This is a genomic window from Streptomyces sp. NPDC046335 (genome assembly GCF_055587985.1).
On sequence record NZ_JBVJFF010000015.1, the window covers coordinates 1 to 57,671 of the forward strand.

Annotated in this window: 27 protein-coding genes and 1 pseudogene (1 of these 28 running past the window's edge); 18 read left to right on the forward strand and 10 right to left on the reverse strand. The window is 72.9% G+C overall.

Going from position 1 to position 57,671, the window contains the following annotated elements; translation table 11 throughout:
• From ACZ6JY_RS32360 to ACZ6JY_RS32370, 3 genes are all read left to right on the forward strand, one after another.
• Window positions 1–15,237, forward strand: a 15,237-nt coding sequence (locus tag ACZ6JY_RS32360; RefSeq protein ID WP_469201626.1) for an SDR family NAD(P)-dependent oxidoreductase, incomplete at its 5' end; no start/stop codon positions are given.
• Window positions 15,238–15,293: 56 nt separating this feature from the next.
• Entirely contained in the window at window positions 15,294–26,603 is an 11,310-nt protein-coding gene (locus ACZ6JY_RS32365; protein ID WP_469201628.1) for an SDR family NAD(P)-dependent oxidoreductase, read from the forward strand.
• A 58-nt stretch (window positions 26,604–26,661) separates the two neighbouring features.
• Window positions 26,662–27,420, forward strand: a complete 759-nt coding sequence (locus ACZ6JY_RS32370; protein ID WP_469201630.1) for a thioesterase II family protein — start codon at window positions 26,662–26,664, stop codon at window positions 27,418–27,420.
• A gap of 105 nt (window positions 27,421–27,525) precedes the next feature.
• Here ACZ6JY_RS32370 and ACZ6JY_RS32375 read toward each other — a convergent pair whose 3' ends face one another.
• Window positions 27,526–28,179 carry a helix-turn-helix transcriptional regulator gene (locus ACZ6JY_RS32375; RefSeq protein WP_469201632.1) on the reverse strand — a complete coding sequence of 218 codons (654 nt, stop codon included), beginning with the start codon at window positions 28,177–28,179 and terminating at the stop codon, window positions 27,526–27,528.
• A 352-nt stretch (window positions 28,180–28,531) separates the two neighbouring features.
• Between ACZ6JY_RS32375 and ACZ6JY_RS32380 the strand changes: the two genes are divergently transcribed.
• A complete protein-coding gene (locus ACZ6JY_RS32380; RefSeq protein WP_469201634.1) occupies window positions 28,532–29,647 on the forward strand; it encodes an acetate/propionate family kinase in 1,116 nt (371 codons plus the stop codon).
• 39 nt (window positions 29,648–29,686) lie between these two features.
• Here the strand turns inward: ACZ6JY_RS32380 and ACZ6JY_RS32385 are convergent, their stop codons facing one another.
• Together ACZ6JY_RS32385 and ACZ6JY_RS32390 are read right to left on the reverse strand one after the other, a co-directional pair.
• Window positions 29,687–30,631, reverse strand: coding sequence for a threonine/serine dehydratase (locus ACZ6JY_RS32385; protein WP_469201636.1), 945 nt, complete (start codon window positions 30,629–30,631; stop codon window positions 29,687–29,689).
• 98 nt (window positions 30,632–30,729) lie between these two features.
• Window positions 30,730–32,088 (reverse strand): hypothetical protein, encoded by a 1,359-nt coding sequence (locus tag ACZ6JY_RS32390; protein ID WP_469201638.1) that lies wholly within the window; start codon window positions 32,086–32,088, stop codon window positions 30,730–30,732.
• 113 nt (window positions 32,089–32,201) lie between these two features.
• Here ACZ6JY_RS32390 and ACZ6JY_RS32395 point away from each other — a divergent pair, with 113 nt between their 5' ends.
• Window positions 32,202–33,479 (forward strand): molybdopterin-dependent oxidoreductase, encoded by a 1,278-nt coding sequence (locus tag ACZ6JY_RS32395; RefSeq protein WP_469201640.1) that lies wholly within the window; start codon window positions 32,202–32,204, stop codon window positions 33,477–33,479.
• A gap of 343 nt (window positions 33,480–33,822) precedes the next feature.
• Here the strand turns inward: ACZ6JY_RS32395 and ACZ6JY_RS32400 are convergent, their stop codons facing one another.
• From ACZ6JY_RS32400 to ACZ6JY_RS32410, 3 genes are read right to left on the reverse strand one after another with little or no spacing between them, the layout of a single operon-like run.
• Window positions 33,823–34,614, reverse strand: a complete 792-nt coding sequence (locus tag ACZ6JY_RS32400) for a class I SAM-dependent DNA methyltransferase (RefSeq protein WP_469201642.1) — start codon at window positions 34,612–34,614, stop codon at window positions 33,823–33,825.
• Window positions 34,611–35,270: a TIGR04282 family arsenosugar biosynthesis glycosyltransferase gene (locus ACZ6JY_RS32405; protein WP_469201644.1), complete on the reverse strand. Its 660-nt coding sequence runs from the start codon at window positions 35,268–35,270 to the stop codon at window positions 34,611–34,613. The genes ACZ6JY_RS32400 and ACZ6JY_RS32405 overlap by 4 nt, the downstream gene beginning before the upstream one ends.
• Window positions 35,270–36,007, reverse strand: a complete 738-nt coding sequence (locus tag ACZ6JY_RS32410) for a glycosyltransferase family 2 protein (RefSeq protein ID WP_469201646.1) — start codon at window positions 36,005–36,007, stop codon at window positions 35,270–35,272. Before ACZ6JY_RS32410 ends, ACZ6JY_RS32405 begins: the two co-directional genes overlap by 1 nt.
• 124 nt (window positions 36,008–36,131) lie before the next feature.
• Here ACZ6JY_RS32410 and ACZ6JY_RS32415 point away from each other — a divergent pair, with 124 nt between their 5' ends.
• Together ACZ6JY_RS32415 and ACZ6JY_RS32420 are read left to right on the forward strand one after the other, a co-directional pair.
• Complete coding sequence (locus ACZ6JY_RS32415; protein ID WP_469201648.1) at window positions 36,132–36,893, forward strand: response regulator transcription factor; 762 nt, start codon at window positions 36,132–36,134, stop codon at window positions 36,891–36,893.
• A 4-nt stretch (window positions 36,894–36,897) separates the two neighbouring features.
• The gene (locus tag ACZ6JY_RS32420; RefSeq protein WP_469201650.1) at window positions 36,898–38,010 is read left to right on the forward strand and encodes a sensor histidine kinase; all 1,113 of its coding nucleotides are present in this window, start codon (window positions 36,898–36,900) and stop codon (window positions 38,008–38,010) included.
• A 29-nt stretch (window positions 38,011–38,039) separates the two neighbouring features.
• Here the strand turns inward: ACZ6JY_RS32420 and ACZ6JY_RS32425 are convergent, their stop codons facing one another.
• A complete protein-coding gene (locus tag ACZ6JY_RS32425; RefSeq protein ID WP_469201652.1) occupies window positions 38,040–39,089 on the reverse strand; it encodes an NAD-dependent epimerase/dehydratase family protein in 1,050 nt (349 codons plus the stop codon).
• A gap of 222 nt (window positions 39,090–39,311) precedes the next feature.
• Here ACZ6JY_RS32425 and ACZ6JY_RS32430 point away from each other — a divergent pair.
• From ACZ6JY_RS32430 to ACZ6JY_RS32460, 7 genes and pseudogenes are all read left to right on the forward strand, one after another.
• Window positions 39,312–40,046: pseudogene (locus tag ACZ6JY_RS32430) on the forward strand (SDR family oxidoreductase).
• A gap of 146 nt (window positions 40,047–40,192) precedes the next feature.
• Entirely contained in the window at window positions 40,193–41,044 is an 852-nt protein-coding gene (locus ACZ6JY_RS32435; protein WP_469201654.1) for an STAS domain-containing protein, read from the forward strand.
• Window positions 41,041–41,412: an STAS domain-containing protein gene (locus ACZ6JY_RS32440; RefSeq protein ID WP_469201656.1), complete on the forward strand. Its 372-nt coding sequence runs from the start codon at window positions 41,041–41,043 to the stop codon at window positions 41,410–41,412. Before ACZ6JY_RS32435 ends, ACZ6JY_RS32440 begins: the two co-directional genes overlap by 4 nt.
• 41 nt (window positions 41,413–41,453) lie before the next feature.
• Window positions 41,454–41,831, forward strand: coding sequence for an ATP-binding protein (locus ACZ6JY_RS32445; RefSeq protein ID WP_469201658.1), 378 nt, complete (start codon window positions 41,454–41,456; stop codon window positions 41,829–41,831).
• Window positions 41,819–42,886, forward strand: coding sequence for an ATP-binding protein (locus ACZ6JY_RS32450; RefSeq protein ID WP_469201660.1), 1,068 nt, complete (start codon window positions 41,819–41,821; stop codon window positions 42,884–42,886). The genes ACZ6JY_RS32445 and ACZ6JY_RS32450 overlap by 13 nt, the downstream gene beginning before the upstream one ends.
• A 15-nt stretch (window positions 42,887–42,901) precedes the next feature.
• Window positions 42,902–44,365 carry a sensor histidine kinase gene (locus ACZ6JY_RS32455; RefSeq protein WP_469201662.1) on the forward strand — a complete coding sequence of 488 codons (1,464 nt, stop codon included), beginning with the start codon at window positions 42,902–42,904 and terminating at the stop codon, window positions 44,363–44,365.
• Window positions 44,355–45,959 (forward strand): SpoIIE family protein phosphatase, encoded by a 1,605-nt coding sequence (locus tag ACZ6JY_RS32460; protein ID WP_469201664.1) that lies wholly within the window; start codon window positions 44,355–44,357, stop codon window positions 45,957–45,959. The genes ACZ6JY_RS32455 and ACZ6JY_RS32460 overlap by 11 nt, the downstream gene beginning before the upstream one ends.
• A gap of 10 nt (window positions 45,960–45,969) precedes the next feature.
• On the opposite strand, the gene ACZ6JY_RS32465 is transcribed toward ACZ6JY_RS32460, so the two are convergent.
• Entirely contained in the window at window positions 45,970–46,446 is a 477-nt protein-coding gene (locus ACZ6JY_RS32465) for an ATP-binding protein (RefSeq protein WP_469201666.1), read from the reverse strand.
• A gap of 163 nt (window positions 46,447–46,609) precedes the next feature.
• On the opposite strand from ACZ6JY_RS32465, the gene ACZ6JY_RS32470 reads away from it, so the two are divergent.
• From ACZ6JY_RS32470 to ACZ6JY_RS32485, 4 genes are all read left to right on the forward strand, one after another.
• A complete protein-coding gene (locus ACZ6JY_RS32470; RefSeq protein ID WP_469201668.1) occupies window positions 46,610–46,975 on the forward strand; it encodes an STAS domain-containing protein in 366 nt (121 codons plus the stop codon).
• Window positions 46,976–47,026: 51 nt separating this feature from the next.
• Entirely contained in the window at window positions 47,027–48,670 is a 1,644-nt protein-coding gene (locus ACZ6JY_RS32475; RefSeq protein ID WP_469201670.1) for a PucR family transcriptional regulator, read from the forward strand.
• Window positions 48,671–48,799: 129 nt separating this feature from the next.
• Window positions 48,800–50,425, forward strand: coding sequence for a class I adenylate-forming enzyme family protein (locus ACZ6JY_RS32480; RefSeq protein WP_469201672.1), 1,626 nt, complete (start codon window positions 48,800–48,802; stop codon window positions 50,423–50,425).
• Between the two features lie 652 nt (window positions 50,426–51,077).
• On the forward strand, window positions 51,078–51,680 hold the full coding sequence (locus tag ACZ6JY_RS32485) for a DUF2867 domain-containing protein (protein WP_469201674.1): 603 nt from the start codon (window positions 51,078–51,080) through the stop codon (window positions 51,678–51,680).
• Between the two features lie 34 nt (window positions 51,681–51,714).
• Here the strand turns inward: ACZ6JY_RS32485 and ACZ6JY_RS32490 are convergent, their stop codons facing one another.
• Together ACZ6JY_RS32490 and ACZ6JY_RS32495 are read right to left on the reverse strand one after the other, a co-directional pair.
• Entirely contained in the window at window positions 51,715–52,587 is an 873-nt protein-coding gene (locus ACZ6JY_RS32490) for a TauD/TfdA dioxygenase family protein (RefSeq protein ID WP_469201676.1), read from the reverse strand.
• Between the two features lie 77 nt (window positions 52,588–52,664).
• A protein-coding gene (locus ACZ6JY_RS32495) for an amino acid adenylation domain-containing protein (RefSeq protein WP_469201678.1) crosses the window boundary here: on the reverse strand, window positions 52,665–57,671 show its 3' portion. 4,467 nt of this gene lie beyond the right edge of the window; only the last 5,007 of its 9,474 coding nucleotides appear in the window; its start codon lies beyond the right edge, outside the window — the gene reads right to left on this strand; the stop codon is at window positions 52,665–52,667.

The window sequence follows — 57,671 nt, forward strand, 5'->3', positions numbered from 1 at the left end:
CTGGCGATGGACCCGCAGCAGCGGCTGCTCCTGGAGACCTCGTGGGAGGCCTTCGAGCGGGCCGGTGTCGACCCGGCGTCGCTGCGCGGCGAGCGCGTCGGCGTGTTCGTCGGATCGAACATGCAGGACTACGGTTGGGTCCTGAGCGCCGCAGCCGACGACATGGGCGGATACGTGGCGACCGGCAACGCCGCCAGCGTGGCGTCCGGCCGGCTGTCCTACACGTTCGGCCTTGAGGGCCCGGCGGTGACGGTGGACACGGCGTGTTCGTCGTCGCTGGTGGCCCTGCACCTGGCGATCCAGGCGTTGCAGAGGGGCGAGTGCGAGCTGGCGTTGGCCGGTGGTGTGACGGTGATGTCGACGCCCACCTCGTTCGTCGAGTTCAGCCGGCAGCGTGGCCTTGCCATGGACGGGCGGTGCAAGGCGTTCGCCGGCGCCGCTGACGGCACCGGCTGGGGCGAGGGTGTCGGCATGCTGTTCGTCGAGCGCCTTTCGGACGCTCAGCGCAACGGTCACCAGGTCCTTGCGGTGGTACGCGGTTCAGCGGTGAACCAGGACGGCGCGTCCAACGGCCTCACCGCCCCGAACGGCCCCGCGCAGCAGCGCGTGATCCGCCAGGCCCTGGCGAGCGCGGGCCTGACCCCGTCCGACGTGGACGTGGTCGAGGCGCACGGCACCGGCACGAAGCTGGGCGACCCGATCGAGGCCCAGGCCCTCCTTGCCACCTACGGCCAGGACCGCCCGGCCGACCGGCCGCTGTTGCTCGGCTCCATCAAGTCGAACCTCGGCCACACGCAGGCCGCCGCAGGTGTGGCGGGCGTCATTAAGATGGTCATGGCGATGCGGCACGGGGTGCTTCCCAAGACCCTGCACGTGGATGAGCCGTCGCCCCACGTCGACTGGTCGGCAGGCGCGGTGGAACTGCTCACCGACGCGCGTGAGTGGCCTGCCGCGGACCGCCCGTGGCGGGCGGGTGTGTCGTCGTTCGGATTCAGCGGCACGAATGCGCACACCATCATCGAGCAGGCACCTGCGGTTGAGCGGGAGGAAGTCCCGGAGCCGAGGGCACATGACGGCGGTCTGGTGCCGTGGGTGTTGTCGGCCGGGAGCGCTGAGGCGCTGCGGGAGCAGGCGGCACGACTTGAGTCGTTTGTGGATGAGGCGCCGGATCTGACCGTGGCGGACGTGGGCCGTGCGCTGGTGTCCTCACGGACGCTGCTTGAGCACCGTGCTGTGGTGGTTGGTGCCGACCGTTCGGAACTCCTTGCGGCTTTGGAGGCCGTGGCCGAGGGCCGGGCGAACGGCGCCGTGGTCACAGGGGCCGCTGATGAGCCTGGCCGGGTGGGTTTCCTGTTCTCGGGTCAGGGTTCGCAGCGGCTCGGTATGGGCCGTGAACTGGCGGACCAGTACCGGGTGTTCGCGGAGGCCCTGGACGCCGTACTCAACGAATGCGACCCACGGGTGCGTGAGGTGCTGTTCGGCGAGGATGCCGAGGCGCTGAACGAGACGGGGGTGACGCAGCCCGCGCTGTTCGCGGTGGAGGTGGCGCTGTTCCGTCTCCTTGAGTCGTGGGGTGTCCGCCCCGACATGCTGGCGGGTCACTCGATCGGTGAGCTGGCCGCAGCCCACGTGGCCGGTGTCTGGTCGCTGGCAGACGCGGTCAAGGTGGTGTCGGCGCGGGGTGCGCTGATGCAGGCGCTGCCGTCCGGCGGCGCGATGGTCGCGATCCAGGCTTCCGAGACCGAGATCGCGGCGGATCTGTCGGAGACGGTGGGCCTTGCCGCCGTCAACGGCCCGAACTCGGTAGTGGTCTCCGGTGTCGCCGCCGACGTCGAGAAGGTCTCGGAGCGGTGGCGTGACGCGGGCCGCAAGGTGTCCCGCCTGAAGGTCAGCCACGCGTTCCACTCGCCGCTGATGGAGCCGATGCTCGACGACTTCCGCCAGGTGCTCGAAGAGGTGTCGTACGAGGGGCCGTCGATCCCGATCGTGTCGACGCTGACCGGCGCCCGCGCGGGCGCCGACGAGCTCGCCTCGCCCGAGTACTGGGTGCGGCACGTCCGTGAGTCCGTTCGTTTCGCCGACGCCGTCGGCACACTCACGGATGAGGGCGTGGGCACGTTCGTCGAGGTCGGCCCGGGCGGCACGCTGTCCGCGCTGGGCCAGGAGACCGCGCCGGACGCCGTCTTCGTACCGGTGCTGCGGAACGGCCGCCCCGAGGCCCTGGCCGCGACGACCGCAGTGGGCCAACTGCACGTACATGGCGTACGGGTGGACTGGGGAGTGTTCTTCGCCGGTCGCGGCACACAGCACGTGGACCTGCCCACGTACGCCTTCCAGCGCGAGCGCTACTGGCCCGACGTGCTGCCGATCATCGGTAACGTCGCGGCGGCCGGGCTCGGTGCCGCCGAGCACCCGCTGCTCGGCGCGACCGTCACTCTCGGCGGCACGGACGGTGTGCTGCTGACCGGTCGGCTGTCGCTTCAGACCCACCCGTGGCTGGCCGATCACGAGATCATGGGTTCGGTGCTGCTGCCCGGTACGGCGTTCGTCGAGCTGGCGGTCCGCGCCGGTGACCAGGTCGGTTGTGACCTCGTCGAGGAGTTGACTCTTGAGGCGCCGCTCGTCCTGCCCGAGAGCGGTTCTGTGCGGGTCCAGGTGTGGGTCGGTGCGGAGGACGAGTCGGGGCGGCGTGAGCTGACGTTCCACTCCAGCGCCGGTGACACCGACGACGGCCGTGCGTGGACCCGTCACGCCACCGGTGTACTGGGCGCGGGCGGGCGCTCCGATGGGACTTCGCTGGTCGAGTGGCCGCCCGCCGACGCTGAGGCCGTCGATCTGTCCGGCTACTACGACCACATGGTCGCCGGCGGCTTCGGCTACGGCCCGGTGTTCCAGGGCCTGCGGTCGGCCTGGCGCAGTGGGAACGAGATGTTCGCCGAGGTCGCGCTGCCGGAAGGTACGAAGGCCGAGGGATTCGGTCTGCACCCGGCACTGTTGGACGCGACGCTCCAGGCCATCGGGCTGATGGGCGAGGCCGACGCCCCCGGCAAGCTGCCGTTCTCGTGGTCGGGTGTGCGGCTGCATGCCTCGGGCGCCACGGCGCTGCGGGTGCGGCTGACGCCCACCGGCGCCGACGGAGTGGCGCTGACGGTCGCCGACGGCTCCGGTGCTCCGGTGGCCACGATCGACTCGCTGGTGCTGCGCCCGGCAGTGCCGGTCCAGGGCGCTGGCGCAGGTGACGAGCGCGGTGACGCGCTGTTCGGCGTCGACTGGGTGCCGGTTTCCCTGCCCGGGGACGATGTCCCGACGGTCGAGTGGACTGACCTGGAGGCGCTGGCGGACTCCGCGGAGCTGCCCGACTTCGTAGTCCTGCCGTGCCCGATCGCCACCACCTCCGACCCGGTCGCCACCACGTCCGACCAGGTGACCGCCACGTCCGACCCGGTAGCCGGCGCGCACGCGGCGGCCCATTGGGCGCTGCACACGGTCCAAGCCTGGCTCGATGACGAGCGGTACGACGCGTCACGCCTGGTCATCGTCACCAGTGGCGCGATCGCCGCCACGGCCGATGACGACGTACGAGATGTCGCGCAGGCGGCGGTGTGGGGGCTGGTGCGCTCCGCCCAGTCGGAGAACCCCGGCCGGATCGTGCTGGTCGACCTCGACGAGGACACGGCATCGCTGGACGCGCTGCCGTCCGCGCTGGCCACAGGTGAGCCGCAGATGGCCGTGCGTTCGGGCGCCGTCAGTGCGCCCCGCCTGGCCAGGGCCCGGCAGTCCGTGACGGACGACCCCGGCTTCGGCGAAGGCACCGTACTGCTGACCGGCGCGACAGGCACGCTCGGCGGCCTTCTCGCCCGGCACCTGGTCGCCGAGCGAGGCGTACGGAACCTGCTGCTGGTGAGCAGGCGCGGCGCCGCAGCCGACGGCGCCGAGCAACTGCGCGCCGAACTCGTCCAGGCGGGCGCCAAGGTGACGTACGCGGCCTGTGACGTAGCCGACCGCGAAGCCCTCAAGGCTCTCCTTGCCGGGCACGACATTTCCGCAGTCGTCCACACCGCAGGCGTACTGGACGACGGCACGATCGGCTCGCTCACCCCGGAGCGGATCGACACCGTCTTCCGGCCCAAGGTCGACGCGGCCTGGCACCTGCACGAACTGACCCGCGACCTGGACCTGTCCGCGTTCGTCCTGTTCTCGTCCGCCGCCGGTGTGTTCGGCGGCGCCGGGCAGGGCAACTACGCGGCGGCCAACGCGTTCCTGGACGCCCTCGCCCAGCACCGCCACGCCGCCGGGCTGGCCGCCACCTCGCTCGCCTGGGGCCTGTGGGCCTCCGGCGGTGGCATGGCAGGCACGCTCGACGAGGCCGACGTGCGGCGTATCACCAGCGGCGGCGCGATCCCGATCGGCGCGGCCGAGGGCCTGGCGCTGTTCGACGCGGCGGCCGCCACCGGCCGCGCGCTCCTCGCGCCGGTCCCCCTGGACCTGTCGGTGCTGCAACGGCAGGCGCGTTCCCACCCCGTACCGCACCTCCTGCGCGGCCTGGTGCGCGGCACCGCGCGCAGGAGCGTCGATCCCGCCGCCGCCCGGACCGCGCTGGCGCAGTCACTGGCCGGCATGACCGAGGCCGAGCGGGAGAAGGCACTGCTCGACCTCGTCCGTACCACCGCCGCCGCGGTGCTCGGCCACAGCTCGGCGCACGCCGTCGCAGCCGACCGCGCGTTCCGCGAGCTGGGCTTCGACTCGCTCAGCTCCGTCGAGCTGCGCAACCACCTCAACGCGGCCACCGAACTGCGGCTGCCCGCCACGCTGGTCTTCGACCACCCGAACCCCGCCGCGCTCGCCGCGTTCATCGGCACCGAGCTCGCGGGCGCGCCCGTCGTCGCGGCGCCCACCCGCAAGACCGCCAAGGTGACCGACGAGCCGATCGCGATCGTCGGCATGAGCTGCCGCTACCCGGGCGGGGTGAACTCGCCCGAGGACCTGTGGCGGCTCGTCCTGAACGGTGACGACGCCATCAGCGAGTTCCCCGTCAACCGCGGCTGGGACCTGGACACGCTGTACGACCCGGACCCCGAGCACATGGGCACCTCGTACACCCGCGAGGGCGGCTTCCTGCACGACGCCGACCTGTTCGACCCGGCGTTCTTCGGGATCTCGCCCCGCGAGGCGCTGGCCATGGACCCGCAGCAGCGGCTGCTCCTCGAAACCTCCTGGGAGGCCTTCGAGCGGGCCGGGATCGCCCCGGAGACGGCGCGGGGCAGCGCGACCGGCGTGTTCGCCGGCGTGATGTACCACGACTACGTGGCGCGGCTGCGTTCCGTCTCGGAGGATGTCGAGGGCTACCTCGGCACCGGCGGGGCCGGCAGCGTCGCCTCGGGGCGCGTCGCCTACGCCCTGGGCCTTGAGGGACCCGCCGTCACCGTCGACACCGCGTGCTCCTCCTCGCTGGTGGCCCTGCACTGGGCGATCCAGGCGCTGCGCCAGGGTGAGTGCTCGATGGCGCTGGCCGGCGGTGTCGCCGTGATGGCGACCGCCAGCACGTTCGTCGACTTCAGCCGCCAGCGCGGACTCTCCGCCGACGGCCGGTGCAAGTCCTTCTCCGACGACGCCGACGGCACCGGCTGGGGCGAAGGCGTCGGCATGCTCCTGGTGGAGCGGCTCTCGGACGCCCGCCGCAACGGACACCCCGTCCTCGCCGTCATCCGTGGTTCCGCCGTGAACCAGGACGGCGCGTCCAACGGTCTCACCGCGCCCAACGGCCCCTCGCAGCAGCGCGTCATGCGTCAGGCCCTGGCGAGCGCGGGTCTGGCCCCGTCCGACGTGGACGCGGTCGAGGCACACGGCACCGGCACCACCCTCGGCGACCCGATCGAGGCACAGGCGCTCCTCGCCACCTACGGCCAGGACCGCCCCGTCGACCGGCCCCTGTGGCTGGGCTCGATCAAGTCGAACATCGGCCACACCCAGGCCGCCGCCGGCGTCGCCGGTGTGATCAAGATGGTCATGGCGATGCGGCACGGCGTGCTGCCGCAGTCCCTGCACGTCGGCGAGCCCTCGTCGAAGGTGGACTGGTCCGCCGGCGACGTCGCGCTGCTGACCCGGGCACAGCCGTGGCCCGAGACCGGTCACCTGCGGCGGGCCGCTGTGTCGTCGTTCGGGGTGAGCGGGACGAACGCGCACACCATCATCGAGCACGTGCCGAACGAGGAGTACCTCCCGGCCCCGGTCGACGGCGCCCTGCCGTGGGTGCTGTCCGCCCGGAGCGCGGAAGGGCTCCGGGAGCAGGCGATCCGGCTGCGGGATCATGTGACGGGCGAGCCGGAGGCCGGCGCGCTGGACATCGCGTACTCGCTGGCGACGACGCGATCGGCGTTCGACCACCGTGCTGTGGTCATGGGCGACGACCGCACGACACTGATCGACTCACTCTCCGCCCTGGCCGACGGCCGTCCGTTCCCCGGCCTGGCCGTCGGGTCCGTCGCCGTGGGCGGTGTGGGCTTCCTGTTCTCGGGACAGGGTTCGCAGCGGCTCGGCATGGGCCGCGAACTCGCCGACCGTTACGAGGTGTTCGCGGAGGCCCTGGACGCCGTACTCAACGAATGTGACCCACGGGTGCGTGAGGTGTTGTTCGGCGAGGACGCCGACGCGTTGAACGAGACGGGGGTGACGCAGCCCGCGCTGTTCGCGGTTGAGGTGGCGCTGTTTCGCCTCCTTGAGTCCTGGGGCATACAGCCGGACGTCCTGGCCGGGCACTCGATCGGTGAACTGGCCGCGGCCCACGTGGGCGGTGTGTGGTCACTGGCTGACGCGGTGAAGGTGGTGTCGGCGCGGGGCGCGCTGATGCAGGCGCTGCCCGCGGGTGGTGCGATGGTCGCCGTCCAGGCGTCCGAGGCCGAGATGGCCCCGGACCTGTCGGAGACGGTGGGCCTTGCCGCGGTCAACGGCCCCACCTCGGTGGTCGTCTCCGGTGTCGCGGAGGACGTAGACGCGGTCGCGGAGAAGTGGCGTGCGGCGGGCCGCAAGGTGTCTCGCCTGAAGGTCAGCCACGCGTTCCACTCGCCGCTGATGGAGCCGATGCTCGACGACTTCCGCCGGGTGCTCGAAGGTGTCTCCTACGGGGCGCCGTCGATCCCCATCGTGTCCACGCTGACCGGCGTCCGCGCGACCACGGATGAACTCGCCTCGCCCGAGTACTGGGTGCGGCACGTGCGCGAGTCCGTACGGTTCGCCGACGCCGTCGGCACACTCACGGATGAGGGCGTGGCCACGTTCGTCGAGGTCGGCCCGGGCGGCACGCTGTCCGCGCTGGGCCAGGAGTCCGCGCCGGACGCGGCCTTCGTGCCGGTGCTGCGCGGCGATCGGCCGGAAGCGGCGGCCGTGACGACCGCCGTGGGCCAACTGCATGTGTGCGGTGTGCGGGTGGACTGGGAGGCCTTCTTCGCGGGTCGTGGCGCACACCGCGTCGACCTGCCCACGTACGCGTTCCAGCAGCAGCGCTACTGGCTGGACACCGGGGTGGCGGCGGGCGACCTGGACGCCGCGGGGCTCGGCTCGGCCGGCCACCCGCTGCTCGGCGCGATCGTCGACACGGCCGACTCGGACGGTCAGCTCTTCACCGGCAGGCTGTCGGTGGCGGCCCACCCGTGGCTGGCCGACCATGTGATCCAGGGCTCGATCCTGCTGCCCGGCACGGCGTTCCTGGAGCTGGCGGTGCGCGCGGGCGACCAGGTCGGCTGCGACCTGGTGGAGGAGCTGACGCTCGAGGCACCGCTGGTGGTGCCCGAGCGCGGCGGCGTACGGGTGCAGGTGCAGGTGGGCGTGGCCGACGAGTCCGGTCGGCGTTCGGTGACGGTGTACGCGCGGGACGACGACGGTGACCTGTGGGTGCGGCATGCGAGCGGTGTGCTCGTGGGCAGCGCCGAGGCGCCGTCGGCCGATGTCGGTGCCTGGCCGCCGGCCGGGGCGCGGGCCGTGGACCTGGACGGGCTGTACGACCGGATGGCCGACGGCGGATTCGGCTACGGGCCGGTGTTCCAGGGCCTGCGGGCCGCGTGGCGCAAGGGCGAGGAAGTCTTCGCCGAGGTCGCGCTGCCGGACGGTGCGGGCGTGGACGGCTTCGCCCTGCACCCGGCGCTGCTGGACGCCTCCCTGCACGCCATCGGGCTGATGGGCGAGGCCGGAGGGCCCGGCATGCTGCCGTTCTCGTGGTCGGGTGTGCGGCTGCACGCCTCGGGCGCGACGGTGCTGCGGGTGCGCCTGACGCCCGCCGGATCGGACGGCGTGTCGTTGGCGGTCGCTGACGGCTCCGGTGCTCCGGTGGCCACGATCGACTCGCTGGTGCTGCGCCCCGTGACGGCGACGACACTGTCGCGGCCGGGCCGGGAGTCCCTGTTCCGCCTGGACTGGGTGCCTGCCCCCGTATCGGCGGGGAGTGCCGGTTCGGTGGCGGAGTTCGCGGACCTGGCCGCGGTGCGATCCGCGCTCGACGCGGGGGAGGCGCTGCCGGAGAACGTCGTGGTGCGGTGCGCCCCGTCCGACGACGTGGACGCCGTACGCGGCCGGACGCTGAGCGCCCTGGAGCTGGTGCGGGGCTGGCTGAGCGATGACCGGTGCGGGGCGTCGCGGCTGGTGCTCGTGACGTCGGGAGCCGTCGCCGTGGACTCCGAGGACGACGTGGCGGACCTGGCGTCGGCCGCGGTGTGGGGTCTGGTGCGGTCCGCCCAGTTGGAGGACCCCGACCGCTTCGTCCTCGTGGACGCCGACGACGAGGACGGCTGGCGGCCGGCGCTCGCGACCGGGGAGACCCAGGCCGCCGTGCGCGACGGGCGGGTGTACGTGGCCCGCCTGGTGAGGGTGCGACCGGAGGCGACCGACACCGGCCCGGCGTTCGGACCGGACAGCTCGGTCCTGGTGACCGGCGCTTCGGGCGCGCTGGGCGGCCTCATCGCCCGGCACCTCGCCGGCACCCACGGCGTCCAGCGGCTGATCCTGGCCAGCAGGCGCGGGGCGACGGCGGAAGGCGCCGGGGAACTCCGTGCCGAACTGGCCGAGCGGGGCGCCGACGTGACGTTCGCGGCATGTGACGTCGCGGACCGGGACGCGCTGGCCGCGCTCCTCGCCGAGCACCCCGTGACCGCCGTCGTGCACACCGCCGGCGTGCTGGACGACGCAACGATCGGCTCACTCACCCCCGAACAGGTCGACACCGTGTTCCGGCCCAAGGTCGACGCGGCGCGGCACCTGCACGAGCTGACAGCCGGCCTGGATCTGTCGGCGTTCGTGCTGTTCTCCTCGGTGGCGGGCACCCTGGGCGCCACCGGGCAGGGCAACTACGCGGCGGCCAACGCCTTCCTCGACGGCCTCGCCCGGCGCAGGCGCGCCCAGGGCCTGCCCGCGACATCGCTGGCCTGGGGCCTGTGGGCCGACGGCATGGGCGCCAAGGTGGCGCAGTCCGCCTCGACCGGCCTGTCAGCGGAGGAGGGCGTCGCGCTGTTCGACGCCGCGGCCTCCGGGGCCGACCCGGTCGTCGTACCGATGCGGCTCGACCTGCGCGCCGTACGGGAACTCCCCGTCATCCCCCCGGTGCTCAGCGGCCTCGTACGGACCGCGACACGCAGGACGGCGGAGAGCGGCGGCGACCCCGCGGCGGCACTCCGCGAGCGGCTGGCACCGCTGGCCGGGGACGAACGCGAGCGGGTGCTCCTCGACCTCGTGCGCACCCAGGCCTCCACGGTGCTCGGCCATGCCGGGCCCGAGGCGGTCGCGCTCGGCCAGGCCTTCACCGAGCTGGGCTTCGACTCGCTGACCGCCGTCGACCTGCGCAACCGCCTCAACCAGGCCACGGGACTGCGCCTGCCCGCCACGCTGGTCTTCGACTACCCGACGCCCACGGCGCTCGCCGAGTTCATCGGCACGGAGTTCGCGGACGCGCCCGTCGTCGCGGCGCCCGCCGCCACGGTCGTGGCCGCGACCGACGAGCCGATCGCGATCGTCGGCATGAGCTGCCGCTACCCCGGTGGCGTCCGCTCGCCGGAGGACCTGTGGCGACTGGTCTTCGAGGGAGCCGACGGCATCACGCCGTTCCCGACCGAACGCGGCTGGGACGTGGAGGCGCTCTACGACCCCTCGGGCGAACGGGACGGCAGCTCCTACACCCGCGAGGGCGGCTTCCTCCACGACGCCGACCTGTTCGACCCGGCGTTCTTCGGCATCTCGCCCCGCGAGGCGCTCGCCATGGACCCGCAGCAGCGGCTGCTCCTCGAAACCTCATGGGAGGCCTTCGAGCGGGCAGGCATCGACCCCAAGTCGCTGCGGGGCAGCGCGACCGGCGTGTTCGCCGGCGTGATGTACCACGACTACGCCTCCCAGCTGTACGGCGTGTCCAAGAGCACCGAGGGCTTCCTCGGCACGGGCAACGCGGGCAGCGTGGCATCCGGCCGCGTGTCCTACACCTTCGGCCTCGAAGGCCCCGCGATGACCGTGGACACGGCCTGCTCGTCCTCGCTCGTCGCACTGCACCTCGCGGCGCAGGCACTGCGGTCGGGGGAGTGCTCGCTCGCGCTCGCGGGCGGCGCCACCGTCATGGCGACACCCGGCGCGTTCGTCGACTTCAGCCGCCAGCAGGGCCTGTCGCCCGACGGCCGGTGCAAGTCCTTCTCCGCCGACGCCGACGGCACCGGCTGGGGCGAGGGCGTCGGCATGCTCGTGCTGGAACGCCTCTCGGACGCCCGACGCAACGGCCACCCCGTCCTCGCGGTGGTCCGGGGCTCCGCGGTGAACCAGGACGGCGCGTCCAACGGCCTCACCGCCCCCAACGGGCCCTCGCAGCAGCGGGTCATCCGCCAGGCGCTGGCCAGTGCGGGCCTGAACCCGTCCGACGTGGACGCGGTCGAGGCGCACGGCACCGGCACCACCCTCGGCGACCCGATCGAAGCACAGGCGCTCCTCGCCACCTACGGGCGGGAACGCGCGGGAGAGCCGCTGTGGCTGGGCTCGCTGAAGTCCAACATCGGCCACACCCAGGCCGCCGCAGGCGTGGGCGGCGTCATCAAGACGGTGATGTCACTGCGGCACGGTGTACTGCCCAAGACGCTGCACGTCGGTGAGCGCTCGCCGCACATCGACTGGTCGGCGGGCGCCGTGGAACTCCTGACCGAGGCACAGCCGTGGCCCCGGGCGGAGAGGCCCCGAAGGGCCGGTGTCTCCTCCTTCGGCTTCAGCGGCACCAACGCGCACGTCATCATCGAGTCACCGGAGGTCGAGCCCGTCGCGTCCGCGGAGGACGCCGACGTGCCGCGTACTCCCGCGGCGCCGGCCGGTCCGTGGCTGCTGTCCGGCCGCACCGAGAGCGCCCTGCGCGACCAGGCGGCGAGGCTGCGCGACCACCTGGCCGAGCGGCCCGGCCTCGACCCCGCGGACGTCGCCGGCGCGCTGGCGACCTCACGGGCCGCGTTCGAGCACCGGCTCGCCGTCGTCGGAAAGGACCTCGACGACCTGCTGGCCGGGCTCACCGACGCCGCCGAGGGACGACCCGGCAACGGAGTCGTGCTGGGTGTCACCGACGAACACCGAGTCGGTTTCCTGTTCTCGGGCCAGGGTTCGCAGCGCCTCGGGATGGGCCGCGAACTGGTTGACCGTTACGAGGTGTTCGCGGACGCCATCAACGCCGTACTGGATGAGTGTGACCCGCGGGTGCGTGAGGTGCTGTTCGGTGAGGACGCCGACGCCCTGAACGAGACCGGGGTGACGCAGCCCGCGCTGTTCGCGGTCGAGGTGGCGCTCTTCCGCCTCTTCGAGTCGTGGGGTGTGCGCCCGGATGTTCTGGCCGGGCACTCGATCGGTGAACTGGCGGCGGCCCATGTGGCCGGTGTCTGGTCACTGGCTGACGCGGTGAAGGTGGTGTCGGCGCGGGGCGCGCTGATGCAGGCGCTGCCGGTGGGTGGTGCGATGGTGGCGATCCAGGCGTCCGAGGCCGAAGTGGCCTCCGACCTGTCGGAAACGGTGGGCCTCGCCGCGGTCAACGGCCCGGACTCGGTGGTCGTCTCCGGTGTCGCCGCCGACGTCGAGAAGGTCGCGGAGCGGTGGCGCGAGGCGGGCCGCAAGGTGTCGCGTCTGAAGGTCAGCCACGCGTTCCACTCGCCGCTGATGGAGCCGATGCTCGACGACTTCCGCCGGGTGCTTGAGGGCGTGTCCTACGAGGCGCCCACGGTCCCGATCGTGTCGACGCTGACGGGCAGGCCGGCCGACGCCCAGGAGCTGGGTTCGCCGGAGTACTGGGTGCGGCACGTACGCGAGTCCGTGCGCTTCGCCGACGCCGTGACCGACATGGGCGCGGACGTCGTCGTCGAGATCGGACCCGGCGGCGTGCTGTCGGCGCTCGGGCAGGAATCCCTGCCCGACGCGGCCTTCATACCGGTCCTGCGCGGTGACCGGGCGGAGGACGGCGCCGTCATGACGGCACTCGCCGAACTGCACGTGCGCGGCGTACGCGTCGACTGGGCCGCCTGCTTCCCGGGCACCGGACGCGGCGTCGAGCTGCCGACGTACGCGTTCCAGTACCAGCGGTTCTGGCCGGACACGAGCGTGCGGCCCGTCACCGACGCGACCGGGCTCGGGCTCGGATCCGCCGATCACCCGCTGCTCGGCACGGCGGTCGCGCTCGCGGACGAGGACACCGTCCTGTTCACGGGAAGGCTGTCGCTGCGGACGCACCCCTGGCTGGCCGAACACGAGATCATGGGTTCGGTGCTGCTGCCCGGCACGGCGTTCGTCGAGCTGGCGGTGCGCGCCGGTGACCAGGTCGGCTGCGCCTCGGTGGAGGAGCTGACCCTGGAGACACCGCTGGTGCTTCCCGAGCACGGCGGTGTGCAGGTCCAGGTACGCGTCGGAGCGCCGGACGAGTCCGGCCGCCGCCCGATCGCGGTCCACGCGCGGGACGAGAGCGGCGACCTGCCGTGGTCCCGGCACGCCGGCGGTGTCCTCGCCGAGACCGGCGGCGCTCCCGCCGACCTCGGCGCGTGGCCCCCGGCGGGCGCGGAACCCGTGGAACTGGACGGCTTCTACGAGGGCATGGCCGACGGCGGCTTCGCCTACGGTCCGCTGTTCCAGGGCCTGCGCTCGGTGTGGCGCGATGGCGACGAGGTGTTCGCCGAGGTCGCGCTGGAGGAGGACACCGCGGTCACCGGGTTCGGTGTGCACCCGGCCCTCCTTGACGCGGTGCTGCACGCGGTGGCGTTCGGTGTGCTGCCCCCGGCCGAGCACGGACGGCTGCCGTTCGCGTGGACGGGGGTCCGCCTGCACGCCGAGGGCGCGACGACGCTGCGGGTGCGGCTGAGCGCGGTCGGGCCGGACGCGGTGGCCCTGGCCGTCGCCGACGGCTCCGGCGCCCCGGTCGTGAGCGTCGACTCGCTGGTGCTGCGCGCGGTGTCGCCGGACTCGCTCCGGACGGCACGCGGGCACGAGTCGCTGTTCCGCCTGGACTGGGTGCCCGCCCCCGTACCGGCCGGAAGTGCCGGCTCGGTGGCGGAGTTCGCCGACTGGGCCGCGGTGAAGGCGGCCCTTGAGGCCGGGGAGCCGCTGCCGGAGAACGTCGTGGTGCGGTGCGCGCCGCCCGCCGACGTGGACGCCGGCGCGGTGCACCGGCAGGCGCACACCGCGCTGGAACTGGTGCGCGGCTGGCTGGCCGACGACCGCTGCGAGGCGTCGCGACTGGTCCTCGTGACCAGTGGCGCCGTGGCCGTGGGCGCCGATGACGACGTGGCGGACCTGGCGTCGGCCGCGGTGTGGGGTCTGCTGCGGACGGCGCGGGCGGAGAACCCCGACCGCTTCGTCCTGGTGGACGTCGACGACGAGGACGGCTGGAAGCCGGCCGTGGTGGGCGCGGAACCCGAGCTGGCCGTACGCGGCGGTGAAGCGTTCGTGCCGAGGCTCGTACGGGCCCGCACCATGGCGCCGGAGGGGCAAGGCTTCGGCGCCGGTCCGGTCCTGGTGACCGGTGCGAGCGGCATGCTCGGCGGCCTTGTGGCGCGGCACCTGGTCGCGGCACACGGCGTGCGGCGGCTGGTCCTCGCCAGCAGGCGCGGCCACGTCGGCGCACTGCACGAGGAGTTGACCGGTCTCGGCGCGGAGGTCGCGACCGTGGCCTGTGACGTGGCGGACCGGGACGCGGTGGCGGCGCTGCTCGCCGAACACCCCGTGACGGCCGTCGTGCACGTGGCGGGCGTCCTGGACGACGGTGTGATCGCGTCGCAGACGCCGGAGAGCATCGACACGGTGTTCCGGCCGAAGGTCGACGCGGCGTGGAACCTGCACGAACTGACCCGCGACCTCGACCTGTCGGCGTTCGTGCTGTTCTCCTCGGTGGCGGGCACCCTGGGCAACGCCGGCCAGGCCAACTACTCCGCAGCCAACGCCTTCCTGGACGCGCTCGCCCAGCACCGGCGAGCGCGGGGCCTGCCCGCGACGTCGCTCGCGTGGGGCTTGTGGGCCGGAGAGGACGGCATGGGCGCCAGGATGGCCGGGTCCGGAGCCGCGGGCCTGTCCGCCGAGGAGGGCATGGAGCTCTTCGACGCGGCGGCACTCGGGGACGACCCGGTCGTCGTACCGATGCGGCTCGACCTGCGGGCCGTACGGGAACTCCCGGCCGTGCCGCCGGTGTTCGGCGCCCTGGTGCGCACGACGGCCCGCCGGGCGGCCGACAGCGGGGCCGACCCCGCCACCGCGCTGCGGGACCGGCTCGCGGCGCTGCCGCCGACCGAGCGGACGTCCGCGCTGGTCGACGTGGTGTGCACGCACGTCGCGGCCGTACTGGCGCTGCCCGGCGCCGCGGCGGTCGACGAACGGCGCGCCTTCACCGAGCTCGGCTTCGACTCGCTGACCGCGGTCGAGCTGCGCAACCGCCTCGGCGCCGCCACCGGGCTCCGGCTGCCCGCCACCGCGATCTTCGACTACCCGACCCCGCTCGACCTGGTCGGCCACATCGCGGACACGCTCGTCGTCGACGAGCCCGGCGGGGTGGCGCCGCTGCTGGCGGAGCTGAGCCGCATCGAGGCCGAGCTCGCCTCGGTCAAGCCGGGCGACGACGAGGACGACCGGGTCGGCGCCCGCCTGTCGGCGCTCCTCGCCGTGTGGCGCGACAGCCGCGCCGACGCCGCCGCGCAGGCCTCCGACGATCTCGACGCCGCCACGGACGACGAGGTCTTCGACCTGCTCGGCAAGGAGTTCGGCATCTCCTGACCCGCCCGTCTCCCCGGCCACCGCACGTGCACGAACACTCCCTGGAGTTGGAAACGATGGACAACGAGGACAAGCTCCGCTACTTCCTGAAGCGGGTCACCGCCGACCTGCGTGACACCCGCAGACGCCTGCGCGAGGTCGAGGAGGGCGAGCAGGAGCCGGTCGCGATCATCGGCATGAGCTGCCGCTACCCCGGCGACGTACGTTCCCCCGAGGACCTGTGGGAGCTGGTCGCGGGCGGCCGCGACGGCGTGACGGCGTTCCCCGCCGACCGGGGCTGGGGCGAGGTCGGGCTGTCCGACCCCGAGGACCCCGACCGCGCCTTCCGCACCGAGGGCGGCTTCCTGCACGACGCGGCCGAGTTCGACCCCGGCGTGTTCGGGATCTCGCCGCGCGAGGCCCTCGCGATGGACCCGCAGCAGCGCCTCCTCCTCGAAACCTCCTGGGAGGCCTTCGAACGGGCGGGGATCGACGCCTCGTCGCTGCGCGGCAGCAGGACGGGTGTGTTCGCCGGGGTGATGTACCACGACTACACCTCGCGGCTGCGTTCGGTGCCGGAGGGAGTGGAGGGCTTCCTCGGCACCGGCAGCTTCGGCAGCGTCGCCTCCGGCCGCGTGTCGTACACCTTCGCCCTCGAGGGGCCCGCCGTCACGGTGGACACCGCCTGCTCCTCCTCCCTGGTCACGCTGCACCTGGCGGCCCAGGCCCTGCGCTCGGGCGAGTGCACGCTCGCCCTGGCCGGCGGTGTCACCGTGATGGCGACCCCGGACACGTTCATCGGCTTCAGCAAGCAGCGCGGCCTCGCCGCGGACGGCCGGTGCAAGTCCTTCTCCGAGGACGCCGACGGCACCGGCTGGGGCGAGGGCGCGGGCATGCTCCTCCTGGAGCGCCTTTCCGACGCCCGCCGCAACGGCCACACCGTCCTCGGGGTCGTGCGCGGTTCGGCGGTGAACCAGGACGGCGCTTCCAACGGCCTGACCGCGCCCAACGGCCCCTCGCAGCAGCGCGTCATCCGCCAGGCACTGGACAGCGCGGGGCTGACCGCCGCCCAGGTCGACGCGGTCGAGGCACACGGCACCGGCACCACCCTCGGCGACCCGATCGAGGCGCAGGCGCTCCTCGCCACCTACGGCCAGGACCGCCCCGCCGGCCGGCCGCTGTGGCTGGGCTCGGTGAAGTCCAACATCGGCCACACCCAGGCCGCCGCGGGCGTCGCGGGCGTCATCAAGTCGGTGATGGCGATGCGGCACGGCGTGCTGCCGCCGACCCTGCACATCGGCGAACGCTCCCGGCACGTCGACTGGTCAGCGGGCGCCGTGGAACTGCTCACCGAGGCGCGGGACTGGCCGCGGACGGAGCAGCCGCGCAGGACGGCGGTGTCGTCCTTCGGGATCAGCGGCACCAACGCCCACGTCATCCTCGAACAAGCCCCCGCCGATGACCCCGACGACGAGCCGGGCGAGCCCCTCGCCCCCGCCGACCCGGTGCTCACCGACGCCGTCCCGTGGGTCCTCTCCGGCAACGACCCCGACGCCCTGCGCGCACGCGCCGCCGACCTCCTGACCCACCTGGCGGGCCGGGACGAGACACCGGCCGACATCGGCTACTCGCTCGCCGTCACCAGGACCGCGCTGGAACACCGGGCCGCCGTCGTCGGCGCGGACCGCGCGGAACTGCTGCAAGGCCTGGAAGCCCTGGCCGCCGGTGACGAGGCACCCGGCCTGGTGCGCGGCACGGTCGGCACGCGCGGCAAGCTCGCGTTCCTGTTCAGCGGCCAGGGCAGCCAGCGCGTGGGCATGGGCCGCGAGCTGTACGGGGAGTTCCCCCTGTTCGCCCAGGCCCTCGACGAGGTCTGCGCGGGCCTGGACCCCCACCTGGACCGGCCGCTGAGGGACGTGCTGTTCGCCGAGCCCGGCAGCGAGGCCGCCGCCCTGCTCGACCTGACCACCTACACCCAGCCCGCGCTGTTCGCGATCGAGGTGGCCCTGTTCCGCCTCGTCACCGCCTGGGGCCCGGCCCCGCAGTTCCTCGCGGGCCACTCCATCGGCGAACTCGCGGCGGCGCACGTGTCCGGCGTGTTCTCCCTCGCCGACGCGTGCACGCTGGTCGCCGCCCGCGGCAGGCTCATGGGCGCGCTGCCCGATGGCGGGACGATGCTGTCGCTGCGCGCCGACGAGGACACCGTCCGCCGCCTGATCGCCGAGCACGGCGGCACGGTCGACGTCGCGGCCGTCAACGGCCCCGAGTCCACGGTCGTCGCGGGCGACGCCGACGCCGTGGCAGCCGTCGACGAGGCCTGGCGCGAGCGCGGCGGCAAGACCCGCTACCTGCGGGTCAGCCACGCCTTCCACTCCCCGCACGTGGACGCCGTCCTCGCGGACTTCCGCGCCGTCGCCCGGACCCTCACCTACGGCACCCCGGCGATCCCGGTCGTCTCCACCTTGACCGGCGCCGTACTCACCCCGGAGCAGGCACGCGACCCCGAGCACTGGGTGCGCCACGTCCGCGAGGCGGTGCGGTTCCTCGACGCCATGCGCTGCCTGGACGAACAGGGCGTCACCCACTTCCTGGAGCTGGGCCCCGACGCCGTGCTGACCGCGGCGGGCCGCGACTGCGTCCAGGAGGGCGCGCTGCTGGTCGCCGGGGTACGCGCCAACCGGCCCGAGGGCACCACGCTCACCTCCGCGATCGCGGCACTGCACGTGCGGGGCGTCGCCCTGGACTGGCAGGCGGTGTTCGCGGGCCGCGGCGCCCGCCGCACCGACCTGCCCACCTACCCCTTCCAGCGCACCCGGTACTGGCTCGACACGGGCTCCTACGCGGGCGACATGACCTCGGTGGGACTGCGCCCCGCCGACCACCCGCTGCTCGGCGCCGCCGTCACCCTGGCCGACGAGGAGGGCGCCCTGCTCACCGGCCGGCTCTCCCCGGCCACCCACCCGTGGCTGGCCGACCACACCGTCGGGGGCGTCATCCTCGTACCCGGCGCCGCACTGGTGGAACTGGCCATCAGGGCGGGCGACCAGGTCGGGCTCGACCACGTCGAGGAGCTGACGCTGGCGGCGCCGCTGGTCCTGCCGGCGGACGGCGCGGTACGCCTCCAGGTGTCCGCCGGGGCCCCCGACGAGTCGGGGCGCCGCGCGCTGAGCGTGTACTCACGGCCCGACGACGCGGCCGATGACCAGCCGTGGACACGCCACGCCGCCGGCACACTCGCTTCGGGAACGGCCCTGGCCGCCCCCGAAGCGGGCGCTGAGGCATGGCCCCCCGCCGGAGCCGAGCGCGTCGACATCGAGGGACGCTACGACGACCTCGCCGCATCAGGACTCGGCTACGGGCCCGCGTTCCGGGGCCTGCGCGCGGCCTGGCGGCTCGGCGAGGAGGTGTTCGTCGAGCTCGAGCTCCCCGACCAGGACAGCGCGGGCTCCTTCGGACTGCACCCCGCGCTGCTCGACTCGGCGCTGCACGCCATCGGCCTCGGCGGCTTCGTCACCGACACCGAGCGGCTTCACCTGCCGTACTCCTGGCGCGGCGTGCGGCTGCACAGCAGCGGCGCGTCGGCGCTGCGGGGGCGGCTGTCCCCGGCCGGCGCCTCGGGCGTCGCCATCGCCCTGACCGACGGCACGGGCGCCCCCGTCGCCACGGTCGAGGAACTGTCCCTGCGGCCCCTGTCGGCGGACGGCCTGACCGGCGACCGCCTCGACTCGCTGTTCCGGGTCGACTGGACGCGGGTACGGCCCGTCGACCCGGCCTCGGACCGCTGGACGGTGCTGGGGGACGCGGGCCTGGCCGCGCTGGGGCAGGACGAGGTGCCGGACCTCGTGTTCGCCCCCGTGACCCCGGCCGAGAGCCCCGCCGAGGCGACGCACCGGGCGCTGGCCCTGGTGCGGGCCTGGCTCGCCGACGACCGGTTCTCCGCGGCGCGCCTGGTGTTCGTCACCAGCGGCGCGGTCGCGGCAGGACCCGACGAGGACGTCCTCGACCTGGCCAACGCCCCGGTGTGGGGCCTCGTACGCGCGGCACAGTCCGAGCACCCCGGCCGGTTCGTGCTCATGGACACCGATCTCGCGTGGTCCGAGGCCACCGCCCGCACCCTGCCGGCGGCCGTCGCCACCGGTGAACCCCAGCTGGCCCTTCGCGCCGGAGAACTGCTCGTGCCGAGGCTCGTACGGTCCCGCCCCGAGGCCGGGCAGGAGCCGGACTTCGGCACAGGCCCTGTCCTGGTGACCGGCGCGAGCGGCATGCTCGGCGGCCTGGTGGCGCGACACCTGGTCGAGCGGCACGGCGTGCGGCGGCTGGTCCTCGCCAGTAGGCGCGGCCAAGTCGGCGCACTCCACCCCGAACTGACCTCCCTGGGCGCCGAGGTCACCGCGGTCGCCTGCGACGTGGCGGACCGGGACGCGGTGGCGGCGCTCCTCGCCGAACACCCCGTGACGGCCGTCGTGCACGCGGCGGGCGTCCTGGACGACGGTGTGATCGAGTCGCTGACCCCGGAGCGGATCGACACCGTGTTCCGGCCCAAGGCCGACGCCGCCCGGCACCTGCACGAGCTGACAGCCGACCTGAACCTGTCGGCGTTCGTGCTGTTCTCCTCTGCCGCGGGCACGTTCGGCAACGCGGGCCAGGCCAACTACTCAGCGGCCAACGCCTACCTGGACGCCCTCGCCCAGCACCGCCACGCGCACGGCTTGCCCGCGACATCGCTGGCCTGGGGCCTGTGGGCCGACGCGAGCGGCATGACCGACGACCTGGCGGAAACCGACCGGGGCCGCCTCACACGGGCCGGCGTCACCGCGCTGTCCGCCGAGGAGGGGCTGCGGCTGTTCGACGCCGCCCTCGCCCTGCCGTCGCCCGTGGCCGTGCCCATGCGCCTGGACCTGGCGCCACTGCGGGCCCGCCCCGAGGCCGTCCCCGCCCTGCTGCGCGCCCTGGTGCGCTCGGCGCGCCCCGAAGCCGCCAAGGCCGACGGAGGCCTGGCCGCACGCATCTCCGCCCTGCCGGGGGAGGAGCGCCTCCCGGCCCTCCTCGACCTCGTACGGAGCTGTGTCGCCGCCGTCCTCGGCCACGCGTCCGCCGCCGCGGTGGAAGCGGAGCGGGCCTTCGACGAGCTCGGCTTCGACTCGCTCACCGCCGTCGAGCTGCGCAACAAGCTCGACGCGGCCACCGGCCTGCGCCTGCCCGCCACGCTGGTCTTCGACTACCCGACACCCCTCGCCCTGGCCAAGCACCTGCGCGCCACCCTGCTCGGCGACGACGAGACGCGCACGGCGACCATCCGCACGGCCGCCGCCGACGACGAGCCGATCGCCATCGTCGGCATGAGCTGCCGCTACCCCGGCGGAGCACGCTCACCGGAGGACCTGTGGCGCCTGGTCGCCGAGGGCCGCGACGCGGTGTCCGACTTCCCGGACAACCGGGGCTGGGACGTCGAGTCGCTCTACGACCCCGACCCCGAGAACACCGGCACCAGCACCGTCAGGTCGGGCGGCTTCCTCCACGACGCCGCCCAGTTCGACCCGGCGTTCTTCGGGATGTCGCCGCGCGAGGCGCTCGCGGTCGACCCGCAGCAGCGGCTGCTCCTCGAAACCTCCTGGGAGGCGTTCGAGCGGGCCGGAATCGACCCGAAGTCACTGCGGGGCAGCGCCACCGGCGTCTTCGCCGGCGTGATGTACAACGACTACGCCGCCCGGCTCGGACGCTCCCCCGAAGGCTTCGAGGGCCAGCTCGGCGTAGGCAGCTCCGGCAGCGTCGCCTCCGGCCGCGTGTCCTACGTGTTCGGACTCGAAGGCCCCGCGGTGAGCGTGGACACGGCATGCTCGTCGTCGCTGGTGGCCATGCACCTGGCGGCCCAGGCGCTGCGCTCCGGAGAGTGCACGCTCGCCCTCGCGGGCGGTGTGACGGTGATGGCCAGCCCCGCGACGTTCGTGGAGTTCAGCAGGCAGCGGGGCCTGGCCCCGGACGGCCGCTGCAAGGCCTTCTCCGCCGACGCGGACGGCACCGGCTGGGGCGAGGGGGTCGGCATGCTGGTCCTGGAGCGCCTCTCGGACGCCCGCCGCCACGGCCACCGCGTCCTCGCCGTCGTGCGGGGCTCGGCGGTGAACCAGGACGGCGCCTCCAACGGTCTCACCGCGCCCAACGGCCCCTCGCAGCAGCGCGTCATCCGCCAGGCACTGGCGAGCGCCAACCTGACGCCGTCCGACGTGGACGCCGTCGAGGCGCACGGCACCGGCACCACCCTCGGCGACCCGATCGAGGCCCAGGCCCTCCTCGCCACGTACGGCCAGGACCGGGCCGGAGAGCCCCTGTGGCTCGGCTCGCTGAAGTCCAACATCGGCCACACCCAGGCCGCCGCAGGCGTCGGTGGCGTGATCAAGATGGTGATGGCGCTGCGCCACGCCGAACTGCCCAAGACCCTGCACGCCGACGAGCGTTCCCCGCACGTGGACTGGTCGGCGGGCGAGGTCGACCTCCTGACGGAGACCCGGCCCTGGCCGGCCCTCGGCCGACCGCGCAGGGCGGGCGTCTCGTCGTTCGGCGTGAGCGGCACCAACGCGCACATCGTCCTGGAACAGGCCCCGGCGGACGAGGAGTCCGCCCCCGCGACGACGCCCGACGAGACCCCGGCCGCGCTGGCACCGATCCCCGGACCGGTCCCGCTGGTGTTCTCCGCACGATCGGAAACCGCCCTGCGCGCCCACGCCGCCCAACTCGCGACCGCGATGGAGGGAGCGGCGCTGGTCGACATGGCGGATGCCTTGTTGTCGCGGTCGGTGTTCGATCACCGGGCCGTGGTGGTGGCGGGTGGCGCGGACGCGCTGTCGGCGGTGGCCGCGGGTGCGGAGTCGGCTCGTGTGGCGGTGGGTGTGGCGAGGGCCGCGGGCAAGGTGGCGTTCGTGTTCCCGGGTCAGGGTTCGCAGTGGCTGGGGATGGGGGCGGAGCTTGCGGAGTCCTCGCCGGTCTTCCGTGCTTCTCTCGATGCTTGCGCTGAGGCTTTGGCCCCGCATGTGGACTGGTCGCTGCACGAAGCGCTGGGGGATGCGGGCCAGTTGGAGCGGGTGGACGTCGTACAGCCCGTTCTGTTCGCGGTGATGGTGTCGCTGGCGGCGCTGTGGCGTTCGTACGGTGTGGAGCCGGACGCGGTGGTGGGTCATAGCCAGGGTGAGATAGCCGCCGCGCATGTGGCGGGAGCGCTGTCCCTGGAGGATGCCGCTCAGGTGGTGGCGCTGCGGAGCAAGGCGATTCTGGCGTTGTCGGGTCAGGGTGGCATGGTGTCGCTGGCGGTGACGGTCGGTCAGGCGCGTGAGCGGCTGGCGCGGTGGGACGGCCGTATCTCGGTCGCCGCCGTCAACGGACCCAGCTCGGTGGTCGTAGCAGGCGACGCCGACGCGCTTGACGAGCTGATGGAGTCCTGCACCGCGGACGACGTACGTGCCCGTCGGGTGCCGGTGGATTATGCGTCGCACTCGCCGCATGTGGAGCGTATTCAGGACGTGTTGGCCGGGGTGTTGGCCGGGATTGAGCCGAAGCCGGCGAGTGTGCCGATGTTGTCGACGGTCACGGGGGAGTGGCTGACCGGGACGGAGGTCGGTGCCGAGTACTGGTATCAGAACCTGCGCAACACCGTACGGTTCGAGGACGCGACGCGGGGTCTGCTCGATCACGGCGTCGGCGTGTTCGTGGAGTGCAGCCCCCACCCCGTACTCACCATCGGCGTGTCCGAGACGGTGGAGGCCACCGGTGGTGACGCCGTCATGGTGGGCACGCTGCGCCGGGACGAGGGTGGACTCGACCGGTTCCTGCTCTCCGCCGCCGAGGCATATGTGGGGGGACTGCCGTTCGACTGGCGGGGCGTGGTGCCCGCCGGGCGGCCCGTGGACCTGCCCACCTACCCCTTCCAGCGCAAGCAGTACTGGCTGGAAGCCCCCCTGGACCTGCGCTTCGAGCACGCTGCCAGTGGTCTTGGCCTGGCGGACGCCGGCCACCCGCTGCTCGGCGCCGCCGTGGACCTCGCCGACGAGCAGGGCCTGGTGTGCACCGGCAGGCTCGGCACGGACACCCACCCGTGGCTCGCCGACCACGCCGTGGCACGGACGACGCTCCTGCCGGGCACCGCCTTCGCGGAGATCGCGCTCGCGGCGGGCGGCAGACTCGGCCTCGACGAGGTGGAGGAACTGGCCCTTGCCGCACCGCTGGTGCTGCCCGAGCGCGGCGGAGTGCGGCTGCGGGTCACGGTCGGCGGCGACGACGGCACCGGCCGACGGGCCCTCAGCATCGACTCCTGCCCGGACGACCCGGCCGCCGGCGCCGACTGGACCCGGCACGCCACCGGCTTCCTCACCACTGCCGCCCCCGCCACCGCCTCCGCCGAACCGGCCGCGCCCACGCAGTGGCCGCCCGCCGGAGCCGAGCCCGTCGACATCGACGGCCTCTACGACGGTCTGGAGGAGGCCGGGTTCGGCTACGGGCCCGCCTTCCAGGGCCTGCGGGCGGCATGGCGCGGTGAGGGCGCCGTGTACGCCGAGATCGCGCTGAACGAGGACCAGCACCGGGACGCCGCGTCGTTCGGGCTCCACCCGGCGCTGCTCGACGCCGCGCTGCACGCCTGCATGCTCGGCGGCCTCGTCGAAGACGCGGGCCGCCCCCGGCTCCCGTTCTCCTTCAACGGGGTCCGGTGGCACGCGACAGGCGCGACAGCGGCGCGGGTACGGCTCACCCCGGGCGGACCCGACGCCGTCACCCTGGAACTGACCGATGTCCAGGGGCATCCCCTGGCGACGGTCGCGTCCCTGGTGCTGCGGCCGATCGCCGCGGACCAGTGGGGTGCGCGCCACCGCGATTCGCTGTTCCGGCTGGAGTGGGTGGCCGCACAGGCCCGTGCGGCCGGCTCCGCTCCCGCCCGCGGTTGCGCGGTCATCGGCCCGGACGATCTGAAGATCGGCGCCGGCCTCGCCGCGGCAGGGATCGCCGTCCAGGAGCACGACGACCTCCAGGCCCTCGCCGAGGCCGGGGTGCCGGAGCTGGTCGTCGTCCCGTGCGCCGAGGACGAGGGACAGCCGGTCGCCGCCGCCCGCACCGCCGCCCTGCGCGCGCTGCGCCTCGCCCAGGAGTGGCTGACCGACGACCGGTTCCTCGGCTCCCGCCTCGTCCTCGTCACCCGCGGGGCCGTCGCGACCGCTCCCGGGGAGGACGTGCCCGGCCTCGCCGACGCGACGGTGTGGGGCCTGATCCGCTCGGCGCAGTCCGAGAACCCCGACCGGTTCGCGCTGGTCGACGTGGACGGAAACGACACCTCCTGGCCCGCACTGACCGCCGCCCTCACCGCCGCCGAACCGCAGTCGGCCGTGCGCACCGGCGACGTCCTGGTGCCGCGCATCGCACGGACCCGGCCCTCCGAGGCGGAGTCCGGGCTCGCGTTCGCGCCCGGCGGCACCGTCCTGGTGACCGGCGCCACCGGCATGATCGGCGGCCTCGTCACCCGGCACCTCGTGACCGAGCACGGCGTACGGCACCTCGTCCTCGCCAGCCGCAGCGGCGCCGCCGCCCCCGGCGCGGAGGACCTGCGTACCGAACTGACCGGACTCGGCGCGCACGTCACGCTCGCCGCCTGCGACGTCACCGACGCCCGAGCGCTGGCACAACTCCTCGACGCCGTGCCCTCGGAGCACCCGCTGACCGGCGTGGTGCACTCGGCGGGCGTCCTGGACGACGCCACGATCAGCTCGCTCACCCCGGAGCAGGTCGACACGGTGTTCCGGCCCAAGGTCGACGCGGCCTGGCATCTGCACGAGCTGACACGCGGCCTCGACCTGTCGGCGTTCGTGCTGTTCTCCTCCGCGGCGGGCATCCTCGGCGGACCGGGGCAGGGCAACTACGCGGCGGCCAACGCCTTCGTCGACGCCCTCACCCACCACCGCAGGGCCTCCGGCCTTCCCGCGACATCGCTGGCGTGGGGGCTGTGGGAGACGGCCAGCGCGATGACCGGTGACATGGGCGAGTCCGACGTGGCGCGGCTGTCCCGCTCCGGGGTCGCGGGCCTGACCCAGGAACAGGGCCTGGCGCTGTTCGACCTCGGCTGCGCGGCCGACGACGCGGTCGTGGTGCCGATGCGGCTCGACCTCGCCGCCCTGCGCGGCGGGCCCGACGACGTGCCCCCGCTGCTGCGCGGCCTGGTGCGCCCGCGGGCCACCAAGGCGCCCGCCGCGAGCGAGGAGCCGTTGGCACAGCGGCTCGCCGGGCTGACCGAGGAGGAGCAGGAGCGTGAACTCCTGCTGCTCGTACGGGACCAGACGGCGGCCGTGCTCGGCTACGCGCCGCAGGAGCTCGACGTCTCCGGCGCCCTGACCCAGCTCGGCCTCGACTCCTTGACGGCGCTGCAACTGCGCAACCGCCTCGCCGGGGCGACGGGGCTTCGCCTGCCCACCACCGTCGTCTTCGACCAGCCCACAGGACCGGCGCTCGCCGGATACCTGAGGCGTGAACTCGCCGCGGGGGCCGGGAACGAAGAGGCCACTACCGCCGTCCTCGCGGTGGAGGACACGCTCACCGGCCTGTACCGGCAGGCCTGCGACCTCGGCCTGTACGAGCAGGGGTGGCAGATGGTGAACGCGGCAGCCCTGGTGCGGCCGGTGTTCGAGACGCCGGAGGAGGTGCCCGCCCTGCCGCCGGTGACGCTCGCGACCGGCCCCGGCACCCCGCTGCTGTGCATCCCGCCGACGATGGCGCCCTCAGGACCGCACTACTTCGGCCGCTTCGCCCCCCTGTTCGCGGGCGAGCGTGACGTGACCGTGCTGCCCAACCCCGGCTTCGCGCCGGGGGAGGCGCTGCCCGCGACCAGGGACGCGGTCGTGCGCTTCCAGGCCGAGGCCGTCAAGAGGCAGGCAGGGGACCGGCCGTTCGTGCTCGTCGGCTACTCGTCGGGCGGATGGCTGGCCAACGCGGTCGCCGCACTGCTCGAACAGCAGGGCAGAGCACCGCAGGCCGTGGTCCTCGTCGACACCTACACCGCGACGACCTCCTTCGAGGGACGCCTTGAGGAGGCGCTCAGGCAGCGCGCGGCCACCAGCGAGGCGTTCGAGCTGATGACCGGCGCCCAACTCACCGGCCAGGGAGGCTACCTGCGCGTCTTCGGCGACTGGGAGCCCGAAGCGATCGACGCGCCGACGCTGTACGTGCACGCCACCTTCCCGCCGGGGGAGTCGCGGGCCCTGCGGACCGAGGACGACTGGCGCCCCCAATGGCCCCTGCCGCACGATGACACCGACGTCCCCGGCGACCACTTCTCGATCATGGACGACCACTCGGAATCGACGGCGCTCGCGGTACGGGCATGGTTGGACGACGGCCGGATCACGGAAGACTCTCCCTGAGCGCGACAAGACAGCAGCCCGCTGAGTACCGACAACCACAGCAGAACGGACGATCAACATGACTGTTACCGACGGCAGCGACCTCTGGCTCCGCCGGTTCCACCCCGCACCGGACGTCCCGGTCCGGCTGGTGTGCTTCCCGCACGCGGGCGGCTCGGCGACCTTCTACTTCCCCGTCTCGGCCGCACTCCAGAGCGACAGTGACGTGACGGCCCTGCAGTACCCCGGCCGACAGGACCGCAGGTCCGAGCCGAACGTGGACGACATCGGCGTACTGGCCGACCGCATCGCGCCCGTCGTGGCGCCGCTGTTCGACCGGCCCGTGGTCTTCTTCGGGCACAGCATGGGCGCGATCATCGCCTTCGAGGTGGCACGCAGGCTGGAGGCGCAGGGGCACACGCCCGCGATGCTGTTCGCCTCCGGCCGGCGCGCACCGTCGACACGACGGGAGGAGAACGTCCACCAGCGCGACGACGACGGGATCGTGGCCGAGATGAAGGCCATGAGCGGCACCGACGCCCAGGTCCTCGGCGACGAGGAACTGCTGCGGATGGTGCTGCCCGCCATCCGCAGCGACTACCGGGCCATCGAGACGTACGGTCCGGTGGACGCCACCCTCGACTGCCCCATCACCGCACTGGTGGGCGACGACGACCCGAAGACGACGGTGCCGGAAGCGGACGCGTGGCGCGCCCACACGACAGCGGCATTCGACATCCGGACGTTCCAGGGGGGCCACTTCTACCTCAGCCCGCGCGCGGCGGAGGTGATCGCACTGATGCGTGAGACGCTGCGCGGCGCGGTGACGGTCGGCTAGAACGGGCACGCGGCCGGGGGTTGGACGAGAGGGCGGTCCAGCCCCCGCTGTGCCGAAGGCGTTCAGCGCGGTTCGCCCACGGCCTCACGCGGTTCGCCCACGACGTCAGATGTAGCCCGCGCGCACCGCATAGGCCACCGCATGGGTGCGGTTGCGCAGTTGGAGGCGGGAGGTCAGATTCTGCAGGACGTTCTTCACCGTCCGTTCGGAGTACGCGAGCTTGTCCGCTATCTGCGCGGTGTCCAGCCCCTCCGCCACCAACTGGAGGACTTCGACCTCACGGGGCGTCAGGCCCATCGTGGGGAGTCCCGCCGGTCCTGGGGCGCCGCTCTTGAGCTGCCCCATCCGGGTGAGAAACGTGCCCAGCAAGTCGGCCGGCAGATCACCGTCGCCCCGGTGGGCCGCGAGTATGGCCCGCAGTAATCGCGCGGGCGTGGCCTCCCGCCGCCACACGATCGAGGTGACGCCGCACCCGGCGACTTCCATCAGGTCGGCCTCCCGCATCCGGTCCACCACCAGGACCGCCCGGACGTCCTCGCCGTGGATGAGCCGGCGCAGGTGCAGCAGAGTCGTCTCGTCCACGGAGCCGGCGACGAGCAGGGCGACCTGGCAGCAGTCCTGGTGACCGGTGTCCACCAACTCGATCTCGGGATACTGGCGGAGCTGGCTGAGCACTCCGGCCCGGGAGATGGGGTCCGATGCGTGAACGGACAACGTCACCCGCTCACTCGTGGGGACACTCTCGACGATCTGCTGCACGAGCTGGAGCTCCTTCTGCTTCTACGAAGGTCAGGGGCTCTCGAGCGCGGCAGACACGAGCGTGCACCGCTACCCCCTTGTTGACCAGGTAATCAGCTACTGCGTTGGTGTCCTAAGAGGCGCGTTGTGTTCCTGATCACCCAGATTGGGGCCACCCGCTCACGTTCCGCTGATGTTCCGCTGATGTCGCCGGAACGCGGGCAGGCTCCCGCCTCGGTGGCGCGCGTTTCCCGCCGCGGTGGCGCGTTTCCCGCGAAGCCTGGTCGGGTACCTCGGTGCCGCGGCATACGCCCGCACCGGAGTGCTGACGCCTCGCACGGGGTGTGCCGCCGACCCGAAGGAGAGGATCAACGTGTTCGCACAGGGCAACAGCCCGGTCCTGGTGGCCGACGCGGGATCGTCGAGCCTGCGGCTGACCGTGTTCGGCGACGACGGCGAGGTCCTCGCCGAACACCGCGGCGACTCCGCGCCCGGCGACGACGCCTCGGGCCCGCTGCGGCGACTGCTGGACGAAGCGCCCGCTCCGACGGCGGTCGGCCATCGCATCGTCCACGGCGGGCCGGAACTGCGCGGCCACACCCTGGTCGACGACGCGGTCCGCGCCCGTCTGGACGAGGTGGCCGACCTCGCGCCCCTGCACGTCCCGCCGGCCCTCACCGTCCTGGACGCGGCCAAAAGCCTGCTGCCCGACGTCCCGCACGTCGCCTGCTTCGACACCGTCTTCCACACCGGGCTGCCCGCCGCGGCACGGGAGTACGCGGTGCCCGCCACCTGGCGAGAGGAGTACCGGCTGCGACGCTACGGCTTCCACGGACTGTCCTACGCATGGGCGCTCGACCGGGCCGCCGAACTCCTCGGCCGCCGCCGCGAACAGCTCCACCTGGTGATCGCGCACCTCGGCGGCGGCTGCTCCGCCTGCGCCGTGCGCGACGGGCGCAGCGTCGACACGACGATGGGGTTCACGCCATTGGAGGGGCTGGTGATGAGCCACCGCAGCGGCAGCGTCGACCCCGGCGCCCTGACCTGGCTCCAGACCCGCCACCATCTGACCGCGAAGGACATCGAGACGGCGCTGAACCGCGAGTCGGGTCTGCTCGCCCTCTCCGGCACCTCGGACGACACACGCGACCTCGTCCGCAGCCGAGCGGCGGGGGACGAGCGCGCCGCGCTCGCCCTGGACGTCTTCACCCACCACTGCCGGCGCGGCATCGCCGCGATGGCCGCCTCCCTGGACCGGCTCGACGCCCTGGTCTTCACGGGGGAGATCGGCGAGGACCAGCCCGAGGTGCGCGAGGAGGTGTGCGCCCGGCTGCCCGCGCTCGGCCTCACCGGCGGCCTGCGCCCACTGGTCGCCGAACGGCCAGAGATCGTCAGCGGGCCCGGCGCGCGGGTCCCGGTCCTCGTCGTGCCCACCGGCGAGGCCCAGCAGGTCGACCGCGAGACCCGGGCCCTCCTGGCCCGCCACTGAGGCCGGAGCCCCGGGCCGCCGCCGCACCTTCGGCGGGAGCTACCCCTCGTACGCGGTCACGTCAGCCACCGAGGCGTTGCCGCCGCAGACCACCAAGCCGAGCCGCGTCTTCTCACCGGTCTTGGCCAGGACGCGGCGGGCGGCCGGGAGGAGGCAGCCGGCCGCGGGCTCGGCCCACACCTTGGCGTGCTCGGCCAGCTCCCGCACACCGGCGTAGGCCTCCGCCTCGGGCACGACGAGCACCTCGTCGACCAAGTCGCGCACCATGGTGTAGGTCAGCGGGGACACGGTGGGCGCGCCGAGGGTGGAGATGCGTGAGTCCACGGTCACCTGTACCGGCCCACCGCTCGCCAGCGCCTGCGACATCGCGTCGGCGCCAGTGGTCTCCACACCCCACACCCGCACACCGGGCCGCAGCACCCGCAGCGCCGCCGCCACCCCGGCGATGAGACCACCGCCGCCGATGGAGACCAGGACGTCCGTCAACTCACCCGCGTCCGCCGCCAGTTCGAGCCCCACGGTGCCCTGCCCGGCGATCACCACCGGGTCGGCGAACGGGTGAAGCAGCGTGAGACCGTCGGCCTCCAGCCGCTCCATGAGCGCGAACGCCTCGGCCATGGTGGGGGTCAACCGGACGTCGGCGCCCGCGGCGCGGGCGGCCTCCACCGAGCGTGCCGGTGCGGTGCGCGGCATCACCACCGTGGCGCGCACCCCCAGGGCGGCCGACATCTCCGCCACGGCGACGCCGTGGTTGCCGCCGGACACCGCGACCACACCGGCCGCGCGCTGCTCGTCGGTCAGCGTGAGCAGCTTGTGGGCGGCGCCCCGCGCCTTGAACGACCCGGTGCGCTGGAGCAGTTCGAGCTTGACCGTGACCGGGACGCCGAGCAGTGCGCTCAGCCCCGGACTGGGCAGGGTGGGAGTGCGCACCACATGACCGGCGATGCGTGCCGCAGCGGTCTCCAACTCCTCGACACCGATCATGGTGCTCCCTCCAGGGTGTGTCGTACGCCGTATCCGTGTGCACGATACGTGGCGGCTCCCGGCGGCCGATGCGCGGAGCACCTCCGCGCGGGGGGAGTTCACCAGCCGGTCAGCAGCAGGTGGTTGACGGTGAGGGCGAGCACGGCCTGGGCGGTCAGCCAGTACCTGCGGGCGGTGGGAGGAAGAAGCGCCGTGGCCGCGAGGAGGAAGGTGGTGAAGGGCAGCCAGATGCGTTCCGTCTCGGCCTTGCTCATGCCGGAGAGGTCGGCGGCGGCAAGCGCCAGCAGGGCGGCAAGGACGAGCGCCACCAGCCGGTCGGCGGCCCCGGCCCGGCCGCTGACCAGACGCCGGACCGCGGCCGGCACGGCCCCCAGGGCCCTGCGGAGACCGGCGACGCAGGCGAGGCCGACGACGAGCACCGTGCAGGCGAGGTTGGCCCAGACGAAGTAGCCGTACGGTCTGATGCCGCCCGCGCCCTGGTAGTAGCGCTCGACCAGCAGGTGGTACGCCTCCCACCAGTCGAAGCCACCGAGAGTGAAGACGAGGGGGGCCACGGCCGCGCCGACCAGCATGAGGGGAAGAGGGCGCGGAGTGCGCGCGATGAGCAGGACAGCGGCGCAGACCACGGCGAAGAGCGTCAGCCCGTACGAGAGGTAGCAGGTCAGGCCGAAGAGGAGCCCGGAGCCGAGCGCCGCGGCGGCGGGGGAGCGGGTCGTGCGTGTCGACGCCAGCGCGAGCAGGGCGATGGTCCAGGCGGTGACCGCGGCGAAGTAGCCGTCCGCGGAGGCGCCGATCCAGATCGCGCCGGGTGCGAGGACGAGGAAGGGCGCGGCCCTGCGGGCGGTCGCCTCGTCGCACAGCGAGCGCAGGGTGATCAGGACGGCGACCACCGCGGTGCTGCCCGCGGTGATGCAGAAGGCACCGGCCCAGGCGCCACCCCCGAGGCCGATCCGGTCCAGGAGGACGAAGGTGAGCGTGGCGCCCGGCGGATGCCCCGCGGTGTGGGCGGGCCAGTGACCCGGCGAGTCGATCAGGATGTGCCGGCTGAAGTCCCGCAGCGTCGCGGGGATGTCCTCGAAGCGGTCGATGACCTGGAGGTATTCGTACTTGGTGGTGAGCCGCCGCGCCACGCCGCGATGCCAGCCGTCGATGAGCGCGAGTGACCAGATCCAGGCCAGGGAAGCGCCCCAGGCGGTCAGCAGCAGCGGCCGCCAGGGGAGCCGGACGGCGAGCGAAGGGGCGTACACGACGACGGCCGCGGCGAGGGTGAGTGCGGCCGGTGTGCCCGGCCCGATGTGCGGTTCCCACGTCGCGTACAGCGGTGGCAGGCCCAGATGGAGGGAGCCGTCGGCGTGCTCGATGCGGGCGCCGACGACGGCGGCGGCGGCGACGAGGAGGGCTCCGCAGCCGGCCGCGGCCAGGTCGCGGCGGCCGCCGGTGCGTTCTGTGGTGATCACGTCCGCACGCTAGGCCGAGACGGGACCGGGGCGGGCCGCTCGCGGCCGGACGTCAGCGTTTCGTCATCAGTTGACGGCCCGCCGGCGGCCGGGCGGCGGCATACGGTCGAGCCATGCCTCCCGCCCCGCGCGTCCCCTCACCGACCCATGCCGGTTTCTGGCGCAGTCCGCTGCGCGGCCCCTGGCTGACCTCGGTCCTCGGCGTCGTCCTGCTGGCCGGTCTGACGGTGCTGTTCGTGACGGGGCTCCTTTCGTACGCCGCGTACAACCCGGACCTGTCGCCGGTCAACGACAAGACGCCGGACAAGGGCCTTCTCGGCTTCTACCTCTTCGCCTGGCCCACCGGCCCGCACTGGCTCTACCGCTTCACCCAGGGCCTGCACGTCACGGTCGGCGTCACGCTGATCCCGGTGCTGCTCGCGAAGCTGTGGTCGGTGATCCCGAAGCTCTTCTCGCTGCCTCCGGCGCGGTCGGCCGGCCACGCACTGGAGCGTCTTTCGCTGCTCCTGCTGGTCGGCGGTGCCCTCTTCGAGTTCGGCACCGGTGTACTCAACGTGCAGCTGGAGTACCTCTTCCCGGGCTCCTTCTATCCGCTGCACTTCTACGGCGCCTGGGTGTTCTTCGCGGCCCTCGTGGCACATGTCGCGCTCCGGCTGCCCACGGCGGTGCGTGTCCTGCGCGAGCAGGGCTTCCGCGCCCGGCTGCGGGACCCGGGGCCCGAGCCGTACGAGGACGGCGGGCTCGCGCCCGCCCGCCCCGCCGAGCCGAGCGTGTCGCGACGCGGGGCGCTCGGCATGGTCGGCGCGGGCTCCGCCGCGCTGTTCGTGACGACGGTGGGCCAGAGCTTCGACGGCCCCTTGCGCCGTCTCGCCCTGCTGGCCCCGCACGGCGGCGCGGACCCGGGAAGCGGACCGAACGGGTTCCAGATCAACAAGACGGCCGCGAAGGCGGGGATCGCACCGGCCGACACGGGCAAGGCATGGCGGCTGGTCATCGAAGGACCCGGCGGCGTCGTACATCTCTCGCGGGAGGAACTGTCGCGGATGTCCCTGTCCAGCGCGGCGCTGCCCATCGCGTGCGTGGAGGGCTGGTCGACGTCGGATCAGTGGTGGCGCGGGGTGCGGCTGCGGGACCTCGCCGCCGTGGCCGGATGCGACGAGGACGCGCTGCCCGGCGTGTTCGTCGAATCCCTGCAACGGCACGGCGCGTTCCGCAGGGCCGCGCTCCGCGACAACCAGGTACGCGACCCACGCTCCCTGCTCGCCCTCCAGGTCAACGGCGAAGACCTGTCGCCGGACCACGGCTACCCGGCACGGATCATCGTCCCGGCTGCCCCCGGCGTGCTCAACACCAAATGGGTGTCCCGGCTGACCTTCGGAGGAGTGCGATGAGCGCGCGCCGGGCCGGTGCCCCCGCACGCCGGTTGCGCCGGTGGTACGGGGAGGGGCTGCCGCAGTTCCTCGTGCTGCTCGCCTCGTTCACGGTGGCGGGCTATGCGGGGGTGCGCCTTCTGAGCGGTGGTGAGTGGCTGTCCGTCGTCCTCTGGTTCGTCGGCGCGGCCCTGGTGCACGACCTGCTGTTCGTGCCGCTGTACGCGGCGGCCGACCGTGTTCTGCGGGCCGCCGCGCGACGCGGGGGCCGGCGGCCGTGGCTCGCCTTCGTCCGCGTACCGGCCTTCGTGTCGGGGCTGTTGCTGCTGGTCTGGTTCCCGCTGATCACCGGGCAGGCCGAGCGCTACGGACCCACGACGGGGCTGCCCGCCGGCGCGTTCCTCACCCACTGGCTGCTCATCACGGTCGCGCTGTTCGCGGCAGCCGCCCTGTGGTGGGCGCTCCGTGGGGTGCGGGGGCGTCGCAGCGCCAGGAAACAACGGCCCTCCGACATCCACTGATCGGCCGGGCGCCAGCCGCCCGACCGGGCATGGCGCAGGAGCGCCGAGACCCCGAGCCGGGACCAGGGGAAGGATTCGCCCGGCGAGCCGCGCCCGTCGTCCACGCACACCTCGACACGCTCGTCGACGTCCACCGGCGCGGCCTCGGCTATCAACAGGCCGCCGGGGGCAAGGAGTTCGGCCACGCGCGCGAGGAGCGCGGCGGGATCGCCCCCGATGCCCACGTTCCCGTCGATGAGCAGCGCGGTGCCCCAGTGCCCGTCGTCCGGCAGCGGGTCGAAGACGGAGCCGAGCACTGCCGCGCCACCCGAGCGGCGTGTGCGGTCGACGGCCGCCTCGCTGATGTCGACGCCGAGGGCCCGGTCGCCACGGGCCGCGAGAGCGGCGACCAGACGGCCGGGACCGCAGCCGATGTCGATGACGCTGCCCTCGCAGCGGTGCAGTGCGGAGAGGTCCGCGGGGCCGGGCACGGCACACCAGCGTTCGACGTCCAGCGGCAGCAGCCAGCCGTCACCGCGGCGCAGGAACAGGGGGCCGCGGCCCTCGCGCAGGGCGTCGGCGTACGGATCGGCTCGCCATGCGGTGGCCCCGGGTGGGGCGGTGGATGCGAGGGCGTCCGACACGGTGGTGTTCATCGGCGGCCCTCCACGCAGTGGCCCGAAGCCTCGGCGAGGCGGGTGAGCGTGGCGGCGAAGCGGGTACGGGGCGCGGCGGCGGCGACCAGGCCGGCGTCGGCCGCGGTGTCGACGTCACGCAGCGGGGGCAGATCGCGCACCCGCATCCCGGCACCGGTCAGCCGGGCCCGTTGCAGGGCTCCGGTGTCCGCCCTCGACATGGGGACGCCGCGCACCAGCTCGGGGTCGGGCTCGGCCAGAGCGAGTGCCCAGAAGCCGCCGTCGACGGCAGGGCCGAACCAGGCGTCGCTGTCCCGCCAGGCGTCGGGGCCGAGCGCCGGGGCGAGGAGCGCGGTGGTGAGCTGGGGGGTGTCCATGCCGACGAGGAGAGCCGGACCGCTGCATGCGGCGAAGGCGGCGGCGAGCCGTTCGTCCAGGCTTCCGGCGCACTGGGGGAGCACCTCGAAGCCGGGCGGCAGCCAGGGACCCGGCCGCCCGTCGAGCACCAGGACGCGGCGGCGTGCGGGCGCAGCCCGCACCGTGTCCAGGGTGTCGGCAAGGGCGGCGGCGGCCAGTTCGGCCGCCTCCTCGGGGGTGTACGGCGGGGTGAGACGGGTCTTGACCCGCCCCGGCACAGGCTCCTTGGCGATGACGAGCACAGTGGTGTCCGAGGTCATCACGCGTCCTCCGCCCGGCTCGCAACCGAGGCCCGTGGCGGCTCGGCGAGCACCGCTCTCATGTCCCGCACCGCGTGCCACGTTCCCCGCCACGTACCGGTGACCTTCGACTTCCCGGCGCGCGGCAGATAGGGGACGTCGCGCTCCTCGATCCGCCAGCCCGCGTCGGCCGCCCGCACCACCATCTGCAAGGGGTAACCGCTGCGCCGGTCCGTCAGATCGAGCCCGAGCAGGGCCTCGCGCCGGACCGCCCGCATCGGGCCGAGGTCGTGCAGACGTACACCGGTGCGGCGCCGCACCATCCGGGCCAGCGCCACGTTGCCCGCGCGTGCGTGCGCGGGCCAGGCGTCGTGCCGCTGGGGGCGCCGCCGCCCGAGGACCAGATCGGCGGCCCCGCCGGCCACATCACGTACGAAAGGCCGCAGCAACCCGGGATCGAGTGAGGCGTCGCAGTCGCAGAAGCACACGATGTCGGCGTCGGACGCCATGAGTCCGGCATGGCACGCGGCTCCGAAACCGCGCCGCGACTCATGGACGACGGTCGCGCCGAGGGAGCGGGCGAGGTGCGCCGAGCCGTCGGTGGACCCGTTGTCGACGACGACGGCCCGCCAGCCCGCGGGGATGCGTTCCAGGACCCACGGCAGGGCGGCGGCCTCGTCGAGGCAGGGCAGGACGACATCGACCCGGGTGGCGCGTCCGTCGGGCGCGGCGGGTTCCGTCGGGGGAGAGAGGGGCATGGCGTTCACCCTACGAAGAGAAAGAGGGCATAACGGACTTGCAGTCCTTACGAAACGGGGACGTCAGCGGCCGGGACACCTCCGCAAGGTCCGCGCGCCGCACGGCGGATGCGAGGCTGGCCGCATGCAGCCACCACCGCAGGAACGCGACCCCGGCACGCTCCGGGTGCTCGTCGTGGACGACGACCCGACCGTCGCCGAAGTCGTCGCGGGCTACCTCGAACGCGCGGGCCACGCCGTCGACCGCGTCGAGGACGGCCCCGCGGCGCTGGCGTGCGCGACCGAACGCCGGCCGGACCTGGTCGTCCTCGATCTGATGCTGCCCGGCATGGACGGCCTGGAGGTGTGCCGCCGGCTGCGTGCCGAGCGGCCGGTGCCGGTCATCATGCTCACGGCCCGGGGCGACGAGGACGACCGCATCTTCGGCCTCGAGGTGGGCGCCGACGACTACGTCACCAAACCGTTCAGCCCCCGCGAGCTGGTCCTGCGGGTGGAATCGGTACTGCGGCGCAGCCGGGCTTCGGAGCCCCGGCGCCCCACCGCACCACTGCGGGCGGCCGGCATCACCGCGGACGTGGCGGCGCGGCGCGCCACCAAGGCCGGAACGGTGCTCGCGCTGACCGTCCGCGAGTTCGACCTCCTCGCCTTCTTCCTGCGCCACCCCGGCCGGGCGTTCACCCGCGAGGAACTGATGCGCGAGGTGTGGGGGTGGGAGTTCGGTGACCTGTCGACCGTCACGGTCCACATCCGCCGGCTGCGCGGCAAGGTCGAGGACGACCCCGCAAGACCCCGGCTCATCCAGACGGTGTGGGGCGTGGGCTACCGGTTCGACGTGCCGGACGACCCGCACCCCGACCACCCGCGACCGCCGCTAACCGAAGGCTGACCCCGTGCAGGACATCCTCCTCATCGCCCTGTTCGCCTTCCTGGGGGCCGCGGCCGCCGGGCTCCTGGGAGCGCTGGCCCTGCGCCGGCTGCGGCACCGCTCCCTGGTGGTGGCGATGACCGTCGTCGCCTCGGTGGCGATCCTCGCCATGCTCGCCGGGACCCTCTCGGTGGCCTGGGAGATGTTCCTCTCGCCCCACGACCTGAAGGTGGTCACCATCGTGGTGGCCATGGCCGCCGTGGTCTCGCTGGCCACCGCGCTGCTGCTCGGCCGCTGGGTGGTCGCCCGCAGCAAGGCCCTGACCCTGGCGGCCCGGACCTTCGGCGACGGCGGCACCTTCGCCGCCCCGCCCGAACGCGTCAACGCGGAACTGGCGGAACTGACACGCGAGTTGCAGTCCACCAGCACCCGACTCGCCGAGTCCCGCGAGCGCGAGCGAGCTTTGGAGAGGTCACGACGGGAACTTGTCGCCTGGATCTCGCACGATCTGCGCACCCCGCTCGCCGGACTGCGCGCCATGTCCGAGGCGCTGGAGGACGGCATGGCCGCCGAGCCCGACCGCTATCTGCGGCAGATCCGCACCGAGGTCGAGCGCCTGAACTCCATGGTGGGAGACCTCTTCGAACTCTCCCGCATCCACGCCGGCGCGCTGGCCCTGACGAGGTCCCGCATCTCCGTCTACGACCTGGTCGGCGACGCCCTCGCGGGCGCCGACCCGCTCGCCCGCGAACACGGCGTACGTCTCGTCGGAGACGGCGTGGAAGCCGTCCCCGTCGAGGTGGACGGCAAGGAGATGAGCCGCGTCCTGGGCAACCTGCTGATCAACGCGATCCGCCGTACCCCGGCCGACGGAACCGTCGCCGTGGCCGCGCAGCGCTCACCGGACGGCGTGACCCTGACCGTGACCGACGGCTGCGGCGGCATTCCGGAGGAGGACCTGACCCGCGTCTTCGACACCGGCTGGCGCGGCAGCCACGCCCGCACCCCGCCGGCGGGCGCCGGTCTCGGCCTCGCGATCGTGCGCGGCATCGTCGAGGCGCACCAGGGCCGCGCCGCCGTCCGCAACGTGTCCGGCGGCTGCTGCTTCGAGGTCACGCTGCCCGCGGCGCAGCCCTGACCCGCGTGCCCACGCGGGGGTGCCGGGAGTCACCCTCGAAGCGGCGCTTCGGCGAACTCGGCCATCCCCTCCGCGAATCCCACCTCGGCCCGCCACCCCAGCTCGGCCCGCAGCCGCCCCGAGTCCGCGGTGACATGCCGTACGTCACCCAGCCGGTAGGCCCCGGTCACGACCGGCGCCGGCCCGCCGAAGGCCCCCGCCAGCTCCCGGGCCATCTCCCCGACGGTGTGCGGTTCGCCGCTGCCGGTGTTGTACGCCATGAATGTCTCCGCACCCCGCGCGCGGACCGCGTCCAGGGCCACCGCGTTGGCCGCCGCCACATCCCGTACGTGCACGAAGTCCCGCCGCTGGCAGCCGTCCTCGAAGACCTGTGGCGCCTCACCCCGCTCCAGGGCGGAGCGGAAGAACGAGGCCACCCCCGCATAGGGAGTGTCGCGCGGCATGCCCGGCCCGTACACGTTGTGGTAGCGCAGGGACACCGCCTTGCCCCCGGTGGCCCGTGCCCAGGACGCGGCCAGGTGCTCCTGGGCGAGCTTCGTCGTGGCGTAGACGTTGCGCGGATCGACGGGCGCGTCCTCACCCACCAGGCCCGGCCGCAGCCGCGCCCCGCACTCGGGACACGCGGGCTCGAACCGCCCGGCGTCGAGGTCGGCCACGGTCCGCGGGCCCGGCCGCACGACCCCGTGCCGAGCGCACTCGTAACGCCCCTCGCCGTACACCACCATCGACCCCGCGAGCGTCAGGTGCCGTACCCCGGCATCGGCCATCCCGGCGAGCAGCACGGCCGTGCCGAGACCGTTGGAGCCGACGTAGTCGGGCGCGTCCGCGAAGCCGCTGCCGAGACCGACCATCGCCGCCTGGTGACAGACCGCGTCCACGCCGCGCAGCGCCGCCGCGACCGAGTCCCGGTCCCGGACGTCCGCGACGACCCACCGCTGGCCCTCGGGCGGCGTCGGCGGCACGGTGTGCGCGGAGGCCGACAGGGAGTCGAGCACCACCACGTCGTGTCCGCGCTCCGCGAGGGTCTCGACGATGTGCGATCCGATGAACCCGGCCCCGCCGGTGACAAGTACGCGCATGCGGGCCACGTTAGGCCCGCCGCGTCCGCGTGCCGCCGCTCGGCGTGCATACGTCACGGCTCCGTAAGAACCAGGGGACGCGCCGCGGCACAGGCCGCTGCCTGGGTGTGGCGCACCCAGGCAGCACACGTCCTGGTGGGCGGCCTTCGGTATGCCCAGACTCGGTGCTCCGACGACGACGTGCCGTATCGACGACGTCCTTCACCGAGAGGAACAACAGGCATGACAGACACAGGCAAGGTCGTGGCGATCACCGGAGCGAGCAGCGGGATCGGCGAGGCGACCGCCCGCCGGCTCGCCGCCGACGGCCACCGCCTGCTCCTCGGCGCGCGGCGTACCGGCCATCTCGACGCGCTGGCCGGCGAGATCACCGCCGCGGGCGGCACCGCGGCGTTCCAGCGACTCGACGTCACGGAGGCCGCCGATGTCCGGGCCTTCGTGGCCGCCGCCCGTGAGCGCTACGGCCGCCTTGACGTGGTCGTCAACAACGCCGGTGTGATGCCGCTTTCACCGATGGCGGCGCTGAAGACCGACGAGTGGGACCGCATGATCGACGTGAACGTGCGGGGAGTCCTGCACGGGATCGCCGCCGCTCTGCCCGTGATGCGCGCCTAGGGCGGCGGGCACTTCGTGAACATCGCCTCCGTCGGCGCCTACGAGATCTCTCCCACCGCCGCCGTCTACTGCGCCACCAAGTTCGCCGTCCGCGCGATCTCCGAAGGGCTGCGCCAGGAGTCCGACGGGGACATCAGGGTCACCCTGGTCTCCCCGGGTGTGACCGAGTCCGAACTCGCCGACAGCATCTCCGACCCCGCTGCCAGGGAGGCCATGAAGACCTACCGTGCGGTGGCACTGCCCGCCTCCGCCATCGCGGAGGCCATCGCGTACGCCCTGTCGCAGCCTCCACAGGTCGACGTCAACGAAATCGTCGTCCGTCCGGCCGCCAGTGCGCAATGACCGCCGCGGGAAAGGGGCGCCGGGGCTTCGGTCGTGATTTCAACGACAACCGTTATTCCAGTTCAGCTCACCTCGGACACGGTGTGTGCCCTACGCTTCGCAGGTCAGCCCTGGCGTGAAAATGGGAATATCGAAGGAGCGCCCGAATGGTGCAACGAGGCGACGCGACGGATCTGGTGGGGCTCCTGACGGTAAAGGGTCAGGATTTGGCTGCGGGGTGGGTCCGGGAGGTCGCGGGAACCCTCGGTGGCCGTATCAGCTCGGCCGAACTGGAGCGCGAGCTGCGGGAGTTGTACGACGCCCTGGTGGACGCGCTGCGTCATGGGGCCGGCGACGTCCACTCGGAACACATGTCCGAAATTCGTGCGCTGTTGACAGAACTTTCGAGAAATCGGGCGCGGCAGGGATTCTCGCCCAGCGAGACCGCGATCAGTGTTTTCGCGCTCAAGCAGGTTCTCGACCCTCTTCTCCGGAACGGCTCGACCGAAGAGATCAACGCCTATCTGGAGTTGGCCCGGATCCTGGACGGTCTGGGACTGTTCGCGATCGAGACCTATACACACGCCCGGGACGAACTCATCACCGCCCAGGCGGAGCAGCTCCTGGAGCTGTCCACGCCGGTGGTGCGGCTGTGGGACGGGGTCATCGCGGTGCCGCTGGTCGGCACGCTGGACTCGGCGCGGACGCAAGTGGTGATGGAGAAGCTCCTGCAAGCCCTGGTGGAGACCGGGTCCGACCAGGCGATCATCGACATCACCGGGGTTCCGGCGGTGGACACGCAGGTCGCCCAGCACCTGCTCAAGACCATCGTCGCCGCGCGGCTGATGGGCGCCGAGTGCACGGTCTCCGGCATCAGCCCGCAGATCGCGCAGACCATCGTCGCGCTCGGCATCGAGTTCGACGGCATCGTGACGAAGGCCAGCCTTGCCGACGCCCTCAAACTGGCGCTGCGCAGGACCGGCGTCGACATGGTCGCCCACCAGGGCGCCAAGCGATGAGCGATCGCATTCCGATCCTGCGGATCGGTGAGACGCTGGTGGTGTCCGTCCAGTTCGACCTGGAGGACCAGATGGTGCTGAACCTCCAGGAGGACCTGGCCGAGCAGATCGTGGCCAAGTCCGCCCAGGGGGTGGTCATCGACATCAGCGCCCTGGAGATCGTCGATTCGTTCGTGGGGCGCATGCTGGCGACGGTGGCCGCCATCTCGCGCGTACTCGATGCCAGGACAGTGGTGGTCGGCATGCGCCCGGCGGTGGCCATCACGCTGGTGGAGCTGGGTCTCTCGCTCGGCGGCGTCAGCACTGCCCTGGACCTGGAGAAGGGGCTGGCGCAACTGCGCCGGTCGGCCAGTCCGGCCTCGCGGTGACAGCGCCCTGGGCGGCGGGGGCGGCTCCGCAGGTTTCCGCGGTGTCGCGCAGCGGTGATCTCGTGCACATCCGGCAGACCATCCGTGCGCTGTCCCAGCGCTGCCACCTGTCACTCGTCGACCAGACGAAGATGATCACCGCCGCGAGTGAACTGGCACGCAACACGCTGGTTCACGGCGGTGGCGGCACGGTCACCTGCGGACTGGTCGACACGGACTCGAAGCGCGGGGTGGCCGCCGTCTTCGAGGACTCCGGTCCCGGCATCGCCGACATCGAGCAGGCGATGACGGACGGCTGGACCTCGGGCGGCGGCCTCGGCCTCGGGCTCAGCGGAGCCAGGCGCCTCGTCGATGCCTTCCGGCTCGACTCCACGCCGGGCAAGGGCACGACCGTGACCATCATCAAGTGGGTGCGGTGAGCACTGCCGTCACCTTCGATCACGAGGATGTGGCGTGGTTCCGGGACGGCGCCTCACTGGCCGTGGCGGCCCGGGGCGCGGCCGCCACGCTCGCCAGGCGGCTGGGGCTCAGCAGCCACCGGTCCGCCGAGGTCGCCCTCGCCGTCACCGAGGCCGCAACGAACCTGCAGAGGCACGCCGTGGACGGCGCGCTGCTGCTGCGCGTGGTGCGATCCGGGCCACGGGCCGGCGTCGAGTTCCTCACCGTCGACTCGGGGCCCGGAATGACGGACGTGCCCGCCGCCCTGGTCGACGGGGCGTCCAGCGCGGGCACCCTGGGCATCGGTCTCGGCGCGGTCTCCCGCCTGGCTGACACCTTCGACCTGCATTCCGTCCCAGGTCGCGGAACGGTCATGATGGCGCAGTTCTGGCCGCGCAACGCCAACGGCACAGCCGCCGTCGCCTCCCCCGCCATCTCCCCGTTCGCGGGCGTGACCCGGCCCATCAGCGGCGAGACCGTGTGCGGTGACGCATGGGCCGTGCGCAGAGTGGAGGCCAACACCGCCGGGCAGCGCCCCGCGGTCCTGGCCATGCTGTGCGACGGTCTGGGCCACGGGCCCCTGGCGGCACGCGCGAGCCAGGCGGCGGTCCAGGCGTTCCACGCCACGCGCGACCTCAGCCCGAAGGGCGTCATCGACGCGGTCCACCTCGCCCTGCGGCACACCCGTGGCGGGGCGGTCGCCGTCGCCCGGATCGACCCCCGCCGGCACCGGCTGGAGTACTGCGGCATCGGGAACGTCAGCGGATTCCTGGTCGACGACGACGGCCGCAAGGCCCTGCTGTCCGCCCCCGGAATCGTCGGCGAGCACATGCGGCGGCTGCGGACGTTCGAAGAACCCCTTCCCGCGCACGGCGCGTTGGTGATGCACTCGGACGGGCTGACCGAGCGCTGGGACCACAAGAGCCTGCCAGGGTGGCTGAGCCATTCACCACTGGTCATGGCCGGACAGCTACTGCGCGAAGCAGCGGTACGGAGGGACGACGCCAGCGTCGTCGTGATCAAGGAGGCATGGTGAGCAGCAAGGGGCGGCATGAGTGTGACGTGTGAATCGAGCTCTCCCGGGGGCGGCGCCCCCCGCGGTGCTCGCGCCTCCGCCACCGAGGCGGCCGACCCGGTGGCACGCTTCGCCCTGGCGTCGGCTCAGCATGTGTTCGGGCTGCGGCGCCGGGCACAACAGGCCGCGGCGGCAGTGGCCCTGGACAAGCAGGACCAAGTGCGTCTGGCGACCGCGCTGAGCGAACTCGGACGCGACCGGCTCAGTTGCAGCGGCCTTGAGGTCTCCTTCAGCCTGGCCCCACCGGGCTTGCCGACGTCCCTGCTCATCACCCTCACCTGGCGCAGCGGCCCGCCCCCCGCACAGGACACCCTCAACCTCGCGGGCAGGCTCGTGCGCGTCGACTACCGGACAGGGTCGGCCAGCGAGCGCATCGTGATCACGCAGCCGCTCCCCGCGGAACGCGTCGACGCGGCCGAACAGCACGCCCGCCTGGCCGAGGTCTTCGAGGACGGCACGCAGCTCACCGAAGCCGACGACCTGCGCGCCCAGACACGGGACCTGATCGCCACCCTGGAGGAGACCCGCGCCCAGCGCGAGGAACTGCGCCGGCTCAACGAAGAGCTGGAGGAGACCAACCGGGGCGTGCTCGCCCTGTACTCCGAGCTGACACAGGAGCTCGAAGCGACCAACAGCGGTGTCCTCGCCCTGCACACCGAGCTGGAGGACAAGCGGCACCAGCTGTTGCAGGCCAGTGAGGCCAAGACCCGGTTCTGGACGAACGTCAGCCATGAACTGCGCACCCCCGTCAACGCCGTGGTCGCTCTATCCACCCTGCTGCTGGCCCCCAGTTCCCCTCCTCTCACCCACGAGCAGTACGAACAGGTCGAGCTCATCTCCTCCTCAGGCCACACACTGCTGGCCCTGGTCAGCGACCTGCTGGACGTCGCGAAGGCCGAGGCTGGGCACCTCGAGATCAATCCGCGGCGAGTGGATCTGCGCCTGCTGGTCGGCCACCTCAGCAGTGTCGTCCTCAGCAGCCACGGCCACGACGAGGTCACTCTCCGCACGCCGTGTCCGAAAGAGCAGCCGGTCCTGGTCACCGACGAGACGCTGCTCGTGCGTATTCTGCGCAACCTCCTGGTCAACGCCCTGAAATTCACCGAGCGAGGCGAAGTGCGCCTGGACATCGCTGTCGCCCGCGACTCATCGGCCCCCGCCGTGACCTTCACCGTCACCGACACGGGAATCGGCATCCCGGAAGAGGAACTCGGCCGCGTCTTCGAGGCGTTCTACCAGGTCCGCGGCGCTCACCAGCAGGGCAGGCCCGGCACAGGCCTTGGCCTGCCCTATGCCCGCACACTCACCGAACTGCTCGGCGGCACCCTGACGCTCACCAGCACCGAGAACGTCGGCACCCGGGTGCAGGTATGCCTGCCGGACCTCAGCCACGAACACGCGAAGGAACGCGGTGACCAAGGGGCCGGCCGTGACCGATGAAGCCCAGGCAGACCTGCCCGCGACCGTCCTGGTCATCGAGGACAGCGAGACCAACCGCTACGTCCTCACCAGCTGGCTGAAGCGCGCCGGGCACACCGTCATCAGCGTCGGCACGGGCGAACAGGGCCTTCGCCGACTGCGCACCGCGGCGGACGGGCTCCCCGACATCGCGATCATCGACGTACGGCTCCCCGACATGAGCGGCTTCGAGGTCAGCGAACGCGTCAAGCACAGCCCGCACACGGCCCATCTGCCGATCATCCAGATCTCCGCCGCCGCCATCAGCCCCGCCGATCACGCGGAAGGACTCAGACGCGGCGCGGACGCCTACCTCAACCAGCCCATCGACCCCGGCGAACTGCTCGCCACCGTCACCGCCACCCTGCGCTACGCCCGGGCCCGCCAACGCGCCGAACGGCTGGCCCAACGCCTCATAACGCTGAACCAGGCGACCCTGGACGTCTACAGCGCCGTCGGCTTCCACTCCTTCGCCACGGCGGCCACCGGCGGCGCGGCCGCCGTCCTCGCGGGCCCGGCCAGCGCGGTGTTCCTCTCACCGCAGGCACAAGCCGTCCACAGCATGATCGACGACGCGCAGAGCCCCGTACGCATCCATGCGGCCCACTCCGGCCTGCTGCGACAACTGTCGGCCCACAGCCTGAACCAGGCCACCGGAGTCACCATCGTCCGCATTCCGCACCGGCAGTGGCGAGCCCTGCTGCCGGGCGACCACCTGTCCGGCGACGTCGCCCTCAGCGTCTCCCGCACCAAACGCGGCCGGCCCCCCGTCTGCCTGGCCGTCCCCGCCGGAGCACTGCACAACACCGATGACGAACAGCTCCTTCAGCAACTCACCAACGCCAGCGCCCTGGCCCTCGAAGCCCTGCGGACCTACAACGAGGAGCACGCCCTGGGCCTGGCCCTGCAACGCTCCCTCCTGCCCAGCGCGCTTCCGGCCGTACCGGGCGTCGCGCTGGCCTTCCGCTACCTCCCGGCCTCCGAACACGCGGAGATCGGCGGCGACTTCTACGAAGCGGTGCGGACGCCCGACGGGCTGCTGCTCGCCATCGGAGACGTGGTCGGGCACTCGGTGCGGGCCGCGACCGTCATGGGAGAGGTACGCCACGCACTACGGGCCTACGCCATCGAAGGCCACCCTCCGCATCACATCCTGGAATGCCTGGAAAGGCTCCTGGCCCAGTCCCAGCCCGGCATCACCGTCAGCCTCTGCCTCGTCCTGGTCGAACCGGACAGGCGCCGTCTGCACATCGCCAACGCGGGCCACATCCCCCCACTGGTCATCGACCCGCAGCAGGGGCCACGCTTCCACTACGCACACGGCCCGCTGATCGGTCTACGGCTCCCGCACCCCGAGCCCGCGCTCCTCGACATCCCGCCCGGCACGCGCCTGATGCTGGTGACGGACGGTCTCGTCGAGATACGAGCCATCCACCTGGACGTCACCCTTGCCGAGTTCCGCGAGGCCGTCGCCCATGGCCCGGAGGATCTGGAGGAGATGTGTGACCTGCTCCTGGGTCGTTTCGGCCAGGACAAGGACGACGACATCGCGTTGATCACGGCTCTGTTCACCTGAACCCGGTCTGTCACCCGTATCCGGTCTGCTCACCCGGGTCCGCCAGAGGCACACGGGCGGTGATGCGCTTGCCGACGACTTCCTTCTGGACGCTGAGATGCCGGGCGATCCGCATGACGATCTCCAGGCCGTGCCGGCCGATCCTGCCGGGGTCGGCGTCGTGGGCCGTGGGGAGATCGGTGTCGCTGTCCCACACGACCACCTCCACCATGTCTCCGACGATACGCAGATCCATCAGCACAGGGCCGGGGGCGTACTTGCGCGCGTTGGTCACCAGCTCACTGACGACGAGCTGCGTCAGATCCACCGCGCGGGCAGAAACGACTACGCCACAGGAGGTACGGGCCCGGGCGAGAAAGGCGGCCGCGAGGTGGCGGGCCTCGGCGATACAGCCGTCGTCCCCCTCCAGGGCATGGCTGGCCCGGATCGGGGTGTCGTCCTCGGCGGAACTGTCACCGTCGCCGTCACTGCCGATGCGCATACGCATCCCTCACTTCCCCCCGTTTACGCGGGGCGCGTACCCGGCCTGCTGCCACGTATGTGCGGTGCCGCCTCGGGACGGCCGTGTTCGGGCGTCGCTGCCCCGACAGATGAGGCAGAATCATTCGTATAGGCCGATTCGGGAAATCCTAGGTGCAGTTGAGGACACGGTGACCAGCATTCAGGGCAGGAAGTGGCCCGAACGGCTGTCCATCGAGCGGCAGATGATCGACGGCATCCGTGTCGTCACGCTGGTCGGCGAGATCGACGTCGACACCGCGGAGGCCGTCCGCGACGCGTTGCTGGTGCTCGACGCGGGAGGCCTTGCCTGCGTCGTGGCGGACCTCAGCGCGGTCACCTACCTGGACTCCAGCGGCACCAACGTCTTCGTCGCCGCCCACCGGATCATGAACGAGGTCGGCGGCTGGCTGCGCATCGCCGGCGCCCAGGACTCCGTACAGCGGGTCATCGAACTCATCGGCCTCGACCTGGCCGTCGACTGCCACCCCACCCTTCAGCAGGCTCTGGCGGCGTAGGCAGACCGGCCCGACCATCCGGTCCCGCGGTTCTCGTCCTAGCCTGAGGTGGTGACCAGTGATGTGCCGACGAACCCCCGCACCAGTCTCTCCCGTGTGCTCGACGACTTCAGCCCCGCCCTGCTCGACCTTGTGGAGGGCAGCCCCGAGCTGACCGACGAGGTCGGCGGAGTCGTCATCCATGACCCGGGCGACGAGATCGCCTACCCCCCGCGCGCCATCGTGCTGGGAGTCGGCGTCTACGGCACGGAGGGCATCGCCCGGCTCATGCGCGAAGTCGGCGAGCACGGCGCGGCGGCCCTGGTGGTACGCGGCCCGGTGGAGCGGGACGAGACGCTGGGCGCGGCGTCGGCGGCCTCGGGGGTGGCCCTGATCAGCCTGACGCAGGGCGCGTCGTGGTCACAGCTGACGGAGCTCCTGCGGACGCTGCTCACCGAGGGTGACGTAGGGGACGCGGGCGTGGAGACGCTCGGGGGAGTCCCCTCCGGTGATCTGTTCGCACTGGCCAACGCCGTCGCGACGCTGCTGGACGCGCCGATCACGATCGAGGACCGCCGCCAGCGCATCCTGGCCTTCTCCGGCCGCCAGGACGAGGCGGACCAGTCGCGCGTCGCCACGATCCTGGCCCGCCAGGTACCGGACGCGTACCTGCGCATCCTCGACAGCCGCGGCGTCTTCAACGAGCTGTACCGCAGCGACCGCCCCGTGCGCATCGCCCCCGCGACCATCGAGGAGGGGGAGACGGCCATCCCGCGGGTCGCCGTCGCGGTGCGTGCCGGGGACGAGTTCCTCGGCTCGGTCTGGGCGGCGGTCGAGGAACCGCTGACCCCCGACCGTGAGCAGGCCTTCCAGGACGCGGCGAAGCTTGTCGCGCTGCACCTGCTGCGCCACCGGGCGGGCGCCGACGCGCGGAACCGGCTGCGGGCCGACCTCGTCAGCACGGTGCTCGAGGGCGGCGCCGGGGCGGTGGACGCCCTGGACCGTCTTGGCCTCGTGAAGGCGCCCACGGTGGTGATGGCCATGGGCCTCACAGGGGAGAAGGGCGACCACGCTCAGCTGGCGGCGGAACGGCAGCGGCTGACCAGCGCCCTGGGCATCCACCTCAACGCGGTGCAGCCACGGTCGGCTCTCGCCCTGCTGGGCGACGTGACGTACGCCATCGTCCCGGTGCCGGCGGACCCGACGGCCGGCCGTGAGCGCGCGGTGCAGATCGCGGCCCACTTCGTGGAGCGCGCGGGCAAGCGTTCCCCGGTGGTGATCGGCATCGGGTCGGTGGCGACCGACCCGTCGGCGCTGGGCCCCTCACGGACCCGGGCGGACCGGGCCCTGCGCGTGCTGACCAGTGGCGAGAGCGGCAGGCGGGTGGCCTCGATCGCCGACGTGTACGTCGACGCGCTGCTGCTTGACCTGCGCGACCTGGCGGCCGTCCAGGGCGATGAGCTGCTCAGCCCGGTGGCCCGGCTGGTGGAGTACGACGCCAGGCACCGCTCGCACCTGGTCGAGACGCTTCGCGCGTGGCTGGACGCCTTCGGTGACGTCGTCGCCGCGTCGGACAGTGTGTTCGTCCCCCCCAACACCTTCCGCTACCGCATCCGGCGGGTCGCCGAGGTCGCGCAGGCCGATCTGCGGGATCCGTCGGTACGTTTCGCCCTCATGCTGCAACTGCGGCTGATGCGTCCCGCGGAAACGGCCTGACGGCAGGGTCGGGGACGAGGTCAGGGACAGGGTCGGGGACGGGGTCGGGGCATAATACTTTGCTGGCCGATGGCCGACGATGCCCCCCTGTCAGACCAGGTCCGCCGCGCGGCATGTTTGCATGTGTCCATGATCATTAGCTCAGAGCAAACAGCAACGCCGCAGACATACGTGGACCGCGTCCTGGAGCGCTGGCACGAGGACGAGGACGCCGAGGCGCTCGTCCAAGGTGCGCAGCGGCTGACCCGGGGCGAGGCCCGGCGGCGGCTGTTCCGTTTGGGGCACGCGCTGCGCAGGCAGGGGCTCGCGCCCGGCGACGGAGTGGGGCTCTTTCTGGCCAATCGCGTGGACTCCGTCCTGGTGCAGCTCGCGGTCCACCTCATCGGCTGCCGCGTCGTGTTCCTGCCACCCGAGCCAGGACCCGGCGAGCTCGCCGCGCTGGTCGAGCAGTCCAGGGCGCGCGCCGTGGTCACCGACCCGCTCTTCGCGCAGCGGGCCGCCGACGCGGCAGGCCGCAGCGTCCACGCCCCCGTGCTGCTCAGCCTCGGGCCCTGCGAGCAGCCGTGCGCGGACCTGCTGGCCCTGGAGGCCGAGTGCCCGGCGGAGCGCCCCGACGGCGTGCCCGCGCCCGGCGCGGACGAGGCCGTCACCGTCCTCTACACCGGCGGCACCCTGGGCCGCCCCAAGCTCGCCGCGCACAGCCACCGGCTGTACGACGCGCTGATGGGCCTGGTGCGGAGCGCCGCGGACGAGCCCCGGACGGCGGCCTTCCCGGCGATGGACCCGGGCACCGACCGAGTGCTCGCCGCCACGCTGCTCACTCACGGCAGCGGCCACCTCACCTCGCTCCAGGCACTGGTGACGGGGTCGACGCTCGTGGTCCTGCCCGAGTTCGAGGCGGGCGCGGCGCTCAGGGTGCTGCGCGAGGAGCGGATCACCGCCACCATGTTCGTACCGCCCATGCTGTACGCGCTTCTCGACCACCCGGAGTGCGTGCCCGGCTCCCTCCCGGCGCTGCGGCGGATCGCCGTCGGCGGCGCGGCCTCGTCGCCCAGCCGGCTGCAGCAGGCCGTCGAGGTCTTCGGGCCGGTGCTCAGTCAGGGCTACGGGCAGTCGGAGGCGCTCGGCATCGCCGTGTTCGGCGCGGAGGACCTCGCCTCGAAGGGGGCACAGCGGCCCGAGCTCTGGCGCAGCTGCGGTCGCGCGATAGCCGGCACCGAGATCGAGATCCGCGGGGAAGGCGGCGCGGCGGCGCTGCCCGCCAGGCAGGTCGGCGAGGTGTGCGTACGGGGCAAGACGGTGATGCTCGGCTACTACCAGGACCCGGAGCGCACCGCGGAGGCGCTGCACGACGGCTGGCTGCGCACCGGGGACATGGGCTACCTCGACGCCGAGGGGTACCTCTATCTCGTCGACCGGGCCAAGGACATCATCGTCACCGGCAGCACCAGCGACAACGTCTACTCCCGGGTCCTTGAGGACTTCCTGCTCACGCTCCCCGGCGTACGCAACGCGGCGGCGCTCGGCGTGCCGGACGAGGAGTACGGGGAGGCCGTACAGGTCTTCCTGGCCACGGCAGAGGGCGCCGACGTCGACCCGGACGCGGTCGGCGCGGCGGTGACCGCCGAGTTGGGCGACCTGTACACGCCCCGGCGGACGGTCCTGCTTGACCGCCTGCCGACGACCAAGGTGGGCAAGGTCGACAAGAAGGCGCTGCGCGCCGCGTGGACGAAGGAACTCGTGGACACGCCGTAGACACCGCGTGGGCGCGGCTCAGCGCCGCGCCAGCGGTTCTTGCCGGGCGTCGGCAACGAGGAGGAGCAGAGGCTGCCGTCGGCGCCACCTACTGGCAGAAGAGGACCGGTCATAGCCTGACTCCCGGCCCGAAGGAGCTACGGCGGAGGCGGCATGGCGACGATTCTTACGGTCTTTGGGCTGCTGGGGGTGGCGGCGGTCTTTCTGATCGTCGTTCTGCTGCGCAGAGGAGGCTCTCGCACCGAGAACGCCGACGGGCTCCGTATCGAGCAGCGCCGCAGAGAACAAGCGAGCGTCGACCGCGCCTCCTACAGCTCTTCCACCGTGCACAACACTTCGCTTCCCCCGCGTAAGCGACCGCGGGGGTAGCCGGCAGGCCCGCAGGTGGACGGCAGGGGGCGGCTACGCCAGCCGAACAGCCGTTCTAGCCTGGCCCTGGCCTCGCCCCCACCGCCCTCGACCTGCTCGATCACGCGAGAAGCCGCCCTTGCTGACGCCGAGTGTCTGCGCCGGCGCCTCGATCGGCACGGCTTCGGGGCCGTCCGCGACCAGCGCCCGGTGTGTGTCTCCTCACGTCCCCACCAAGTGTACGGGGGCGCATAGTTGGGTCTAGCCTCGATATATACGCCACCGTATAGATAGGGGCCTGCTCATGCGACTTCCCCGAACCGCCCACACCGAACGCCCCTGGCGTATCCACGAGATCGCCGACGACTTCACGGTCGAGGACGTGTGGGCACTGCCCACCCCCGGCGGACCCGACGACCTCGTGTGGCTGGTGCGTCAGACCGCCGACGGAATAAGGGGCGGGGTGAAGGGAGACGGTCCCGTCTCCCGCGCGCTCTTCGCCATCCGCTGGAAGCTCGGCGCACTGCTCGGCTGGGACAAGTCCGACACCGGCATCAGCACCCGGCTGCCCTCCCTGCGCGACCGCATGCCCGCGGACCTCCGTGAGGGCGCCCAGGGCCCCGACCTCGGCTCGTCCCCGTTCACCTCCCTCTACCAGAGGGACGACGAGTGGGCCGCCGAGATGGGCAACAAGACCGTGCACGCGGTCATGCACATCGGCTGGGTCCCGGACGGATCCGGCGGCTACCGAGGCCAGATGGCCGTCCTCGTGAAGCCGAACGGGCTGTTCGGCACCCTCTACATGGCCGCCATCAAGCCCTTCCGGTACGTCGGGGTGTACCCCGCGCTGATGCGCTCCATCGGCCGCGAGTGGCAGGCGAACGCCGCCGCGCGCAGCGTGCGCTGACCGCCTCCGCCCGCAGCCGACGAGGCCTGCTCCGTCAGCCCTTGACGGGACCGCCGTTGATGGCGACGCGACGGCCGTAGCGGGCGTAGGGGTAGTAGTCGTACGTCGCGTGGTGCTGGACGCAGCGGTTGTCCCAGAAGACGAGGGTGTTCGGCGTCCAGCGAACCCGGCAGTGCAGCACCGGCCTGCTGGCGATGGTGTCGAAGAGCATGCCGAGCAGGGCCTGGCTCTCCTGGGCGGAGAGCTGCGGGATGCGGCTGGTGTAGGCCTTGTTGACGTAGAGCAGCTTGCGGTCGGTCTCGGGGTGGCGGGCGACCAGCGGGTGCTCGCTCTTCGGGATGACGTAGTCCGCGGGCGGCACGTAACCCTGCAAGGCCTGCGCGCCGTCGTGGATCGCGGTGAGCGGGTCCAGCAGGGAACGCATGGCCGGCGAGAGCATCTCGTAGGCCAGGTGCATGTTGGCGAAGAGCGTGTCGCCGCCGCAGCCCAGTTCCGGGATCTCGGTGATGTAGAGCATCGAGCCGAGCGAGGGTTCGGCGTCGGCCGTGCCGTCGGCGTGCCAGCCGTTGCCCGCGACGTTCGCCGCGGCGGAGGTCGTGCGGATCTCCAGTACGCAGGGGTCGCCCTCGGGCGGCGGGGGGTTGACCGGACGCGGTTCACCGAAGGCGGCGGCGAACCGTTTGTGGTCCTCGACCGTGATCGTCTGGTCGTGGAAGACGAGGACGTGGTGGTCGTGGAACGCGGTGACTATCTCGTCCAGTTGCTCCGCCGGGATGTCCTTGGACAGGTCGACGCCCGAGATCTTGGCGCCCAGGACGGGGGTGATCCGTTCGGCCGTGATGGTCCGGTAGGGCCTCGCGGGACGTGTGGTCACCGCTTCCAGTGCTTCGAGTTCGTAGGGCTCCATGACGTCCTTCGGTAGGCGCGGGGTCGTGGGGATCGGACTAGCAGCGGTTCGGTTCGGTTCGGCTGGTTCGGCTCGGTTCAGTGCCGGGCGGGATCGTCGGAGGAACGGGGGCCCGGCGCGGCGGGGGCCGTCAGCGTGGCCGTGATGGTCTCGGCAACGGTCCGCACATGGGGTGGCGCGACGACGCCGTAGTGGTCGGTGGGCAGGGACCGGCGCACCGCGGAAGGGGGCAGGCAGGCGCTCCACTGCCGTGCCGTCTCCCGCGGATCGCCGGGCGAGGGCACGCCGGGCGTGGGCCGGTCGGCCAGCCACAGGAAGGTCGAGGTGGAGGTGAGTGGACGCACCTGGTGTTCGCCCAGACTGCTCAGGTTGCCCCGGCAGCAGCGGGCCAGCCGCTCGGCGTACGCCTGCGCGTGCCCGGCCGACAACGCCGAGCCCCCGGTACCCAATTCAGCGCTGAACACCGCTTCGAGGTGGGTCCTGTCATAGGCGGCGACCAGCGCCTTCGCCCGCGGTGGCGGCGGATCCAGCAGGTACAATGCGTCCACCGGCCGTTGCGCCGCCTCCGCGAGGGCGGCCATCTCCATGGCGACCCGGGCACCGAAGGACCAGCCGGCCAAGTGCAGACGGTGGCCGACGGTGCCGAAGCGCTCCCGCAGCGCGGCATCGTAGTGACGGGCACGCTCGGCCAGTGACCAGGCAGGCATGCCGGCGTCGCGCAGGGCGGGATCGGCGATGAGGCATACGGTCGGCGCGGGCCCGAGCGCCGCCACCAGCGCCCGGTAGGCATGGATGTCGCCGCCCACCGGGTGCACCAGGCACAGTACGGCGGAGCCGGTTCCGTCCTGCCAGACGTCGAGGACCACCGGGGAAGGTGCGTTCGCGGCTGCTGTGGTGAGGGTGGGTTCGGCGGGGGAGAGGGCCGTCTCGATGAGCTTGAGGATCTCGGTGAGGCTGACCCGGTGGCTGAAGGAGGCCAGGTCGCAGGTGACCCCGTAGTCGGCCTCGATCCGGGCGATCAGGTCGAGCAACGTCAGCGAATCGGCGCCCAGTTCGTACAGCGAGTCGTGCGGATCGAGGCTGTCCACGCCCAGCAGGTCCTGGAGCAACCGGGTCAAGGTCTCGGCTCGATGCGTGGCGTCGCCCGCGGGCGCGGAGGCCACCGAGCCGTCCGTAGGGTCGGAGGCCACCGAGCCGCCCACTGGCGTGGAGGCCGCAGCGTCGCCGACAGCGGGGGCGTAGAAGACGCCGGACCGTTCGAGGTCGGTCGTGGAGACGAGGAGCTGCGGCAGGCGCAGGAAGAGAGCGTCGGCCAAGACCCGCTTGCCCTCCTCGGCCGTCAGGCCTACCGCCAGGTGGGCCTGGTGGCGGCTGTCCGGGTTCGGGACCCGGGTCGCCATCCCGGCGTCGCGCCAGATGTCCCAGTTGATGCTGACCCGGGTGGTCGTCTCGCTCTCGTCGGCGCGGTGGTGGGCGAAGCCGTCGAGCAGGCTCGCGCCGGCGGCGTAATCGCTCTGGCCGACGCCGCCGAGCAGCGCGGACATGGAAGAGCAGTAGACGGCGACATCCGGGTGGAAGGCCTGGATCAGGTGCTCCACGACGAGTGAGCCGTTCTCGCGGGCCGCGGCGGCGTCGCGCATCGCCGTGGCATCACGGCGTACGAGCAGCCCGCCGAATCCGAGCCCGGCCGCGTGCACCACGCTGTCCAGCCGCGAGGTGTGACCGGCGACGGCCGCTGCCACCTCTTCGACGGGCGAGGCCGCCAGGTCCGCCGCGACGAGGCCGACACGGTCGGCCCAGCGGGTCAGTCCCGCGGGCAGCCGCGGATCGCGCGACAGCAGCAGGACCCGGCCGGCCGTGTGTTCGAGGAGCCAGGCGGCGATGGCGCTGCCGATGCCGCCTGTGCCGCCCAGGACCAGGTGGACCGCTTCGGCGTCCGCCGGTACGACGGACTCCGCGGATTCTGAGCCGGACGGTCCGGGCACGGCGGTGGTGCCCGGCTGCCACCAGAACCCCTGGCGCAGGCCGAGTTGCCGGGGCAGCGGCGGGGCGTCGGGGTCCCCGGCGGCGCGACGGGCTTCGCCGATGGCGGAAGCCACGTGACCGGCCCAGCGGGCGAGGTCGCCGTCGGGGAGATCCAACCAGTGGCCTTCGAGCGCGCCCTCCTGCGGGCCGACCGTGACCGGCCCGGCGAGGAGTGCCAGTTCGGGGCGGTGCACCGGTCCCGTCACGGGCCGGGCGCCGTGCGAGAGCCACCACACACGCGGGGAACCGGTACGGCCGGACAGCGCCTTCGCCAACGCGGCGGTGGCGTCCAGACAGGCGTGACGGGCACGCTCCAGCGTGGCGGGACCGACCGGGCCCGTCACGTCCAGCGGCAGCGCGTGCACCCATTCCACTTCGGCCGGGCCGTCGCCGGTACCGTCCGCGGCCAGCGCGTCGAGCAGCAGGCGCAGGGACGCCGGATCGGTCACGTCGGCCTCGAACGCGTCGGCCCCTGTGCGGGTGAAGGCGGCTGCCACGTGCACCCTCACGACGCGTGACGCCACGTGCTCGAAGGGCGTGAAGGCCATCTCCGGCAGGGCCCGGGCGGTCACCACGACCACGACGGAGGCACGGCTTCCGGGTACGACGCCTCGTACGGGCGCGGCGCGGCGCAGCCGGACCCAGTGCGGCTGGTGCAGCCACTGCGACTGCGGCAACCGCTCGGGCGCACCGACAGCGGGCAAGCGGTCGGCCCTACCGTCGGCACCCCCGGCCGCCCTGTCGAAGTCGTACTCCGCCAGTGCGAAGGACGGCGGCGGGAAGTCCCAGGGCGCCGGTGCCGGGCCGCTCGGCCAGGTGATCGGACGTCCGGTGGTCCACTCCTCGGCGATGTCGTATGCCGTGCGCCCTGCAGCGGCGACCGGCGTGACGTCCAAGGCCGCCGTGCCGTACGGGACTTCCCCCGCGGCCACGGCGCGCAGCCACCGCACGGCGGAAGCGGCGTCCGCGACCGGTGCCGCGGCCCGCAGGCGGCGGGCGGCACGCCCTGACTGCAGATGGCGCAGCACGGATTCGAGGCGTTCGGGCCGCAGGTCGAGGTAGTCGGCGATGCGGGCGGCGTCCAAGGCGAGGGCCCGAGCGCTGGAGGCGGACAGCACAAGACACTTCGGCACCCCGCTGCCGACAGCGCGCGTGTCCGCGGACGCGGTGTCCCCGCACGCGGTGTCCCCGTACGAGGCATCCTCGGCGCGCTTCTCCACGATGACGTGCGCGTTGGTGCCGCCGATGCCGAAGCTGCTGACCGAGGCCACCCGCTCGCGCCCTTCGGGCCAGGGCGTGGCACGGGTCGGTATGTAGAAGGGCGTGGGGTCGGGGGCGATCTCCGGGTTGAGGGCACGGAAGTTGATGTTGGGCGGCACGGTGGCGTGGTGCAGGGCGAGGACGGCGCGTACGAGGCCCACCACACCTGCGGCCGCGCCCATGTGGCCGAGCTGGCTCTTGACGGAGCTGAGCGCGCAGCGGCCGGGCCGGTCCACGTCGAAGGCCTGCCGCAGCGCGCTGACCTCGATCGGGTCGCCCAGGCGGGTACCGGTTCCGTGTGCCTCGACATAGCCGAGGTCGGCGCCGGTGCGCCCGGCGCGGGCCAGGGCGGTCCTGATCACCTCGCGCTGCCCGGCCAGGGACGGCGCGGTGTACGTCATCTTGGCCGCGCCGTCGTTGTTGATGGCGGAGCCCGTGACCAACGCGTAAACGGTGTCGCCGTCCCGCCGCGCCTGCCGCAGGGGTTTGAGCACCACGACGCCGACGCCGCTCGCACCGACCGTGCCGCTCGCGTCGTCGCTGAAGGGACGGCAGTCGCCGTCGGCGGAGAAGATGTGCTGCGGGCGGTAGCGGTAGCCGCCGGTGAGTCCCGGGTCGGCGAGGACACCTGCGGCGAGCATCACGTCCGCCTCGCCCTGCCGGAGCAGGCCGGCCGCGAGGTGTACGGCGACCAGGGAGCTGGAGCACGCCGTCTGGGCGCTGAAGGCGGGGCCGGTCAGGCCGAGGTGGTAGGCCGCCTTGGTGGCGAGGAAGTCCTTCTCGTGGTGCAGGGCGAGCTGGAAGCCGTCGGGCAGCCGGTCGGGGTCCGCCTCGCGCAGCAGGGACTGGAAGTAGGTGTTCTCCCCGGCACCCGCCACCAGGCCCACGCACGTCTCCGAGGTGTCCGCGATGCCCGCGTGCGCCAGGGCCTGCACGCAGGCCATCAGCAGATGACGCTGCTGGGGGTCCATCAGACGCGCGTCGTGGGGGCTGATGCCGAAGTGGCCCGGATCGAAGTCGAGGAGCCCGTCGAGCGTGCTGTGCGCGCCGATGACGCCCTCCGGGGCGTCGACGCGGCGGATGCCGGTGCCGCCCGAGACCACCAGATCCCAGAAGGCGGCCAGGTCAGGGGCGCCGGGCACCCGCACCGCCATGCCGACGACCGCGATCGGCTCGCCCGGCTCCGTGCGACCGCCGTGGGCCGTGACCCGTGCACGCGTGCGGGGAGCGGGAGCGTTCGCGGAGCTCAGGTGGCGGGCCAGGGAGCGGACGGTGACGTGCTCGAAGAGGTCCGCGACACCGAAGCGAAGGCCGAGTTCCGTGGTGCAGCGCAGGTGGAAGCGCATCAGGGTGAGGCTGGACGCACCCGCGTCGAAGAAGGTCTGCTCCGGTGCGATCGCCGAGCCGGTGACGGCCTCGAAGGCGGCGGTGAGCCGCTCCTCCTCGGCGGAGAGCCCGGTGCGGGTGACCGGTGACCGCCGTATCTCCTCGCCAGGTGCGCGCAGCGCCGCCGTACGGTCCAGCTTTCCGCTGGGAGTGCGCGGCAGCGCCGCCAGCCGCCGGAAGCGGTCCACACGCACGTAGGAAGGCAACAGCGCGGCGAGATGGGCGGTCAGGTCGTCCGCGGGCGGGGTCTCGCCCCGGAACTCCAGGCAGGCCGCCAAGCCGCCCCCGTCACGCGCGACGACGGCGTTGACCACCGCGGGATGGCGCAGCAGGGCCGCCTCGACGGAGCCCAGTTCCAGCCGGTGCCCGCTGAGTTTTATCTGGTGGTCGTCGCGGCCCGCGTAGTGCAGCAG

What these genes read in the sequence shown, in the direction of transcription:
- ACZ6JY_RS32365 (WP_469201628.1), top strand. Translation starts at nt 15,294, where the DNA reads ATGGACAACGAGGACAAGCTCCGCTACTTCCTGAAGCGGGTCACCGCC.
- ACZ6JY_RS32370 (WP_469201630.1), top strand. Translation starts at nt 26,662, where the DNA reads ATGACTGTTACCGACGGCAGCGACCTCTGGCTCCGCCGGTTCCACCCC.
- ACZ6JY_RS32385 (WP_469201636.1), bottom strand. Translation starts at nt 30,631, where the DNA reads ATGATCGGTGTCGAGGAGTTGGAGACCGCTGCGGCACGCATCGCCGGT.
- ACZ6JY_RS32395 (WP_469201640.1), top strand. Translation starts at nt 32,202, where the DNA reads ATGCCTCCCGCCCCGCGCGTCCCCTCACCGACCCATGCCGGTTTCTGG.
- ACZ6JY_RS32400 (WP_469201642.1), bottom strand. Translation starts at nt 34,614, where the DNA reads ATGAACACCACCGTGTCGGACGCCCTCGCATCCACCGCCCCACCCGGG.
- ACZ6JY_RS32405 (WP_469201644.1), bottom strand. Translation starts at nt 35,270, where the DNA reads ATGACCTCGGACACCACTGTGCTCGTCATCGCCAAGGAGCCTGTGCCG.
- ACZ6JY_RS32410 (WP_469201646.1), bottom strand. Translation starts at nt 36,007, where the DNA reads ATGCCCCTCTCTCCCCCGACGGAACCCGCCGCGCCCGACGGACGCGCC.
- ACZ6JY_RS32415 (WP_469201648.1), top strand. Translation starts at nt 36,132, where the DNA reads ATGCAGCCACCACCGCAGGAACGCGACCCCGGCACGCTCCGGGTGCTC.
- ACZ6JY_RS32425 (WP_469201652.1), bottom strand. Translation starts at nt 39,089, where the DNA reads ATGCGCGTACTTGTCACCGGCGGGGCCGGGTTCATCGGATCGCACATC.
- ACZ6JY_RS32435 (WP_469201654.1), top strand. Translation starts at nt 40,193, where the DNA reads ATGGTGCAACGAGGCGACGCGACGGATCTGGTGGGGCTCCTGACGGTA.
- ACZ6JY_RS32440 (WP_469201656.1), top strand. Translation starts at nt 41,041, where the DNA reads ATGAGCGATCGCATTCCGATCCTGCGGATCGGTGAGACGCTGGTGGTG.
- ACZ6JY_RS32455 (WP_469201662.1), top strand. Translation starts at nt 42,902, where the DNA reads ATGAGTGTGACGTGTGAATCGAGCTCTCCCGGGGGCGGCGCCCCCCGC.
- ACZ6JY_RS32465 (WP_469201666.1), bottom strand. Translation starts at nt 46,446, where the DNA reads ATGCGTATGCGCATCGGCAGTGACGGCGACGGTGACAGTTCCGCCGAG.
- ACZ6JY_RS32480 (WP_469201672.1), top strand. Translation starts at nt 48,800, where the DNA reads ATGATCATTAGCTCAGAGCAAACAGCAACGCCGCAGACATACGTGGAC.
- ACZ6JY_RS32485 (WP_469201674.1), top strand. Translation starts at nt 51,078, where the DNA reads ATGCGACTTCCCCGAACCGCCCACACCGAACGCCCCTGGCGTATCCAC.
- ACZ6JY_RS32490 (WP_469201676.1), bottom strand. Translation starts at nt 52,587, where the DNA reads ATGGAGCCCTACGAACTCGAAGCACTGGAAGCGGTGACCACACGTCCC.